Source organism: Pseudomonas sp. B21-010, from assembly GCF_024749325.1.
GTDB lineage: Bacteria > Pseudomonadota > Gammaproteobacteria > Pseudomonadales > Pseudomonadaceae > Aquipseudomonas > Aquipseudomonas kilonensis.
Map to the genome: position 1 here is coordinate 5,717,736 of NZ_CP087198.1, position 54,538 is coordinate 5,772,273.

Annotated in this window: 57 protein-coding genes (1 of these 57 running past the window's edge); 18 read left to right on the top strand and 39 right to left on the bottom strand. The window is 61.6% G+C overall.

The features are described 5' to 3' along the window. The 9 genes from LOY50_RS25490 to nrdR form a co-directional block, all read right to left on the bottom strand. Nucleotides 1-714, bottom strand: the 5' portion of a protein-coding gene (locus tag LOY50_RS25490) for an ABC transporter substrate-binding protein (RefSeq protein ID WP_253469793.1). 45 nt of this gene lie to the left of the window's left edge; only the first 714 of its 759 coding nucleotides appear in the window; its start codon is at nucleotides 712-714; its stop codon lies off the left edge, out of view. Between the two features lie 11 nt (nucleotides 715-725). Then, a complete protein-coding gene (locus tag LOY50_RS25495; RefSeq protein ID WP_003206020.1) occupies nucleotides 726-1,229 on the bottom strand; it encodes a phosphatidylglycerophosphatase A in 504 nt (167 codons plus the stop codon). Further along, a complete protein-coding gene (gene thiL / locus LOY50_RS25500; RefSeq protein WP_258689499.1) occupies nucleotides 1,226-2,191 on the bottom strand; it encodes a thiamine-phosphate kinase in 966 nt (321 codons plus the stop codon). Before thiL ends, LOY50_RS25495 begins: the two co-directional genes overlap by 4 nt. Nucleotides 2,192-2,212: 21 nt before the next feature. Next, the gene (gene nusB / locus LOY50_RS25505; protein WP_003185935.1) at nucleotides 2,213-2,713 is read right to left on the bottom strand and encodes a transcription antitermination factor NusB; all 501 of its coding nucleotides are present in this window, start codon (nucleotides 2,711-2,713) and stop codon (nucleotides 2,213-2,215) included. Next, nucleotides 2,710-3,186 carry a 6,7-dimethyl-8-ribityllumazine synthase gene (gene ribE, locus LOY50_RS25510; protein ID WP_003206025.1) on the bottom strand — a complete coding sequence of 159 codons (477 nt, stop codon included), beginning with the start codon at nucleotides 3,184-3,186 and terminating at the stop codon, nucleotides 2,710-2,712. Before ribE ends, nusB begins: the two co-directional genes overlap by 4 nt. Nucleotides 3,187-3,510: 324 nt before the next feature. Continuing rightward, a complete protein-coding gene (gene ribBA, locus LOY50_RS25515) occupies nucleotides 3,511-4,602 on the bottom strand; it encodes a bifunctional 3,4-dihydroxy-2-butanone-4-phosphate synthase/GTP cyclohydrolase II (protein ID WP_003206026.1) in 1,092 nt (363 codons plus the stop codon). A 16-nt stretch (nucleotides 4,603-4,618) separates the two neighbouring features. Next, nucleotides 4,619-5,293: a riboflavin synthase gene (locus tag LOY50_RS25520; RefSeq protein ID WP_018600195.1), complete on the bottom strand. Its 675-nt coding sequence runs from the start codon at nucleotides 5,291-5,293 to the stop codon at nucleotides 4,619-4,621. A gap of 46 nt (nucleotides 5,294-5,339) precedes the next feature. Further along, a complete protein-coding gene (gene ribD, locus LOY50_RS25525; protein WP_258689501.1) occupies nucleotides 5,340-6,473 on the bottom strand; it encodes a bifunctional diaminohydroxyphosphoribosylaminopyrimidine deaminase/5-amino-6-(5-phosphoribosylamino)uracil reductase RibD in 1,134 nt (377 codons plus the stop codon). After that, nucleotides 6,470-6,934: a transcriptional regulator NrdR gene (nrdR, locus tag LOY50_RS25530; RefSeq protein ID WP_013694316.1), complete on the bottom strand. Its 465-nt coding sequence runs from the start codon at nucleotides 6,932-6,934 to the stop codon at nucleotides 6,470-6,472. Before nrdR ends, ribD begins: the two co-directional genes overlap by 4 nt. A gap of 127 nt (nucleotides 6,935-7,061) precedes the next feature. Here nrdR and LOY50_RS25535 point away from each other — a divergent pair, with 127 nt between their 5' ends. The 3 genes from LOY50_RS25535 to trxA all read left to right on the top strand — a co-directional run bounded on the left by LOY50_RS25535 (nucleotide 7,062) and on the right by trxA (nucleotide 9,233). Then, nucleotides 7,062-7,526: a YbaY family lipoprotein gene (locus LOY50_RS25535; RefSeq protein WP_092225533.1), complete on the top strand. Its 465-nt coding sequence runs from the start codon at nucleotides 7,062-7,064 to the stop codon at nucleotides 7,524-7,526. Next, nucleotides 7,523-8,176 (top strand): methyltransferase, encoded by a 654-nt coding sequence (locus LOY50_RS25540; protein ID WP_253469804.1) that lies wholly within the window; start codon nucleotides 7,523-7,525, stop codon nucleotides 8,174-8,176. Before LOY50_RS25535 ends, LOY50_RS25540 begins: the two co-directional genes overlap by 4 nt. A gap of 184 nt (nucleotides 8,177-8,360) precedes the next feature. Next, nucleotides 8,361-9,233: a thioredoxin gene (gene trxA / locus LOY50_RS25545; RefSeq protein ID WP_013694317.1), complete on the top strand. Its 873-nt coding sequence runs from the start codon at nucleotides 8,361-8,363 to the stop codon at nucleotides 9,231-9,233. A gap of 127 nt (nucleotides 9,234-9,360) precedes the next feature. On the opposite strand, the gene LOY50_RS25550 is transcribed toward trxA, so the two are convergent. Then, on the bottom strand, nucleotides 9,361-9,723 hold the full coding sequence (locus LOY50_RS25550) for a hypothetical protein (protein WP_258689503.1): 363 nt from the start codon (nucleotides 9,721-9,723) through the stop codon (nucleotides 9,361-9,363). A gap of 120 nt (nucleotides 9,724-9,843) precedes the next feature. Between LOY50_RS25550 and LOY50_RS25555 the strand changes: the two genes are divergently transcribed. From LOY50_RS25555 to LOY50_RS25575, 5 genes are all read left to right on the top strand, one after another. After that, on the top strand, nucleotides 9,844-10,422 hold the full coding sequence (locus LOY50_RS25555) for a DUF2796 domain-containing protein (RefSeq protein ID WP_258689504.1): 579 nt from the start codon (nucleotides 9,844-9,846) through the stop codon (nucleotides 10,420-10,422). Nucleotides 10,423-10,582: 160 nt separating this feature from the next. Further along, nucleotides 10,583-11,293 (top strand): ABC transporter ATP-binding protein, encoded by a 711-nt coding sequence (locus LOY50_RS25560; protein ID WP_258689506.1) that lies wholly within the window; start codon nucleotides 10,583-10,585, stop codon nucleotides 11,291-11,293. 1 nt (nucleotide 11,294) lies between these two features. Continuing rightward, entirely contained in the window at nucleotides 11,295-12,560 is a 1,266-nt protein-coding gene (locus LOY50_RS25565) for an ABC transporter permease (RefSeq protein WP_003206044.1), read from the top strand. Between the two features lie 11 nt (nucleotides 12,561-12,571). After that, on the top strand, nucleotides 12,572-13,090 hold the full coding sequence (locus LOY50_RS25570; protein WP_258689507.1) for a DUF3299 domain-containing protein: 519 nt from the start codon (nucleotides 12,572-12,574) through the stop codon (nucleotides 13,088-13,090). A 244-nt stretch (nucleotides 13,091-13,334) separates the two neighbouring features. Further along, the gene (locus LOY50_RS25575; protein ID WP_003206048.1) at nucleotides 13,335-14,033 is read left to right on the top strand and encodes an OmpW family protein; all 699 of its coding nucleotides are present in this window, start codon (nucleotides 13,335-13,337) and stop codon (nucleotides 14,031-14,033) included. A gap of 137 nt (nucleotides 14,034-14,170) precedes the next feature. On the opposite strand, the gene LOY50_RS25580 is transcribed toward LOY50_RS25575, so the two are convergent. Together LOY50_RS25580 and LOY50_RS25585 are read right to left on the bottom strand one after the other, a co-directional pair. Further along, nucleotides 14,171-15,100 (bottom strand): NAD-dependent epimerase/dehydratase family protein, encoded by a 930-nt coding sequence (locus LOY50_RS25580; protein ID WP_003206051.1) that lies wholly within the window; start codon nucleotides 15,098-15,100, stop codon nucleotides 14,171-14,173. Next, nucleotides 15,093-15,977 (bottom strand): sugar nucleotide-binding protein, encoded by an 885-nt coding sequence (locus LOY50_RS25585; protein ID WP_122566165.1) that lies wholly within the window; start codon nucleotides 15,975-15,977, stop codon nucleotides 15,093-15,095. The genes LOY50_RS25580 and LOY50_RS25585 overlap by 8 nt, the downstream gene beginning before the upstream one ends. Before the next feature lie 295 nt (nucleotides 15,978-16,272). On the opposite strand from LOY50_RS25585, the gene LOY50_RS25590 reads away from it, so the two are divergent. Beyond that, nucleotides 16,273-20,586, top strand: coding sequence for a DEAD/DEAH box helicase (locus tag LOY50_RS25590; RefSeq protein ID WP_258689508.1), 4,314 nt, complete (start codon nucleotides 16,273-16,275; stop codon nucleotides 20,584-20,586). Nucleotides 20,587-20,712: 126 nt separating this feature from the next. On the opposite strand, the gene LOY50_RS25595 is transcribed toward LOY50_RS25590, so the two are convergent. Next, entirely contained in the window at nucleotides 20,713-22,800 is a 2,088-nt protein-coding gene (locus LOY50_RS25595) for a mechanosensitive ion channel family protein (RefSeq protein WP_258689510.1), read from the bottom strand. Nucleotides 22,801-23,123: 323 nt separating this feature from the next. On the opposite strand from LOY50_RS25595, the gene LOY50_RS25600 reads away from it, so the two are divergent. Genes LOY50_RS25600 through LOY50_RS25615 form a run of 4 tightly spaced genes read left to right on the top strand, consistent with a single transcriptional unit; the run spans nucleotide 23,124 to nucleotide 27,139 of the window. After that, complete coding sequence (locus LOY50_RS25600; protein ID WP_253469821.1) at nucleotides 23,124-24,050, top strand: DUF72 domain-containing protein; 927 nt, start codon at nucleotides 23,124-23,126, stop codon at nucleotides 24,048-24,050. Then, nucleotides 24,047-24,856: an endonuclease/exonuclease/phosphatase family protein gene (locus LOY50_RS25605; RefSeq protein ID WP_253469824.1), complete on the top strand. Its 810-nt coding sequence runs from the start codon at nucleotides 24,047-24,049 to the stop codon at nucleotides 24,854-24,856. Before LOY50_RS25600 ends, LOY50_RS25605 begins: the two co-directional genes overlap by 4 nt. After that, nucleotides 24,853-26,151, top strand: a complete 1,299-nt coding sequence (gene clsB, locus LOY50_RS25610) for a cardiolipin synthase ClsB (RefSeq protein WP_258689513.1) — start codon at nucleotides 24,853-24,855, stop codon at nucleotides 26,149-26,151. Before LOY50_RS25605 ends, clsB begins: the two co-directional genes overlap by 4 nt. Then, nucleotides 26,138-27,139 carry a lysylphosphatidylglycerol synthase domain-containing protein gene (locus LOY50_RS25615; RefSeq protein ID WP_258689515.1) on the top strand — a complete coding sequence of 334 codons (1,002 nt, stop codon included), beginning with the start codon at nucleotides 26,138-26,140 and terminating at the stop codon, nucleotides 27,137-27,139. The genes clsB and LOY50_RS25615 overlap by 14 nt, the downstream gene beginning before the upstream one ends. Nucleotides 27,140-27,251: 112 nt before the next feature. On the opposite strand, the gene LOY50_RS25620 is transcribed toward LOY50_RS25615, so the two are convergent. The 4 genes from LOY50_RS25620 to LOY50_RS25635 all read right to left on the bottom strand — a co-directional run bounded on the left by LOY50_RS25620 (nucleotide 27,252) and on the right by LOY50_RS25635 (nucleotide 30,347). Then, nucleotides 27,252-28,010, bottom strand: a complete 759-nt coding sequence (locus LOY50_RS25620; RefSeq protein ID WP_003206064.1) for a S9 family peptidase — start codon at nucleotides 28,008-28,010, stop codon at nucleotides 27,252-27,254. Beyond that, nucleotides 28,000-29,103: a DUF3182 family protein gene (locus tag LOY50_RS25625; RefSeq protein ID WP_258689516.1), complete on the bottom strand. Its 1,104-nt coding sequence runs from the start codon at nucleotides 29,101-29,103 to the stop codon at nucleotides 28,000-28,002. Before LOY50_RS25625 ends, LOY50_RS25620 begins: the two co-directional genes overlap by 11 nt. 53 nt (nucleotides 29,104-29,156) lie before the next feature. After that, complete coding sequence (locus LOY50_RS25630) at nucleotides 29,157-29,288, bottom strand: hypothetical protein (protein WP_258689517.1); 132 nt, start codon at nucleotides 29,286-29,288, stop codon at nucleotides 29,157-29,159. A 63-nt stretch (nucleotides 29,289-29,351) separates the two neighbouring features. Continuing rightward, complete coding sequence (locus tag LOY50_RS25635; RefSeq protein ID WP_258689518.1) at nucleotides 29,352-30,347, bottom strand: GlxA family transcriptional regulator; 996 nt, start codon at nucleotides 30,345-30,347, stop codon at nucleotides 29,352-29,354. A gap of 98 nt (nucleotides 30,348-30,445) precedes the next feature. Here LOY50_RS25635 and LOY50_RS25640 point away from each other — a divergent pair, with 98 nt between their 5' ends. Further along, complete coding sequence (locus tag LOY50_RS25640) at nucleotides 30,446-31,000, top strand: cysteine hydrolase family protein (protein WP_253469840.1); 555 nt, start codon at nucleotides 30,446-30,448, stop codon at nucleotides 30,998-31,000. 92 nt (nucleotides 31,001-31,092) lie between these two features. Here LOY50_RS25640 and LOY50_RS25645 read toward each other — a convergent pair whose 3' ends face one another. Further along, on the bottom strand, nucleotides 31,093-34,392 hold the full coding sequence (locus LOY50_RS25645; RefSeq protein WP_258689519.1) for an AAA family ATPase: 3,300 nt from the start codon (nucleotides 34,390-34,392) through the stop codon (nucleotides 31,093-31,095). Between the two features lie 211 nt (nucleotides 34,393-34,603). On the opposite strand from LOY50_RS25645, the gene LOY50_RS25650 reads away from it, so the two are divergent. The 3 genes from LOY50_RS25650 (at nucleotide 34,604) to LOY50_RS25660 (ending at nucleotide 38,306) form a co-directional block, all read left to right on the top strand. Beyond that, nucleotides 34,604-36,529 (top strand): MAC/perforin domain-containing protein, encoded by a 1,926-nt coding sequence (locus tag LOY50_RS25650; RefSeq protein ID WP_253469846.1) that lies wholly within the window; start codon nucleotides 34,604-34,606, stop codon nucleotides 36,527-36,529. A gap of 170 nt (nucleotides 36,530-36,699) precedes the next feature. Next, entirely contained in the window at nucleotides 36,700-37,554 is an 855-nt protein-coding gene (locus tag LOY50_RS25655; RefSeq protein WP_253469849.1) for a hypothetical protein, read from the top strand. 260 nt (nucleotides 37,555-37,814) lie between these two features. Further along, nucleotides 37,815-38,306 carry a hypothetical protein gene (locus LOY50_RS25660; protein ID WP_258689520.1) on the top strand — a complete coding sequence of 164 codons (492 nt, stop codon included), beginning with the start codon at nucleotides 37,815-37,817 and terminating at the stop codon, nucleotides 38,304-38,306. Nucleotides 38,307-38,435: 129 nt separating this feature from the next. Here the strand turns inward: LOY50_RS25660 and LOY50_RS25665 are convergent, their stop codons facing one another. Beyond that, nucleotides 38,436-38,957 carry a single-stranded DNA-binding protein gene (locus LOY50_RS25665; protein WP_003206078.1) on the bottom strand — a complete coding sequence of 174 codons (522 nt, stop codon included), beginning with the start codon at nucleotides 38,955-38,957 and terminating at the stop codon, nucleotides 38,436-38,438. Nucleotides 38,958-38,966: 9 nt separating this feature from the next. Then, nucleotides 38,967-40,364, bottom strand: coding sequence for an MFS transporter (locus tag LOY50_RS25670; RefSeq protein ID WP_018612247.1), 1,398 nt, complete (start codon nucleotides 40,362-40,364; stop codon nucleotides 38,967-38,969). A 179-nt stretch (nucleotides 40,365-40,543) separates the two neighbouring features. Between LOY50_RS25670 and uvrA the strand changes: the two genes are divergently transcribed. Further along, nucleotides 40,544-43,378 carry an excinuclease ABC subunit UvrA gene (gene uvrA, locus LOY50_RS25675; protein ID WP_253469856.1) on the top strand — a complete coding sequence of 945 codons (2,835 nt, stop codon included), beginning with the start codon at nucleotides 40,544-40,546 and terminating at the stop codon, nucleotides 43,376-43,378. A 174-nt stretch (nucleotides 43,379-43,552) separates the two neighbouring features. Here the strand turns inward: uvrA and bfr are convergent, their stop codons facing one another. From bfr to rplN, 19 genes are all read right to left on the bottom strand, one after another. Continuing rightward, nucleotides 43,553-44,017 carry a bacterioferritin gene (gene bfr / locus LOY50_RS25680; RefSeq protein WP_014340470.1) on the bottom strand — a complete coding sequence of 155 codons (465 nt, stop codon included), beginning with the start codon at nucleotides 44,015-44,017 and terminating at the stop codon, nucleotides 43,553-43,555. 158 nt (nucleotides 44,018-44,175) lie between these two features. Continuing rightward, nucleotides 44,176-45,624: a catalase gene (locus tag LOY50_RS25685; RefSeq protein ID WP_253469859.1), complete on the bottom strand. Its 1,449-nt coding sequence runs from the start codon at nucleotides 45,622-45,624 to the stop codon at nucleotides 44,176-44,178. 225 nt (nucleotides 45,625-45,849) lie between these two features. Continuing rightward, nucleotides 45,850-46,236 carry a 50S ribosomal protein L17 gene (gene rplQ, locus LOY50_RS25690; RefSeq protein ID WP_003186009.1) on the bottom strand — a complete coding sequence of 129 codons (387 nt, stop codon included), beginning with the start codon at nucleotides 46,234-46,236 and terminating at the stop codon, nucleotides 45,850-45,852. 42 nt (nucleotides 46,237-46,278) lie between these two features. Further along, complete coding sequence (locus LOY50_RS25695; protein WP_003186012.1) at nucleotides 46,279-47,280, bottom strand: DNA-directed RNA polymerase subunit alpha; 1,002 nt, start codon at nucleotides 47,278-47,280, stop codon at nucleotides 46,279-46,281. Between the two features lie 22 nt (nucleotides 47,281-47,302). Beyond that, nucleotides 47,303-47,923, bottom strand: a complete 621-nt coding sequence (gene rpsD / locus LOY50_RS25700) for a 30S ribosomal protein S4 (RefSeq protein WP_003176404.1) — start codon at nucleotides 47,921-47,923, stop codon at nucleotides 47,303-47,305. 18 nt (nucleotides 47,924-47,941) lie between these two features. Further along, the gene (gene rpsK, locus LOY50_RS25705) at nucleotides 47,942-48,331 is read right to left on the bottom strand and encodes a 30S ribosomal protein S11 (protein WP_002555466.1); all 390 of its coding nucleotides are present in this window, start codon (nucleotides 48,329-48,331) and stop codon (nucleotides 47,942-47,944) included. A 30-nt stretch (nucleotides 48,332-48,361) separates the two neighbouring features. Further along, nucleotides 48,362-48,718, bottom strand: a complete 357-nt coding sequence (rpsM, locus tag LOY50_RS25710) for a 30S ribosomal protein S13 (protein ID WP_003186020.1) — start codon at nucleotides 48,716-48,718, stop codon at nucleotides 48,362-48,364. A gap of 130 nt (nucleotides 48,719-48,848) precedes the next feature. Beyond that, nucleotides 48,849-48,965 (bottom strand): 50S ribosomal protein L36, encoded by a 117-nt coding sequence (gene rpmJ, locus LOY50_RS25715; RefSeq protein ID WP_002555468.1) that lies wholly within the window; start codon nucleotides 48,963-48,965, stop codon nucleotides 48,849-48,851. 30 nt (nucleotides 48,966-48,995) lie between these two features. Then, the gene (gene secY / locus LOY50_RS25720; protein ID WP_003186029.1) at nucleotides 48,996-50,324 is read right to left on the bottom strand and encodes a preprotein translocase subunit SecY; all 1,329 of its coding nucleotides are present in this window, start codon (nucleotides 50,322-50,324) and stop codon (nucleotides 48,996-48,998) included. Continuing rightward, nucleotides 50,325-50,762 (bottom strand): 50S ribosomal protein L15, encoded by a 438-nt coding sequence (gene rplO, locus LOY50_RS25725; protein WP_063324140.1) that lies wholly within the window; start codon nucleotides 50,760-50,762, stop codon nucleotides 50,325-50,327. A gap of 3 nt (nucleotides 50,763-50,765) precedes the next feature. Beyond that, complete coding sequence (gene rpmD, locus LOY50_RS25730; protein ID WP_003186033.1) at nucleotides 50,766-50,942, bottom strand: 50S ribosomal protein L30; 177 nt, start codon at nucleotides 50,940-50,942, stop codon at nucleotides 50,766-50,768. A gap of 2 nt (nucleotides 50,943-50,944) precedes the next feature. Next, nucleotides 50,945-51,445 (bottom strand): 30S ribosomal protein S5, encoded by a 501-nt coding sequence (rpsE, locus tag LOY50_RS25735; protein ID WP_003186035.1) that lies wholly within the window; start codon nucleotides 51,443-51,445, stop codon nucleotides 50,945-50,947. A gap of 3 nt (nucleotides 51,446-51,448) precedes the next feature. Further along, a complete protein-coding gene (gene rplR / locus LOY50_RS25740) occupies nucleotides 51,449-51,799 on the bottom strand; it encodes a 50S ribosomal protein L18 (protein WP_003186037.1) in 351 nt (116 codons plus the stop codon). 10 nt (nucleotides 51,800-51,809) lie between these two features. Then, nucleotides 51,810-52,343: a 50S ribosomal protein L6 gene (rplF, locus tag LOY50_RS25745; protein WP_003186039.1), complete on the bottom strand. Its 534-nt coding sequence runs from the start codon at nucleotides 52,341-52,343 to the stop codon at nucleotides 51,810-51,812. Nucleotides 52,344-52,355: 12 nt separating this feature from the next. After that, on the bottom strand, nucleotides 52,356-52,748 hold the full coding sequence (gene rpsH / locus LOY50_RS25750) for a 30S ribosomal protein S8 (RefSeq protein WP_003186040.1): 393 nt from the start codon (nucleotides 52,746-52,748) through the stop codon (nucleotides 52,356-52,358). Nucleotides 52,749-52,958: 210 nt separating this feature from the next. Next, complete coding sequence (gene rpsN, locus LOY50_RS25755; RefSeq protein ID WP_003186042.1) at nucleotides 52,959-53,264, bottom strand: 30S ribosomal protein S14; 306 nt, start codon at nucleotides 53,262-53,264, stop codon at nucleotides 52,959-52,961. Between the two features lie 13 nt (nucleotides 53,265-53,277). Beyond that, entirely contained in the window at nucleotides 53,278-53,817 is a 540-nt protein-coding gene (gene rplE / locus LOY50_RS25760; protein WP_003186044.1) for a 50S ribosomal protein L5, read from the bottom strand. Nucleotides 53,818-53,837: 20 nt separating this feature from the next. Continuing rightward, nucleotides 53,838-54,152, bottom strand: coding sequence for a 50S ribosomal protein L24 (rplX, locus tag LOY50_RS25765; protein ID WP_007896770.1), 315 nt, complete (start codon nucleotides 54,150-54,152; stop codon nucleotides 53,838-53,840). An 11-nt stretch (nucleotides 54,153-54,163) separates the two neighbouring features. Further along, nucleotides 54,164-54,532, bottom strand: coding sequence for a 50S ribosomal protein L14 (rplN, locus tag LOY50_RS25770; protein ID WP_002555479.1), 369 nt, complete (start codon nucleotides 54,530-54,532; stop codon nucleotides 54,164-54,166). Nucleotides 54,533-54,538: the final 6 nt, after the last annotated feature.

The window sequence follows — 54,538 nt, forward strand, 5'->3', positions numbered from 1 at the left end:
CTTCCAGCGTTCGAAAATCGGTTTCAACTCGCCGCTCTTCACCAGCACTTCCATGCGTCGGTCGAACAGCGCCCGCAACGTACGGCCGTTTTCGTTGTTGGCGAAACCCAGGTACAGCGGCAAATTGATCAGCGGCGAAAGCTTGAATTGCTTGGGATCGTCGGCCTTGGCGAGCACATCCTGGATTTCCATCAACGCATCGATATAAAAATCGGCACGATCATGGGCCAGCATCGGCAAGATACCCACGGCGCGGTGAATCTCATTGAAACGCCGGATGTTGGGCAGGTAGTTGTTGTATTCGTACCCGCGCATCCACACCAGTCGATAGTTGCCAATCGTCGCCAGCGTCGGTGAAGGCTTGGAGGCCAACCCCAGGGCATAGATATGATCGACGTCGTAGTGCCAATGCGGGTAAAGCAGCCCTTCGGTTTCATCGCGATAAGCGCCGACCTGTGCATCCATCTCCCCACGCTGCACCAACCCGATCGAGCGGGTGTAGGGCACGCTGCGGATCTCCAGCTTGACGCCTTCAGGCTCGAAGACCGCGCGCAAGATGTCCCAGCCCATGCCCCGGCCATCGGCCTGGGTGTAATCGGCCCACTCTTCGCTGGCCGCACGGATCTTGTCAGGCAGCGGCGTCGACTCGGCCACCCTTGTACCCACACAGGTTCCTAAACACAGCAACAGCAGTAGTGCGCGGCTTACGCCCATGCCTGACTCCCTCAGGTGAAACACCACACCAATCCTTGCATTGCCAACCAGGCGAAAACCCCGGCCAACACATCATCAAGCATGATACCGACACCTCCGTGTACGTGCCGGTCAATCCAGCGGATCGGCCACGGCTTGAGGATATCGAAGAAACGGAACACCAGGAAACCCGCCAGCAACCAATACCAGCCTTCCGGTACCAGCCACAAGGTGATCCACATGCCGACCATTTCGTCCCAGACGATGCCTTCATGATCGTGCACCCGAAGGTCGTCCGCCACTTTGCCACACAGCCAGAAGCCAAACAGCATGGTGATGCCCAGCATCAGCCAGTAGCCCCAGTCCGGCAACATCTGCCACAACGGTATGAAGGGTAGCGCAACCAGCGAGCCCCAGGTACCCGGGGCCTTGGGCAACGTACCCGAACCGAAGCCAAATGCCAGGAAATGCCAGGGATTGCGCCAGACCGAAGGCGGAACGAACTCTGCCGGGACCTGGTTGGGATGATCTGTCACGGTGTCTCCCGAAAATGTTGATAGCCCCGCACTGGCGGGGTGATGTCGTGCCCGACGCTGTCGACCAGCGTGACGCCTTGCCCGGCCAGTACGCTGCCGATCACGTGGATCGGCCAGCCGGCGGCTTGCAACGCCGACAATCGGCTCGGTGGCACGGCGAACAACAGCACGTAATCGTCACCGCCGCTCAGGGCGACCTGCTCGGCATCCGCCTGGCCAAGAAACGCTACCAGAGCATTGGACAACGGCAGTCGGTCCCGTTCAACCTGCAAGGCCACCCCGGACGCCAGGGCGATATGCCCGCAATCGGCCAGCAGGCCATCGGAAATATCCATCGCCGCGCTGGCCTTGCCCCGCAACGCCAGGCCCAGGTCGATCTGCGGACGTGGCGACCAATAATGGGCCAGCAACGGCTCGGCAATCGCAGGTTCGGCGCTGCGCTGGCCGAGCACCAGCGGCAACGCGCCGGCGGCATTACCCAATTCGCCGCCCACACACAGCAGGTCGCCGGGCCGCGCGCCGCTGCGGGTCAGGGCCTGGCCGGACGGTACGTGGCCAAACACCGTCATGGTCAGGCTCAGGGGCCCCCGTGTGGTGTCCCCCCCCACCAGCGCCACGCCACAGGCCTGGGCCATCTGGTTCAAACCGCGGGCATAGGCTTGCAGCCAATCGGCGGTCACCGTCGGCAAGGTCAGGGCAAGGGTAAAGGCGAAAGGCTTGGCGCCCATGGCGGCCAGGTCACTGACCGCCACGGCCAGCGAGCGCTGACCGAGCAGGAACGGCTCGCAAGGGTCTGGAAAATGCACACCGGCCACGAGCGTGTCGGTGGACACCGCCAGCTGTTCCCCGGGAGGAACGGCCAGCAGGGCGCAGTCGTCGCCAATCCCCAGTGCAACGCCCTCGCCGCCCTGCGCGCAAGGCGCGGCGGCGAAGTAGTTACGGATCAGCTCAAATTCACCCATCAAGTGTCGTTCAAACGCCAATCAGCGCTTGAACGCCTTCACTTCAGCTTCACGCAGACGTGGGGCGAGCTTGTCGAGCACACCGTTGACGAATTTGTGGCCATCGGTGGATCCGAAGACTTTCGCCAGCTCGATCCCTTCGTTGATCACCACGCGGTACGGTACGTCGACGCGCTTGAGCAGTTCCCAGGTGGACAGGCGCAGCACCGCCAGCTCAACCGGATCCAGCTCTTCGATGGTCAGGTCCAGGCAAGGCGTGAGCGCGGTGTCGATTTCGGTCTTGAACTGCGGGACCCCGTGCAGGATCTCGCGGAAGTAAGCGCCATCGACATCACTGAAATCGTTGTCGACCCGAAACTGCGCTTCGATCTCGTTCAGCGATTGCTTGGCCATGTGCCATTGGTACAGTGCCTGGGTCGCGAGCTGACGGGCTTCGCGACGCTTGACGCTTTTCGATGGCTTGCCGGCATCCGCAGGCTTTGGATCGCGCGGGTTGAAACGATCGCTTTCGTCGCTAATCACTTGGCCTCCAACTGCGCCAGCAGGCTGACCATTTCCAGGGCGGACAGGGCAGCTTCGGCACCTTTGTTACCGGCCTTGGTGCCGGAACGTTCGATGGCTTGCTCGATGGAGTCAACGGTCAGTACGCCGAAAGCGACTGGCACGCCGAATTCCATGGACACCTGGGCCAGGCCCTTGGTGCATTCGCCGGCCACGTATTCGAAGTGCGGAGTACCGCCACGAATGACCGCGCCCAGGGCGATAATCGCCGCATATTCGCCCTTTTGAGCGACTTTCTGCGCAACCAGCGGAATTTCGAAGGCGCCAGGGGCACGGATGATGGTGATATCGCTTTCGCTCACGCCATGGCGAACCAGGGCATCAACCGCACCGCCAACCAGGCTCTCGACCACGAAACTGTTGAAGCGGCCCACTACCAGAGCGTAGCGGCCTTTGGGGGCGATGAAGGTACCTTCGATGGTCTTCAGGGTCATTCGTCAGATCTCTTAAAGAGCCGGAGCGCGTTCTATAACGCGCTCCTCAGTGATATTAGCCACGAATACTGCACCGCAAATCCCGTCATGCTGTTCATTTCAAGCTTTTGTGGCGAGGACACTAACTCCCGCCGAACCACGTCGTAGGAGCTGTCGAGTGCAACGAGGCTGCGATCTTTCCCCAGACACTTGAGTCCCAAGCGAAAGATCAAAATCAAAAGATCGCAGCCTTCGGCAGCTCCTACACCCGCCAGGAGCAAGCTCCCTCGCCACAATGAATCCAACAAGCCTTAAGTGAACAACAATGCCGAAATCTCCGGGCTATTATTCGGAGGGCACGTATTCTACAACTTCCAGATCGAAACCGGATATCGCATTAAATTTCATCGGTGCGCTCATCAGGCGCATTTTACGCACGCCCAGGTCACGAAGGATCTGCGAACCGGCACCGACAATGCTGTAGGTGGTCGGTTTTTTCACCGCCGCCTGGTCGCCGGTTTCGCGGATGTGCGCCAGCAGCACGTCGCCATCGAGCGGGTGACCGAGCAGCAGCACCACGCCGCTGCCGGCCTCGGCTACCGCAGCCATGGCGGCCCGCAAGCTCCAGCGGCCGGGTTGCTTGACCATCAACAGGTCACGCAGCGGGTCCATGTTGTGCACCCGCACCAGGGTCGGCTCTTCGGCACACACGGTGCCCAGGGTCAGCGCCATGTGCACGTCGCCTTCCACCGAGTCGCGGTAGGTCACCAGGTTGAACTGGCCCAGTTCGCTGTCCAGCGGCTGCTCGGCAATCCGCTGAACGGTACGTTCGTGGATCATCCGGTAGTGGATCAGGTCGGCGATGGTGCCGATCTTGATGTTGTGTTCGGCGGCGAAGGTTTCCAGCTCCGCACGACGGGACATGGTGCCGTCGTCGTTCATCACTTCGCAGATCACGCCGCTGGGTTCAAAGCCCGCCATGCGCGCCAGGTCGCAGGCCGCTTCGGTGTGGCCGGCGCGGGCCAGGGTGCCACCAGCTTGGGCCATCAGCGGGAAGATGTGGCCGGGGCTGACGATGTCTTCGGCCTTGGCGTCCCGGGCGGCAGCGGCCTGCACGGTGCGCGCGCGGTCGGCAGCGGAAATACCGGTGGTCACGCCCTCGGCGGCCTCGATGGACACGGTGAACTTGGTGCCGAATCCCGAGCCGTTGCGCGGCGCCATCAGCGGCAGCTTCAGCAGCTCGCAGCGCTCGCGGGTCATCGGCATGCAGATCAGGCCACGGGCGTGCTTGGCCATGAAGTTGATGTGCTCGGCCTTGCAGCATTCGGCGGCCATGATCAGGTCGCCTTCGTTCTCGCGGTCTTCGTCATCCATGAGGATGACCATCTTGCCTTGGCGGATGTCTTCAACCAGTTCTTCGATGCTATTGAGCGCCACGCGGCACCCCCTTGGGTCAGGATTTGAGGTAGCCGTTGGCGGCCAGAAAACTTTCAGTGATGTTACCCGGCTTTTGTGGGGAGCCCGGCTCTGCGGCCTTGTCGCCCAACAACAGGCGCTCCAGGTAACGGGCCAGCAAGTCGACTTCCAGGTTCACCCGGCGACCTGGCCGGTACGAGGCCATGATGGTTTCGCTCAGGGTGTGGGGAATGATTGTCAGCAGGAATTCGGCGCCATCCACCGCGTTGACCGTCAGGCTGGTGCCGTCGACGGTGATCGAGCCTTTGTGGGCAATGTACTTGGCCAGTTCCTTCGGCGCGCGAATGCGAAACTCCACGGCCCGGGCGTTATCCGTGCGCGAGACCACTTCACCGACGCCGTCCACGTGGCCGCTGACCAGGTGCCCGCCCAGGCGAGTGGTGGGGGTCAGGGCTTTTTCCAGGTTGACCGGGCTGCCGCTCTTGAGGTCGTTCATGGCCGTGCAGTCGAGGGTTTCGCGGCTGACGTCCGCCAGGAAACCGTTGCCCGGCAATTCGACGGCCGTCAGGCACACGCCGTTGACCGCAATGCTGTCGCCCAACTTGACGTCGCTCAGGTCGAGCTTGCCGGTTTCGACGTAGACCCGCACATCGCCGCCCTTGGGGGTGAGTGCACGGATGCTGCCGATGGATTCGATGATGCCGGTAAACATGGAGTCCTCCTCGAGAACGGGCCGCCGCTTGCGCGAAAGCCGGGAATTATACGCTCGCCTGCGCAACGGGAACGGCGATGACTCGCCAGTCATCGCCCACGGCGCGGATTTCGGTGATTTTCAGCTGCGGGGCATCTTTCATCTGCGCCAGTGGCCAGTCCAACAGCGGCCGCGCCGAAGAACCGAGGAACTTGCCGGCGATGAAAATCTGGAACTCGTCGACCAGCCCCTGCTGGGCAAAAGCCCCCGCCAGGCGCGGACCGGCTTCCACCAGCACCTCGTTGACGCCACGGCCCGCCAGCTCCACCAGCAGGCGATGCAGATCGACCTGGCCGTCATCGCCTGCCACGATCATGCATTCGGGGCCGTTGGCGTATTGTTCTTCTACTGCCATACAGGTAGCGACCAGCGCCGGGCCAGCCTTGAAAAACGCGGAGTCCAGCGGCACCCGCAGACGCCCGTCCACCAACACCCGCAGCGGCGGACGGCTCATGACCAACGCCGTCTGCTCGGCATCGAGCCCCAACTCATCGGCGCGCACGGTCAACCGGGCGTTGTCCGCCAGCACCGTGTCGGCGCCGGTCAGCACCACGCTGGCCTGGGCGCGCAGGCGTTGGACCGCCGAGCGTGCAGCGGCGCCAGTGATCCACTGGCTTTCGCCGCTTTCCATGGCGGTGCGGCCATCGAGGCTCATGGCGAGTTTGACCCGCACGAACGGCAGCCCCTGCTCCATGCGCTTGAGGAAACCTTCATTGAGCTTGCGTGCTTCACCCTCCAGCACGCCGCTTTCGGTGGCGATGCCGGCCTGGGCCAGCCGTTGCAGGCCACGCCCGGCGACTTCCGGGTTGGGGTCCTGCATCGCCGCCACCACCCGCGCCACGCCGGCGTTGACCAGCGCATCGGCACACGGCGGCGTACGCCCGTGATGGCTGCACGGCTCAAGGGTCACGTAAGCCGTGGCGCCGCGGGCCTGTTCGCCAGCGGCGCGCAGGGCATGGACTTCGGCATGGGGCTCACCGGCGCGGATGTGCCAACCTTCGCCGACAATCTGCCCGTCACGCACGATCACGCAACCGACCCGGGGATTGGGGTGGGTGGTGTAGTGACCGCGCCGCGCCAACTCCAGGGCACGGGCCATGTAGTGGGCGTCGAGGACGGCCTGCTGCGCCGAGGCGGTCATTCTTTCACCGGTTCGCGGGCCAGGCGGTCGATTTCTTCGCGGAACTCGTTCAGATCCTGGAAGCGCCGGTACACCGAGGCGAAACGGATGTAGGCGACTTCATCGAGCTTCTGCAGCTCGGCCATCACCAACTCACCGACCACCAGGGATTTGACCTCGCGCTCGCCGGTCGCCCGCAACTTGTGCTTGATGTGCACCAGCGCCGCTTCCAGGCGCTCGACGCTCACCGGGCGTTTTTCCAGGGCGCGCTGCATGCCGGCGCGCAGTTTTTCTTCGTCGAACGGCTGGCGGCTGCCGTCGGTTTTGATCAGGCGCGGCAACACCAGTTCAGCGGTCTCGAACGTCGTGAAACGTTCGCCGCAAGCCAGGCATTCGCGGCGGCGGCGGACTTGTTCGCCCTCGGCGACCAGTCGCGAGTCGATGACCTTGGTGTCGTTGGCACCGCAGAAGGGACAGTGCATGGTGGCAGGCAACAAAAAAAGGGAGGGCCATGGTAGCGCATCCCACTGGCAAGACAAGCCATAGGGTTTACGGTATACAGACGGGCTTACCGTCAGATCCATGGAATTCACCTTGCTGGAGCCACACATGCCGCTACGATCGCTCGTTTTGCTCAGTCTTTTCAGCCTGCTGATGGCGTGCAGCAGCGACGCCCCCAAGCCCGCCGCTCCCGCCCCGGCCCCAGCGCCGAAACAGGCCCAGGAAAAAGCCCGCCAGGCGGCCGAGCTGGGGCCGCTGCCGGCGTATCAGCGCGAATTGAGCGGCACCTTGCAAGGCGTGCCGGCCGGGGCCGAGGTCGAACTGGCGTTGCTGGTGATCGATGACAAGGACCGCCCACAGCAATTGCTCGCCAGCTCCAGCCTGATCGGCACCAACCAGGCCCTGCCCTTCCGCCTGCGCTTCAACCCCGACGCCTTCCCGGTCGGCGCCCGCGTCGAGCTGCGCGGCCGCGCCAGCCAGTCGGGCCAGTTGATCCTGCACCTGCCGGAGCAGCGCATCAGCCAACCAACCACCCAGGCACTGGGCGCCCTGCAATTCGTCAAAGCGCCATGAGTGCACCGCAGGACCTGCAACGGGCGCTGAGTGAATTGCTCGGTGACGCGCGCCTGGTCGCTTGCCCGCTACCCGGCGCCGACTTGAAGTTGTGGCTGATCGACGGCGACAACATGGACCGTGCCTTCAGCCCGGAAGAAACCCGGCGCATTCTCCACGAGCCGCCCTATTGGAGCTTCTGTTGGGCCAGCGGCCTGGCGATGGCCCGCTACCTGGCCGAACAGCCGCAGTGGGTCGAGGGCAAGCGCATATTGGATTTTGGCGCCGGTTCCGGCGTGGCGGGCATCGCGGCGGTCAAGGCCGGGGCGCTGGAGGTGGTGGCCTGCGACCTCGACCCGTTGGCGATTGCCGCGTGCCGGGCCAATGCCGCGCTCAATGGCGTGGAGCTGGGGTATTCAACGGATTTCTTCGCCGAGGCCGATCGCTTCGACCTGATCCTGGTCGCCGATGTGCTCTACGACCGGGCCAACCTGCCGCTGCTCGATCAATTCCTCAGCCGTGGCCGCGAGGCGCTGGTGGCCGACTCCCGGGTGCGGGATTTCCAGCATCCGCTGTACCGACGCATCGACATGCTCCAGGCCATGACCTTGCCGGACCTGGCCGAGCCTGAAGAGTTTCGGCATGTGAGCCTGTACCACGCGCGGCGCTAGCCTTAAAAGCATCGCGAGCAAGCTCGCTCCCACGGGGGTCGCATGAACACTTGAGATCTCTTGTGGGAGCGAGCTTGCTCGCGATGAGGCCCTACCAACCAATACACCTCTCACTGCCACCCGCTTTCAGCCACCCCCACCAAGCCGTATAGTTGCCCCATTCAAGCGCTCTACGAGATTGCCCATGACTCAGGAAACGCCCTACATCTTCGACGCCACCACCGCCGATTTCGACCAGTCGGTGATCGCGAACTCTTTCCACAAACCGGTGCTGGTGGATTTCTGGGCCGAGTGGTGTGCGCCGTGCAAGGCGCTGATGCCGATGCTGCAAACCATTGCCGAGAGCTATCAAGGCGAACTGCTGCTGGCCAAGGTCAACTGCGACATCGAGCAGGACATTGTCGCCCGCTTCGGCATTCGCAGCCTGCCAACGGTGGTGTTGTTCAAGGACGGCCAACCCGTCGACGGCTTTGCCGGTGCCCAGCCGGAATCGGCCGTGCGAACCATGCTCGAACCCCATGTGCAGATGCCGCCTCCGGCTGCGGCCGACCCATTCGAACAGGCCCAGGCGCTGTTCGACGACGGTCGCTTCGCCGACGCGGAAGCCCTGCTCACGGTATTGCTGGGTGAAGACAACACCAACGCCAAGGCCCTGATCCTGTATGCCCGCTGCCTGACCGAGCGCGGTGAGTTGGACGAAGCGCAGACCGTGCTCGACGCGGTGAAAAGCGACGAGCACAAGGCCGCCCTCGCCGGCGCCAAGGCGCAGATCCAGTTCCTCGGCCTGGCCAAGCACCTGCCGGACGCCGCCGACCTCAAGGCGCGCCTGGCGAAAGACCCGCAGGACGATGAAGCGGTGTACCAACTGGCGATCCAGCAACTGGCGCGCCAGCAGTACGAAGCGGCCCTCGATGCACTGCTCAAGCTGTTCATGCGTAACCGCAGCTACAGCGAAGGCTTGCCGCACAAGACTTTGTTGCAGGTGTTCGAACTGCTGGGCAACGATCATCCGCTGGTGACGACTTATCGTCGCAAGCTGTTCGCCGCGTTGTATTGATTCCTCTGTAGGAGCTGCCGAGCGAAGCGAGGCTGCGATCCTTTGATCTTTCGCTTGAGATTCAAGCGTCTGGGTAAAGATCGCAGCCTCGCTTCGCTCGTCAGCTCCTACACGCTCCTACACGCTCCTACGCGTTTTCGTGCCAGCTGTAGAGCGGTGTGTCACCGCCGCTGATCACTTTTACATCCGGGCTATGGCGCAAGCGCACCAACAGGCGCTTGCCCGCCGAGGCGCTGCCGGTCAGGCCTTCCAGCTGTTCCAGCAAGTCCGGGCCGCTCAATTGCCCGGCCTTGCGCAGCAGCTCCTTGGCGATCTGCCACTGGGCATCGTCCTGACTCACTGGATTGGCCACCGGTTTGGTCGCCGGGGCCGCCACACTCTCGGACTTGGCCACTTGCAACTGCGCGCCGAGCTGCGCCCAGTCTCCCTCATCCATTTCGATCGACAAGTCCACCGGCCAATCGCCGACGGTTCCGCGTATCCGCAACATCACCGTGCTCCTGAATATTTCATGTTCGCATGCTCCCATGGCCCTTGCGCGACGCCAAGCAGACGGTCAAACTCTCCGCACTTTCGTTATAAGATTACATAACCTTTTCGGAGACTCGTCATGCGTCGTCTGCTTCTCGCTTTGCCGTTCGCCCTGCTGCCATTAGCTGTCGCTCATGCGGCGGTCGAGCATGATCATGACCACGAGCACGGCAGCCTGGGCGCCCATGAACACGGTGTGGGCCGGTTGAACGCCGCCCTGGACGGTCAGACCCTGGAGCTGGAACTGGAAAGCCCGGCGATGAACCTGGTGGGCTTCGAACATGCCGCCACCAGCGATGCCGACAAGGCCAAGGTCGCTGCCGTACGCGCGCAGCTGGACAAGCCACTGGCGTTGTTCAACCTGCCGGCCGCCGCCAAATGCACCGTGGCCCAACAGGAACTGGAAAGCCCGCTGTTCGGCGATGAACCGGACCACGAAGAGCATGACGAAGACGCCGACGAGCACCACGGCGAGCACAGTGAGATCCATGCCCATTACCAATTCACCTGCGCCACCCCGGGTGCACTGAAGAACCTGGACCTGGCGACCCTGTTCAAAACCTTCCCGGCCACCCAGAAAATTCAGGTACAACTGATCAGCCCGAGCGGCCAGCAAGGCGTGGAAGTGACGGCCAAGGCGCCAGCCCTGAAGTTCTGATCCACCGCAAAACCCAATGTGGGAGCAAGCCTGGTGGGAGCAAAGCTTGCTCGCCATAGCGGTCCGACAGTCAACATCCAAGTTGAATGTAATGACCTCATCGCGAGCAAGCTCAGCTCCCACAGGTGTTCCACAGGTTCCACTATTTGAAGCGGCAAACATGACCCAAGCACTCATCGAACTCTCCGACCTGGGCTTCAGTTGGCCCGGGCATCTACCGTTGCTGGATATCCCGGCATTTCGCCTGGAGGCCGGTGAGACGCTGTTTCTCAAGGGCCCGAGCGGCAGTGGCAAGACCACCTTGCTGGGGCTGCTCGGCGGTGTGCAGACGCCGGATCGCGGCAGCATCCGCTTGCTCGGCCAGGAACTCACCGAACTGGGCGCCGGCAGCCGCGATCGCTTTCGCGTCGACCACACCGGCTACATCTTCCAGCAGTTCAACCTGCTGCCATTTCTCTCTGTGCGCGAGAACGTCGAACTGCCCTGCCACTTCTCCAAGCTGCGCGCACAACGGGCCATCCAGCGCCACGGCAGCGTCAATCAGGCCGCCGCCACGCTGCTGGCCCACCTGGGCTTGACCGACCCGAACCTGCTGGAACGGCGCGCCGACTCGTTGTCCATCGGCCAGCAACAACGGGTCGCCGCCGCCCGGGCGCTGATCGGCCAGCCGGAACTGGTGATCGCCGACGAACCGACTTCGGCCCTGGACTACGACGCCCGGGAAAACTTCCTGCGGCTGCTGTTCGCCGAATGCCGCGAGGCCGGGTCGAGTCTGTTGTTCGTCAGCCACGACCAGAGCCTGGCGCCGCTGTTCGACCGCAACCTGTCGCTGGCCGATCTCAATCGCGCCGCCACGCCACTCGAGGTTTGAGATGTATTTGTTCCGTCTAGCCATGGCCAGCCTGGCGAACCGCCGCTTCACCGCGATCCTCACCGCGTTTGCCATCGCCCTTTCTGTTTGTCTGTTGCTGGCAGTGGAGCGGGTACGTACCGAGGCGCGGGCCAGTTTCGCCAGCACCATCAGTGGCACCGACCTGATCGTCGGCGCCCGCTCCGGTTCAGTGAACCTGCTGTTGTATTCGGTGTTTCGCATCGGCAACGCCACCAACAACATCCGCTGGGACAGCTTCGAACACTTCGCCAGCAACCCGAAAGTGAAGTGGGCGATCCCCATGTCCCTCGGCGACTCCCACCGCGGTTATCGGGTGATGGGCACCACCGAGGCTTACTTCGAGCATTACCAGTACGGCCGCCAGCAGCATCTGGAACTGGCCGACGGCCGGGCTTTCGCAACCGATCCGTTCGAAGTGGTGCTCGGTGCCGAAGTGGCCGAGGCGCTGCACTACAAGCTCGGCGACAAGCTGGTGCTGGCCCACGGTGTGGCAGTGGTCAGCCTGGTCAAGCACGACGACAAGCCCTTCACCGTGGTCGGGATTCTCAAGCGCACCGGCACCCCGGTGGACCGCACGCTGCACATCAGCCTCGGCGGCATGGAGGCGATCCACATCGACTGGAAGAACGGTGTGCCGGCCCAGGGCAATGGCCGCATCAGCGCCGACCAGGCCCGCAACATGGACCTCACGCCCCAGGCAATTACCGCGTTCATGCTCGGCCTCAATAGCAAGATTTCCACCTTTGCCTTGCAACGCGAGATCAATGAATTCCGCGGCGAGCCGTTGCTGGCTATCCTGCCGGGCGTGGCGCTGCAGGAATTGTGGAGCCTGATGGGCACGGCGGAAAAAGCCTTGTTCGTGATTTCGTTGTTCGTGGTCCTGACCGGGTTGATCGGCATGCTCACCGCGATCCTCACCAGCCTCAACGAGCGTCGTCGGGAAATGGCGATCCTGCGTTCGGTGGGCGCGCGGCCGTGGCACATCGCTACGCTGCTGGTGCTCGAAGCCTTCGCCCTGGCGCTGGCCGGGGTCACCGCCGGGCTGGCCTTGCTGTACATCGGCATCGCCGCCGCCCAGGGTTACGTGCAGTCGGCCTACGGCTTGTACCTGCCGCTGAGCTGGCCGAGCGAATATGAATGGACGCTGCTGGCTGGCATCCTGGTCGCCGCCCTGCTGATGGGCAGCGTGCCGGCCTGGCGCGCCTATCGCCAATCGTTGGCCGACGGCCTGTCGATTCGTCTATGAGGACCTTGAAGATGCCCCGCGCCCTGCTTGCGCTGTTGATGATGGTCGCCCTGCCACTATGGGCGGCCGAGCCGAGGGACTTGGCCTGGTCGGAAATGATCCCGCCGGACGCGCCGCCGGAAGTGCCGAACATGACCCCGCTGCACGACTTGTCGAAGATGAGCGATGCCCTGGCCGCCGAGTCCACCCCAGCGGCCAAGCAGGATTTGCCCAACGCCCCGGTGGTCAAGGCCCTCGATGGTCAGCAGATTCGTTTGCCGGGCTACATCGTGCCGTTGGAAGTCAGCGAGGAAGGTCGCACCACGGACTTCTTGCTGGTGCCGTATTTCGGTGCCTGCATCCACGTACCGCCACCGCCGTCCAACCAGATCGTGCATGTGAAAAGCGAAGTCGGGGTCAAGCTCGACGAGTTGTATCAACCGTACTGGGTCGAAGGGCCGATGCAGGTCAAGCCGTCCACCAGTGAACTGGCCGATGCCGGGTATCAGATGGAGGCCGAGAAGATTTATGTGTATGAGCTGCCGGAGTGAATCCGGGAGTGATGCGTGGTTTTGAGATCGCTATCGCGAGCAAGCTCGCTCCCACAGTTGATCGTGTTTCCTCGAATAATGTGGGAGTGAGCTTGCTCGCGATGGTTCCCTCGAATTTTCCCATCAGCGCTTTTATTGAGCTGAGTCAATTAAACACCCCCTGACTCATTGAGCTGTGTCAAAAGACCGGACCAGACGGCTTCGTAACATGGGACATCTAATTTCGATGCCCTCTGGAGCCCTCATGAACAAGTCCTTGCTCTGCGCTTCCCTCGCGGCCCTCGCGCTCGCGGCCCCACTCGCCCAGGCCCACACGGCCGGCGATATCATCGTTCGCGCCGGTGCCATCACCGTCAACCCGGAAGCCGACAGCTCCAGCGTCAAGGTCGACCGTGGCCCGCTGGCCGGCGCCGACCTGGGCGGCAAGGCGACCATGAGCAGCGACACGCAGTTGGGCTTGAACTTCGCCTACATGATCACCAACAACCTGGGGATCGAACTGCTGGCGGCCTCGCCGTTCGAGCACGACGTGAAAATCAAAGGCACCGCCCTGGGCGCGGCCAATGGCAAGCTCGGCACCCTCAAACACCTGCCGCCGACCCTGAGCCTGGTCTACTACCCGCTCGACGCCAAGTCGGCGTTCCAGCCTTATGTCGGCGCCGGCATCAACTACACCTGGATCTACGACGAACACGTCGGCAGCGAAGCCAGCGCCAACGGCTTCAGCAATTTCCGCGCGAGCAATAGTTGGGGCATGGCGTGGCAAGTGGGTGCTGACTACATGTTGACCGACAACATTATGATCAACGGCCAGATCCGCTACATCGACATCGACACCACCGCGTATGTGGACAACAACGCCGTGGCCGGCGGTACCCGGGCCAAGGTGAATGTCGATGTGGACCCATGGATCTACATGGTGGGCTTGGGCTACAAGTTCTAAGCCGAACCTGAAGATACAAAAATCCCTATGGGAGCGAGCTTGCTCGCGATAGCGGTGGGTCAGTCAACATGATTGCTGGCTGACTCACCGTCATCGCGAGCAAGCTCGCTCCCACAGTTTTTTGGGTAGCGGGAAAATCAGCGTCCCAACAACCGCGCCAACCCCACGCTCATCGGGGTTTGCGGGGGAAAGCTGAAGCGCTGCAACAGCCGATGGTTGTCAGCCCGCGAATGGCGGATGTCGCCGGAGCGCGCCGGGCCGTAGCTGATCGGCGGCAGATCGCCCACCACGGCGGCGAGGGCCTGGAGCATCTGCTTGAGGGTCGTGGCCTGGTTCCAGCCGACGTTCACCGCGCCCACTTCCACCTCGGGCTTTTCGATGGCCTGCACCAGCAAATCCACCAAATCTTCGACATAGACAAAATCCCGAGTCTGCTCACCGTCGCCAAACACAGTGATTGGCAGGCCTTTCTGCGCCCGTTCGCTGAAGATGCTGATGACCCCGGAATACGGCGAGGACGGATCCTGGCGCGGGCCGTAGATGTTGAAGAAGCGGAACACCACCGGCTCCAGGTCGTGCTGGCGGCGATAGAAGTCGAAGTAGAACTCGCTGGCCAGTTTGTCCGAGGCATACGGCGTGAGCGGGGCCTTGGGGGTTTCTTCGTCGATGGACTCGCCTTCGCCGTTGTTGCCGTAGACCGCTGCGCTGGAGGCGAACAGCACCCGCTTCACACCGCTCTGGCGCATGGCTTCGCAGACATTCAGGGTGCCGATGAAATTGCTCTGGTGGGTGCGCACGGGGTCGTCCACCGAAGCTTGCACCGAGGCCACCGCCGCCAGGTGCGCCACGGCGCTGCAACCGGCCATGACCCGCGCCACCAGCGCGGCATCGGCGACGTCACCTTCGATCAGTTCGAGCGCCGGATTGTCCAGCGGCAGGTTGCTGCGCTTGCCGGTGGACAGATCATCGAGGATGCGCACCGAATGGCCCTTGGCGAGCAAGGCGTCGGTCAGGTGCGAACCAATGAAACCCGCGCCGCCGGTGATTAAAACAGGGCCTTCAGCCATGGCGATAAAACCTATCCAGTAAGCCCGGGAGTGCCGCGCGCCAGGCGCGGGGCTTGATCCCGAAAGTGTGCAGAATTTTCTTGCAGGCCAGTACCGCGTGCTGCGGTTCTTCCGCGGCGTCCGGCCGTGCGGCGTGAGCCTGGGGGGTGGGTGACTCGATGGCCAGCGGATGCAGGGCGCGGGCTTCGGTGAGGATCGCCTGGCCCAGCGCCAGCGGCGTAGTCGCCTCGTGGCCGGCGTAATGGTAGGTGCCCCACAGCGGCGCCGCGCAATCGAGTTGCTTGAGCACCGAGATGATCACGCGCGCGGCATCGTCCACCGGCGTCGGATTACCGCGACGGTCGTCGGCCAGCAACAGCTCTTCAGGCTGTTCGGCCCGGGCCAGGAAACGCCCGAGGATGCCATCGGCGCTGTCGTCCAGCAGCCAGCCGAACCGCAGCAGCACATGTTGCGGGCAGGTGGCGCGCACGCTTTGCTCGATCCGCCACAGCGCCTGGCCGCGTACGCCCAGGGGTACGGGCTCGTCTTTCTCGCTGTAGGCCGTGGCGCGGGAGCCATCGAACACGCGATAGCTCGACGGTTGCAGCAAGACGATGTTGTGATGCTGGCACAGCCCGGCCAGGCGCTCGACAGCGCGCTCCTGGCTGGCCAGGCGCTGCTCGCTGACGGCCTCGGCCTGGAACCAGTCGAAGTAGTACGCCAGGTTGATCAAGGCGTCCGGGCGGGTGTCGTCGAGCAGTTGCGTCAGGCTCGCGGCATCCCAACCGTCTTCGGGCGGGCGGGGGGCAAGAAAACCGATGTCTTCTTCTGCACCGAGGCGAATCAGCGCCTGCCCAAGGGCATTTCCGCCGCCCAGTAACATAAGGCGCATTCGCATAAAGTCAGCAGGCCCAGTCTATTGGCACAAGAATTTGGTCGACAACGCCCGCGGGCGTTGTCGGAATCGTTGCATTTTGCGGGTTTAGTGTGCAACCGTCATCCGTAAAGTGCAGATCGCCGGGTTTGTGCAGGTCTTGAGGCCCTCATCGCGAGCAAGCTCGCTCCCACAGGGGATCTCAGGTGCCCATGCTATCCCTGTGGGAGCGAGCTCGCTCGCGATAGCGGCCTGGCAGGCAATGAAGGTTTCAAGTGGTACTTGCATCTTCCCCACCCCACCCGCCTAAACTGCCCCCATGAATCTGCCCCTTGCAGCCAACCACGCCATGGCCGGCTTTCACCCCGCCGTTCGCGCCTGGTTCAGCCAGACCTTCCCGGCGGTCACGGCCGCACAGGCCCGGGCGTGGCCGTTGATCGGCCAGCGTCGTTCGACCCTGGTGGCGGCGCCTACCGGCTCGGGCAAGACCCTGACGGCGTTTCTTGCCGTGCTCGATGACCTGGTTCATCGCGGCCTGGAACAGGGCGGCCTGCCGGACCAGACCCTGGTGGTCTATGTCTCGCCGCTCAAGGCCCTGAGCAACGATATCCAGATCAACCTGCAGAATCCCCTGGCCGGCATCACCGAGCAATTGCAAAAAATGGGCTTGCCGCCCCTGCACATCACCACCGCCGTGCGTACCGGCGACACGCCGCAGAAAGAACGCTCGGCGATGCGCAAGGCCGCGCCGCACATTCTGGTGACCACCCCCGAATCGCTCTACGTGCTGCTCGGTTCCGATTCCGGGCGGCAGATGCTCGCCAGCACCCGCACGGTCATCGTCGACGAAATCCACGCCATCGCCGCCAGCAAACGCGGCAGCCACCTGGCCTTGAGTCTGGAGCGCCTGCAAGCCCTGTGTGCCGAGCCGCTGATGCGCATCGGCCTGTCCGCCACGCAAAAGCCCATCGAAGCGGTGTCGCGTTTTCTCGTCGGTGAGGGACGCACCTGTGAAATCGTCGACATCGGCCACGCCCGCCCCCGGGACCTGGACATCGAGGTGCCACCAGTGCCGCTGTCGGCGGTGATGGCCAATGACGTGTGGGAACTGGTCTACAACCGCCTCGCCGAGCTGGCCCGGGAACACCGCACCACGCTGGTGTTCGTCAACACCCGGCGTTTGGCCGAACGCCTGACCCGTCACCTGAGCGAACGCTTGGGCAAGGACGCCGTGGCCGCCCACCACGGCAGCCTGGCGAAAGAGTTTCGCCTCGACGCCGAACAACGCCTCAAACGCGGCGAGCTGAAGGTGCTGATCGCCACCGCGTCCCTGGAGCTGGGCATTGATATTGGCGATGTCGACCTGGTCTGCCAGATCGCCTCGCCCCGCTCGATCTCGGCCTTCCTGCAACGGGTCGGTCGTTCCGGCCACCAAGTCGGTGGCACGCCCAAGGGACGCCTGTTCGCCACCACCCGCGATGACTTGATCGAATGCGCCGCCCTGCTCGACTGCGTACGCCGTGGCGAACTCGACATCCTGCACATCCCCACGGCGCCGCTGGATGTACTGGCCCAGCAGATCGTCGCCGAGGTCAGTTGCCAGGAATGGCAGGAGCAGGCGCTGCTGGAGAGTTTCCGCCGCGCAGCGCCCTACACAGACCTGGACGACCACCACTATCAGGCCTTGTTGCAGATGCTCGCCGAAGGCTTCAATGGCCGCCAAGGTGTGCGCAGTGCCTACCTGCACCGGGACGCTGTTGCCCGGACCTTGCGCGGGCGCCGGGGCAGCAAGCTGACAGCGGTGACCAGCGGCGGCACCATTCCGGACAATGCCGACTACAGCGTGCTGCTCGAACCCCAAGGGCTGAACATCGGCAGCGTCAACGAAGACTTCGCGGTGGAGAGCATTGCCGGCGATGTGTTCCAGTTGGGCAATACGTCGTATCGCATCATTCGCGTCGAGACCGGCCGCGTGCGGGTCGAGGACGCCCAGGGCCAGCCGCCGACCATCCCGTTCTGGCTCGGCGAAGCGCCGGGGCGCAGCGCCGAATTGTCTTTCGCCGTGGCGCGCCTGCAAGCCCAGCTCGACCAACTGCTGGCCGCTACGCCGGGCCACCTGCAACCGGCCCTCGATTGGCTCACCGACACCCTGCAACTGAACCTGGCCAGCGCCGAACAACTGGTGGATTACCTGGCCCCGGCGCGCCTGGCCTTCGGCGCATTGCCGTCCCAGGACACGCTGCTGATGGAGCGGTTTTTCGACGAGTCCGGCGGCACGCAACTGATCATCCACACGCCCTTCGGCAGCCGTATCAACCGCGCCTGGGGCCTGGCCTTGCGCAAGCGCTTCTGCCGCACCTTCAACTTCGAATTGCAGGCCGCCGCCAGTGAAGACGCCATCGTGCTCTCGCTGTCCACCAGCCACAGCTTCGAACTGGACGAAGTGTGGCGCTACCTCAACAGCCACAGCGCCGAGCAGATCCTGGTCCAGGCGGTGCTGGATGCGCCGCTGTTCGGCGTGCGCTGGCGCTGGAACGCTGGCGTGGCCCTGGCCTTGCCGCGCTACGCCGGCGGGCGCAAAGTCGCCCCGCAGATCCAGCGCATGAAAAGCGAGGACCTGATCGCCAGCGTGTTTCCAGACCAGATCGCCTGCCTGGAGAACCTCGCCGGCGAGCGGGAGATCCCCGATCACCCGCTGGTGGAACAGACCCTCGACGATTGCCTGCACGAAGCCATGGACAGCGAAGGCTGGCTGACGCTGTTGCGGCGCATGGAAGCGGGCGAGATTCGCCTGATCAGCCGCGACCTGCCGGCGCCGTCACCGCTGGCGGCGGAAATCCTCAGCGCCCGGCCCTACACCTTTCTCGACGACGCGCCGCTGGAAGAACGGCGCACCCAAGCGGTGATCAACCGGCGCTGGAGCGATCCACAGGCCACCGACGACCTGGGCGCACTGGACGCCGAAGCCATCCAGTCGGTCCGCGATGAGGCCTGGCCGACACCGGCCAATCTCGATGAAATGCACGAAGCCTTGATGAGTCTGGCCTGCATCGCCGACAGCGAAGCCGACGCCCACGCGCCGTGGCTGGATTGGTTGCAGGCATTGGCCGCCAGTGGTCGCGCCAGTCACCTGCAGATCAGCGCCGAGCGTGGTCTGTGGGTGCCGCTGGAGCGCCTGACCTGCCTGCAAGCCCTTTATCCACAGGCCCGCTGGCAGCCGGCGCTGACGCCCCTGGCCGGTTTCGATGAAGCCTGGGCCAGCGACGAAGCCCTGGTGGAAGTGCTCCGCGCCCGGCTCAGTGCCTTTGGCCCGTTGCCGTTGAAGGCCATCGCCTACCCGCTGGGGTTGTCGACGCCGCAGGTCACCCAGGCCCTGGCGCAGCTTGAACAACAAGGCTATGTGCTGCGCGGACGGTTCACGCCGGGCACCGGCCAGGAGGAATGGTGCGAACGGCATTTGCTGGCGCGGATCCATCGCTACACGGTCAAGCGCCTGCGCCGGGAAATCGAGCCGGTGATGCTGCAGGATTTCATGCGCTTCCTGTTCGACTGGCAACACCTGTCATCGTCCAGCCAAGGTCGGGGCAATGCCGTGCTGCCGTCGATCCTCGGCCAGTTCGAAGGCTTCCCGGCCGCTGCGTCAGCCTGGGACAGCGACCTGCTGCCGGCGCGGATCAAGGACTATTCGCCCAGTTGGCTCGATGAGTTGTGCCGCAGTGGCAAGTGGGTATGGACGCGCCTGAGCGCGCGCCAGAAGCCTTCCGCCAGCGCCCTGCGCAGCACGCCGGTGGTGTTGCTGCCGCGCAGTCAGGTGGCGTTGTGGAGCAGCCTGGCCGGACAAACGGCCCTGGATGAGTTGTCACCCAAGACGCAAAAAGTCCATCAGGCCCTCAGCGAACACGGCGCGCTGTTTTTCGACGAACTGGCCCACGAAGCCCACCTGCTGCGCAGCGAACTGGAAATCGCCTTGCAGGAACTGGTGGGCGCCGGGTGGGTGAATGCCGACAGCTTCGCCGGCTTGCGCGCGCTGATCACCCCCGCCAGCAAACGCCAGGCCCGCAGCAGCCGGCGCGGGCGCGGCGCGTTTGTCGGCGGCATGGACGACGCCGGTCGCTGGGCCTTGTTGCGCCGCAGCCAGCCCGCGCCTGCGGAGGGCAATCGTCCCGCGCCCACACCGCCCGACACCTTGGAACACATCGCCATGACCCTGCTGCGCCGTTACGGCGTGGTGTTCTGGCGCTTGCTGGAGCGGGAGGCGGATTGGCTGCCAAGTTGGCGCGAGCTGCTGCGCACCTTTCATCGCCTGGAGGCGCGGGGCGCGATTCGTGGCGGGCGTTTTGTCAGCGGCCTGGCGGGCGAACAATTCGCCCTGCCCGAAGCCATCCCGCTGCTGCGCGAAACCCGCCGCCGCCCCACCGATGGCAGCCTGGTGGCGGTGTGCGGCGTCGACCCGCTGAACTTGGCCGGCACCTTGCTGCCGGGGGCGAAAGTGCCGGCATTGGCGAGTAATCGGCTGGTGTATCGGGATGGGTTGCCGGTGGCGGCACAGATTGCCGGCAAGCAGCATCTTTGGGTGGAGTTGGATGCTCAAGGGATGATTGAGGTCAGGAACAAGCTGATTCAGAAAGGTTGAGGGTGTCTGGGCCGGCCCTATCGCGAGCAAGCTCGCTCCCACAGGGATTATTCATTCACCACAAACCTACTGTGGGAGCGAGCTTGCTCGCGATGAGGCCATAAGCCCCACCACAGCCCCAGGCAATCATTGAGCTTGATCGGGCAGCTCATCCCCCGCTTTTTGCTCCTCGACCAACCGCTTGGGCAACACCACCTGCTGTGGATAAGTCTGCGCAAAATGCACCGCCGGATGGTTATCCACAAGCTTCTTCAACTGCTGGTTGAATGCCCGGCTCACCGCATATTGCCCACCCGACACAGTACGGAACTGCGCCGTGAGTACCACGCCGTTGAGGTCCATCTTGTCCACGCCAAACACATCCAACGGCCCTTGCAGGTTGAACTTGAGGAACGGGTCTTCGGCGATCGAACGCCCGGCTTCGCGGATCAGTTCGATGGCCTGGTCCACGTCGGTGTCGTAGGTGAACTGCACGGAGAAGAACGCAAAGGCAAATTGCCGGGACTGGTTGGTCACGGCCTTGATCTGGCCGAACGGCACCGAATGCACGAAACCCTTGCCGTCGCGCAGGCGCAGGGTGCGGATGGTCAGGCCTTCGACAGTGCCGGCGTGGCCGGAGCTGAGCACCACCCAGTCGCCGATGGACAGCGTGTCTTCGATGATGATGAACAGCCCGGTAATCACGTCCTGCACCAGTTGCTGGGAACCGAAACCGATCGCCAGCCCCACCACCCCGGCACCGGCCAGCAACGGCGCGACGTTGATGCCCAGGTTGGCCATGGTGGTGATTGCGCAAATCACCACCAGGATGATTTTCGCCGCGTTGCGCAACAGCGGCAGGATGGTCTTGACCCGGGTGCTGGGCTGGCGGGCCCCGCGCTTGTTCAGCGGCGGTTTCAGGGCTTCCTGGATCGCCGTGTCGAGCACCACCCACGTGAGCCAGGTCATCAGGAAGATCAGGCCGATGCGGCTCAAGGAATCACTGATCGCCCGGCCTATGGCGTTGCGCGAGGCGAACTCGAACAGGGAAATGCCCCAGATCCGCCCGAGGACCTCAATGAATACCACCGCCATGACGATGCGCAACAACGCGTGCAGCAGGCTCAACAGGCGGCCCTTGTAGGCGCTGTTGCGCTGGATGGCCTCGGCCTTGGGCGACTTGAAGACGTGCTGGAACACGGTGCTGAGGAACACCGTAGCGATCAGCAGAATGGTGGTGAACAGCGCACAACGCAGGGCTTTCTGGTTGTCCTCGCCGACACCGATCAGGCTCACCGCCGACACCAGCACCATCAACAGGATCGGCCAATACCAGAGCCCGGAGAAAATCCGCAGCGACTCCTGCAAGGCCGGTTGCTTCAAGCGCTGGGCCAGCGGGCGGTTGCGGATCAGGTGCGCCACGGGCCGGCGCATGCGAATCACCAGCCAGCCAAAGATCACCGAGGCGAACAGGCCAGTGAACACCGCGATGCTGCTGGTGATGTTACCGCCCAGTTGCCGGGCGATCTGCGGGCTGGTCAGGGCATCGCTGAGGGCAGCGAGAAAACCGATCAGGAACAACGGCCGCGGGCTGAAACGCCGGATCATCGCCACCGCCCGGCGTTTGTGGCCAGCGTTGAACATCACGATCACGCACAGCAACACCGAAGTGGAGAAAATACCGCTGCTGGTGGCGTAGGCGAAACACAGCGCCAGGGCGCGACCGACCGACACCTGCAGGAAGTGGCTGACGTACAGGGTCAGCGGCAGGCAGATCAACGCCGCAGCGGTGTACGGCAGCAGATAACCGAGCAGGTCGCGCAGGCGCTGGCGGCTGCGCAACCAGCGGCGCCGACCCAGATGGCGCAGCAGCAGCCGCGCGGCCGACCAGATCAGTGCGAAAGCGCCGATCCAGACGCTCGACAACAACAGGAAATCCCCCGCCACGCGCCAGGAAGAACGGGACGTCTGGTCCACCAGCCGGTCCACCTCATCCGCCGCCCGATCCGCCCGCAGGCGCCAGGCATCCACCAGGCTCTGGTTGAGGTCGAGCTTGTCCTGGACATCGTCGATGCTCGAGCTGATGGCCCCCAATAAACCGCCCTGCACCAGCGGCGCGGGTTCGGCGGGTGCTTCGCTGGGCTGGGAGGTGCCAGGGACAGCGGCGGTCCCGTAGGCGCTGGTGCCGGTCATCGCCAGCAGGAACAGCAGCAATACAGTGCTCAATCGAGACAAAACGCGAGGCTCCTTCACACGGGATCGGTAAGGAACTGATCAATAACGGGCGGGCAAGTTCGGTTTTGGCGGAATGTAAAGGTCTGTAGGAGCTGCCGAAGGCTGCGATCTTTTGATCTTGAGCTTTCGCTTGCGACTCAACTGTCTGGGACAAGATCGCAGCCTCGTTGCACTCGGCAGCTCCTACAGGCGCAGTCCTGCAGGAAGATAGCCTCGCCTCAATAGGCTTTCTCGCCGCTGGGCACCCCATCGAAACTTTCCGGGCCGCACGACAGTCATCAAAAGACACAGGCAGTACGAGGTCATTGGCACGGGAGGGATTCATGACGGCGATCCACATTGGTATTTCCGGCTGGCGCTACACGCCTTGGCGGGGGGATTTCTACCCCAAGGGGCTGACCCAGAAACGGGAACTGCAATTCGCCTCGCGAGCGGTCAATAGCATCGAAATCAATGGATCGTTCTACGCCCTGCAACGCCCCGAACGGTATGCCCAGTGGTACGCCGAGACACCGCCCGGCTTCGTGTTCAGCGTCAAGGCGCCGCGTTTCATCACCCACATCAAGCGCCTGCGGGACATCCGCAAGCCCCTGGCCAATTTCTTCGCCTCCGGCGTGCTGGAGCTCAAGGAGAAGCTGGGTGCGATCCTCTGGCAGTTTCCGCCCAGCTTCAAATTCGACCCCGAGCTGTTCGAAGACTTCCTCAAGCAACTGCCCCACGACACCGAAGGTGCCGCCGCCCTGGCCCGCGAGCACGAGCCGCGCCTGGACGGCCACGCCAGCACCACCACTGACAAAAAGCGCCCACTGCGCCACGCCGTGGAAATCCGCCATGACAGCTTTGTCGACCCGCACTTCGTCACGTTGCTCAAGCGCTACGACGTGGCCCTGGTGATTGCCGACACCGCCGGTAAATGGCCCTATCGCGAAGACGTCACCAGCGATTTCGTCTACCTGCGCCTGCACGGCGCCGAGCAGCTGTACGCCAGCGGCTATACCGACGAGGCGTTGAAGCGCTGGGGCGATCGGATCGAGGCCTGGAGCCACGGCAAGCAACCCGCCGACGCCCACCTGATCGACCCCGACAAGAAGCCCCGGGCCCGCAAAAGCCGGGAAGTGTTCTGTTATTTCGACAACGACATCAAAGTCCGCGCGCCCTATGACGCACGCCACCTGCTGGAACACTTCCACCTGGACAAGGACCTCGCCACCGCGCCCGGCGAGCGCCCGGCCGAAGGGGTATTGCCATGAACCGCCCGGAAACCAGCGAAGCGACCCACGAGCCGCCCCAGCAACAGGCCCAGGCTCTCGACCGGGTCAGCCGTTTCACCGTGCTGACGGTCAACACCCACAAGGGCTTCACCGCCCTGAACCGGCGCTTCATCCTGCCGGAACTGCGCGAAGCAGTGCGCAGCGTGTCTGCCGATGTGGTGTTCTTGCAGGAAGTCCACGGCACCCACGAACACCACCCCCAGCGCTACAGCAACTGGCCGAGCATGCCGCAGTACGAGTTCCTGGCCGACAGCCTCTGGCCGCAGTTCGCCTACGGGCGCAACGCGGTGTACCCGGCGGGCGACCACGGCAACGCGCTGCTGTCGAAATTCCAGATCATCCGCCATGACAACCTGGACGTGTCCATCAGCGGCCATGAAAACCGCGGCATGCTCCACAGCGTGCTGCGCCTGCCGGGCGATGGACAGCAAGTGCATGCCATTTGCGTGCACCTGGGGCTGCGCGAAGGTCATCGCGTGGAGCAACTCAAGCTGCTTTGCCAGCGCTTGAGCGAACTGCCGTCCGACGCGCCAGTGATCGTCGCGGGCGACTTCAACGACTGGCGCGGCAAGGCCAGTGAACTGCTCGAACCCTGCGGCCTGCGGGAAGTCTTCGCCGAACAGTGGGGCAAACCGGCCCGCAGCTTTCCGGCACGCCTGCCGGTCCTGCGCCTGGACCGCATCTACGTGCGCAACCTCAAGGCCCGCCATCCCAAGGTGTTGAGCGTACGCCCCTGGTCGCACCTCTCCGACCACGCACCGCTGTCGGTGGAGATCGAATTATGAGCGCGACGATGAACAAGGCGACGGTTGAGCAGGTCGAGGCGTCACCCACCGAGCGCAACCCGGCGCTGGCCGATATCGAATACGGCTGGCACGGCAACAATCGCGTCAAGCTGCTGGAAAACGGCGAAGAGTATTTCCCCAGGGTCTTCGAAGCCATTCGCCGGGCCGAGACAGAAATCCTCCTGGAGACCTTCATCCTGTTCGAGGACAAGGTTGGCTATGAACTACGGGACCTGTTGGTCGAAGCCGCCGCGCGTGGCGTGCGCATCACCGTCAGCCTCGATGGCTTCGGCTGCGGTGAGCTGACCACCGGTTTCCTGGCCTCGTTGAGCGACGCCGGGGTGCGCTTGCAGATGTTCGACCCGGCGCCCCGGCGCCTGGGGATCCGCACCAACTGGTTCCGCCGCCTGCACCGCAAGATCGTGGTGGTGGACGGGGTGATTGCGTTTATCGGCGGAATCAACTTTTCCGCCGACCACCTGGGCGATTTCGGCGCCGAGGCCAAGCAGGACTATTCCGTGGAGGTCAAAGGCCCGGCGGTGGTGGATATCCACCACTTCGCGCTGTTGCAGAGTGGCCGGCCCGCCCGGGCCAAATACTGGTGGCAACGCCGCCGCAGCCGCCGCAACGAGCTGGCGTTCAACGACCACGACGGCCAGGTGCGCCTGGTCTACCGGGATAATCACGAACACCAGAGCGACATCGAAGAGGTCTACCTGCAAGTGCTGCGCAGTGCCCAGCGGCGGGTGGTGATCGCCAACGCCTATTTCTTCCCTGGCTACCGGTTGCTGCGCGAGATCCGCAACGCGGCACGGCGCGGCGTGGAAGTCCGGCTGATCCTGCAGGGCCAGCCGGACATGATGATCGCCAAGCTCGCCGCACGCATGCTCTACAGCTACCTGCTCAAGGCCGGCGTGGTGATCTACGAATATTGCGAGCGCCCGCTGCACGGCAAGGTCGCCCTGGTGGATGAGGACTGGAGCACGGTGGGTTCGAGCAACCTCGACCCGCTGAGCCTGTCCCTGAACCTGGAGGCCAACGTGCTGATCCGCGACCGGGCGTTCAACCGCGAGTTGTTCGAGCGCCTCGACTACCTGAGCCGCAACCATTGCACCGCGATGCCCAAGGACCACGCCCCCCGGGGCCTGTTGTGGCGCATGACCATCGGTTTCATGGTGTTCCACTTTTTGCGCCATTTCCCGGCCTGGGCCGGCTGGCTGCCGGCCCATAAACCGCGTCTGAAACCATTTTCGCCGCCGACGGCGGTCCGGAGCGAACCCCATGAACCACTCTGAAGCGCACGCCGCGCCGAGAGATGCCCATGCGCCGGAACAGTCCAAGCCAAAATCCCGCTGGAGCCGCTGGAAAAGACCGCTGACCCTGGCGTTTTTCCTGCTGTTGATCGTGCTGTTCACCACCCTGGCCCGACGCATCGACTGGTCGGAGGTGTTCGCCACCCTGGCCGATTTCAAGGTGCGCACCTTGATCATCGCCGCCGCGCTGACCATCACCAGCTTCATCACCTATGCCTGCTTCGACCTGATCGGCCGCACCTACATCCGCCAGAAACTGGGTTGGCGGCAGATCTTGCCGGTGGGGGTGATCAGTTACGCGTTCAACCTCAACCTCAGCGCCTGGGTCGGTGGCATCGCCATGCGCTACCGGCTGTATTCGCGGCTGGGGGTCAGCACCGGAAACATTGCCAAGATCCTCGGCCTGAGCCTGGCCACCAACTGGTTCGGCTACATGACCCTGGCCGGAGTGGTGTTCAGCAGCGGCCTGGTGACCATGCCACCGGGCTGGAAACTCAGCAGCGATGCGTTGCAAGGCGTCGGCGCGCTGTTGCTGCTGGTGAGCGCGGGTTACCTGGTGGCCTGCCGATTTTCCAAGCGCCGGGCCTGGACCGTTCGCGGCATGGAAATCAACCTGCCTTCACTGCGCATGGCGGTGCTGCAACTGGCGCTGGGCGCGCTGAACTGGTCGTTGATGGCGGCGGTGATCTTCACGTTGCTGCCCAGCAAACTGGATTATCCGGTGGTGCTCGGGGTGTTGCTGATCAGCAGCATTGCCGGGGTCATCACCCACATTCCGGCGGGGCTTGGGGTGTTGGAAGCGGTGTTCGTTGCGCTGCTGCAACACGAAGTGTCCCGGGGCAGCCTGCTGGCGGGGTTGATCGCCTACCGGGCGATCTACTTCATCCTGCCGTTGCTGATTACCGTGGTGATGTACCTGGTGATCGAGGCGAAGGCCAAGGCGTTGCGGGTCAAGCCCGGGCTCAAGTGATGGGTTGCCTGGCCTGGCCTCATCGCGAGCAAGCTCGCTCCCACAGGGGATTTGTAGCGTTCATTGTGGGAGCGAGCTTGCTCGCGATGAGGCCCGCCTGAACACCACACATCTACCGCTCCTGGATAATGCTCAACCGCTCTCCCACCACCATTTCCGTGATCCAGTCCACCAGGATCGAGGTGTAGGCCTGCTGTGACACGGGGTCGCTCAAGGCATGGTCGGCACCGTCGATGATCCGGTGAGTCAGCGAATGGGTCTGCTGGCACGCCGCCCGGTAGCTCATGATGGTGGCATGGGGCACGTAGGCATCGGTCTCGGACTCCACCAGCAACACATCGCCGGTGAACTGCGAACACGCATGCAGGGCGCGATTGGTTCCGGCGTGCACCAGGGTGCTGCGGTAATCCAGCAGGTCGGTCTTGTCCAGGTCGCGCTTGGGCGTGTGCCATTGCTCGTCGCGGTACAGCGCCGGCACCCGCAGGGCCAGCCAGCGTACCGGACGCAACGAAGTCAGGATCGAAGCCAGGTAGCCGCCATAACTGGTGCCCACCACGGCAATCGCCGAGGTATCCAAGGCCGGGTGGGCGAGCAGTCGGTCGTATGCCGCCAACAGGTCTCGCAGGTTGTCCTCGCGGGTGACTCGCGCCAACGGGATCCCCGCACCGCCGGTGTGCCCACGCAAGTCGAAGGTCAGGCACACGCAGCCCAGGCCGGCGATGCCTTTGGCCCGTTCCAGGTCCCGCTCCTGGCTGCCACCCCAACCGTGCACGAACAACACGCCAGGGACCTTCGACTTGGGACTCAGGAATGTCCCGTTCATGCGTTCATCGTCAATCTCGATCTGAATGGTTTCACTTCTAGCCGTCATAGGATTGAACCGTTACGTATTTGAGAAGGAAGTCGCCGTTGTGCGCCGCGCCGCGATAGACCTCCCTCGCGCCGGGCGGCAGCGGTTGCTCGGTGTAGGTCTCCACCGAGGACACCCGCACCGCGCTGGTTTGCGGCGTTTCGACGAACACCTGCAACGCCGCCAGTTCGGCGCTGCTGGCGCCGCCCATGCGCCATGACTGTTCCAATACGCCGCCACGGGGCTGGCCGGCGGCATCCAGGCCCTGGGCAATGTCGTAATTACGCCGCGATGCAAAAAAGCTCGGGTAGGCCTGGTTGGCGGCGTCATCGAACACTTGCGCCAGGCGCACCGCCTCGCGCACATCGTCGGGCAGTTCGAGCCTGAGCAACTCGATATAGCCGCCCTGCGCCACCAGCAGGTCCGATCCGCCGTACACCTCCAACCCTTCGCTGTCGTGGGTCAGGTGTTGCACACCGCAATAACTCAGGACCTTGCCGTTGATGAAGCTCTGGCCGACGCTCTGGGTCTTGACCTCGTTGAGGTGCTGTTCCAGCGCCACCCCATCGCGAAACAGCGCCTGGGCATCGGGCTCGGCGACGATTTCATCGAACTGCGCCAGGCTCTTGATCAGCCGTTGCCCACGTCCGGCACAGGCATGGATCGGCTTGAGGCGAATCGGCCCGGAGTACAGCAAATGTTCGGCGGCCGGGCGCGCATCCTTGAGCGAAAAGACCGTCACGCCATCGAGTACCGCGCCTCGCGTGAGCTTGGCAAACAGCGGCGACCAGCCTTTGGGCGCCACGGCGTCCTTATTCAACAGACCGTGGGTAATCGCCTTGGTGCAGATAAAATCATGCTCGACATACCCGCCCCACACATCCTCCGGCCCCTTGCCCCCCAGGCGCATCAAGGTTTCGCTGCCGATCAGGGTTTGCGTGGGCAACAGATAAAGATCATGAGCGACCTGAGGGTCATGACTGTCGCCGTACTCCCATCCCAGGATCTGTGCCAGCCACTGGGCCAGTGCACGGTTGGTCTCGACCTCATGGCGCGGCGCTTGTGGATTGACCGAATAGGCCACTACCCGCTTGTTGCGATTGACTGGTGTCATGCGTTGCCCTTTTTCCTGTGCTCGATGGCTTTAGATAAGGGAAGGTGCAGAGATCAGGCCAACGAGGTAATGGCGATGAGGGTCAGCCAAGCGGGCGCGTCGGGAGCAATTGATAGCACCGGGCCTGTTTCATTCTGCACGAGAGACGGCAGGCATCCGGCAAATTGCACGATCTCCAGCAGCATACGCCCCCTCCTGTGGCGAGGGAGCCTTGCTCCCACAAATCCCCTCGCCACAAGGGTTCAGTGTCAGCCCTTGGGAGCATTCGGCGGGCTTACCCCAAACCGCGCCCGGTAATCGCTCGGCGCCAACCCGGTGATTTTCTTGAACGTCGCGCGAAAGGCGCTCGGGTCCTGGTAACCGACGGTCCAGGCAATGTGGTCGATGGTGCCATTGGTGAATTCCAGCATTTCCCGGGCCTTGCCGACGCGCAGGTGCTGGCAGTATTCGGTGGGCTTGAGCCCGGTGGCGGCGCGAAACCGGCGCAGGAAAGTACGTTCTTCCAGAGCGGCGCGTTCGGCCATCGCAGCGAGGGAAACCTCCACCGCGCCGCTGCTCTGCAACCAATGCTGGACCTTGAGAATCGCCGGGTCGCCATGGCCGAGGATGGGCGCAAAATTACTGCCGCACTGGCTCGCGCTGTCGCTGTGCTCGATCACCAGAAATTGCGCCGTGCGCGTGGCGATGCTGGGCCCGAGCAGGCGGTCCACCAGGCGCAGCCCCAGTTCCGACCAGGCCATCAGCCCGGCGGTGGTGATCAGGTCACCGTCGTCGACGATGGGTTTGTCGGCGTTGAGCTTGATCTTCGGGTAACGCGCGGCAAAGGTCTTGGCCGAAGTCCAGTGGGTGGTGGCGCTGCGCCCGTCGAGCAAGCCGCTTTCGGCCAGCAGGATCGAGCCCACGCAAACCCCGCCCAGCACTGTGCCGTCGGCATGCTGCGCCCGCAGCCAATCCATCAGCGCCTGGGAGACCAAGCCTGCACTGAAACCGGCAAGGGACGGTGGAATCAACAACGCCACCAGCTTGCCCGCCGGGCCGGTTTCGCTGTCGAACACCCGCAGCGGAGCCTCGCCCTCCTCCGCCCGCCAGTGACTCACCCGCAGCGTTGGCAACTGCACGCTGGCATGCTCGGCCGCGATCCGCTGCGCCACGGCAAACAGATCGGTCAAGCCATGCACCGCCGCCAGTTGCGCGCCAGGGTAAATGAGCACCCCAAGCTCGGCGACTGCCCTTTGCTGCGTCATTGTCAGTTTTCCCTCGCTTATTGTCGTTGCGGCCAATCCTCGAAGCGACGGCAAAAGCCAATACTGGCTTCACACCCAATCTGATCGAGGAAGCCCCCATGTCCAAGCAAGCGCTCATCGTAGTCGATATCCAGAACGACTACTTCCCCCAGGGCAAATGGCCGTTGGTCGGCGCCCACGCCGCCGCCGATAACGCCGCACGCTTGATCGAAGCCTTTCGCCAGGCCGGCGACAGCGTGGTGCATATCCGCCACGAATCCACCTCCGACGACGCGCCCTTCTTCACCCCAGGCTCCGAAGGCGCACAGTTGCACCCCAAGGTGCTCAACCGCGCCGATGAACCGGTAGTGCTCAAGCACTTCGTCAATTCGTTTCGCGAAACCGAACTGCAAGCCATCCTCGACCAGCACGGCATCGAACAACTGGTGGTGGTCGGCAGCATGAGCCACATGTGCGTTCACGGCGTGGTGCGGGCGGCAGCGGACCTGGGCTACGGCGTCACGGTGGTCCATGATGCCTGCGCCACCCTCGATCTGGAATTCAACGGCGTCGTCGTGCCTGCTGCCCAGGTGCATGCGGCGTTCATGGCCGCGCTGGTTTTTGCCTACGCGAGTGCGGTGAGCACCGAGCAATTCCTGGCGGCCAATCGCTGAATACACGGCACATCGAAAAAACCGCAAAAAAACCGCGCTTCGTCGGCGAAGTGCGGTTTTGCCTCAAGCATCAACGCTGTGCCTGGAAGCGCTCACACATCCAGCACTTGCAGCAACCTCGGCATCGTCGCCACGAATCCCATCTGCTGCGCTTCGCGCGCCATCCCTTTCAACTTCTCGCCGCTGGCTTGATCGGCGCTGCGCAGCCACTGCCCCGCCACGTCGATCAACCGCACATGGTGGGTGATCCAGGCGCATGACGCCGACTCGGGCAATGCCGCCATCTGTTGCCCATGCCAGATCGCCTGTTCGGTATTGCCCGCCAACAGGCAGGTTTCAGCGGCGGCCACGCGAAAGCGCAAAGCGTTGTGGGCCAGGCAGGCCAGGGTGAGCTGGGCTTCGCCCGTCGCCAAGGCCTGCTGGCTGAGCGGCCCATCGTCGCTGATCATCGCCAGGCTGCCGTAGACCCACGGCCCGATGTAGCGCTGCAGCTCGAAGCGCTCCACCAGGCTCGCCGCCTCCATGATCAAGGTCTGCGCCAGTCCGCGCTCGCCCTGGCGCAACGCCACCCGCGCCAACCCTTCCAGCAGGATCGCTTCGAAACGGCTGGCGCCGAGGTTGCGCGCCAAGGCCAGGGCGCAGGTCAGCTCTTGCTCCGCCAAGGCATCCTCGCCGCCCGCCACCAGCACCCAGGCCGCCGTGAGCCGCGAGAAAACCTGTGCCCGATGATTGCCCAGCCGGGTGCTGCATTCGATGGCCTCCATGGCGTCACGCAAAGCCTGCTCCGGCTGGCCCAGGTACAGCTGCGCCGATCCACGGGCGCTGCGATTGCCCGCCTCCACGTGCGCCAGCCCATTGCGCTCGCACAGGCGTACGCATTGATCGAACACCTCGTAGGCGGTCTGCATGCGCCCTTGTGCGTAATAGGAGTCGCCAATGCCACTCAGGGCCTTGGCCTCGGTTTCCAGATCCCGGCCGATGCGGGCACAGGACAAGGCCTCTTCATGGAGCCGGCGACACTCAGCGTAATCGCCCCGTGGAAAATAGATGTTCCCGTGCAAGTGATTCAACCGGGCCAGCGCCGTATGCGCCTGCATGGCCCGGGCGATGGGCAGCATGTCCTCGATCAGGCGCTCCTCCTCGTCCAGGCAATCGAGGGTATTGAGGACCGCTGCCAGCCCCAGCGCAGCCTCGATCTGATCCCGTGGCTGCTCGGCCAATACCAAGGCCCGCTGGAAATGCGCCCGGGCCTCCAAGGTCTGGCCCAGGCCCGAGCACGCCTGGCCGCACAGCAACGCGAAGGAAAAATCGCCCTGCGTACGCTCGGCAAACGCCGCGCACTGCCGCGCCAGCGCAAGGACACCGTCGTACTGGCAGGCCAGGCGTTTTTCGCCCATGGCAAGCAACAGCGCGTCGAACGCCGCCGGATCGTTGGCCCGCAGCAAATGCTGGGCATAGAGCACCCGGTCGCGCTCGCGGTAGAGGCTCGCCACCTCACCGTGCAACTGCTCGCGAAGCAACGTGGGCATCGCGTCGTAGAGGCAGTGCATGACCAGGTCGTGGACAAACAGATAGCTGCCTGGCTCGACTTCCCGCAGCAGCCCCTGGCGCATGTCCGCCGTCGGCAGATAACCGGGCTGCCCCAGCGCTTGGCGCCACAGCGTCAGCTCGAAACGATTACCCAGCACCGCGGCGTAATGCAGGGCACGACGTTGCTCGGGGGCCAACTTGTCAAAGCGGGTCTGGACCAGATGGCGCAGACTGTCGGGGAAAATACCTTCCTGGCTCGACAGCAGTTGCGTCAAGTACAGCGGATTGCCCTGGGCGCGGGCAACACATTCAGCCCGGTAGCGCGGATCGACATCGATGAATTGCTCCGCCAGGACCGTGGCCTCCCGCGCCCGGATCGGCGCGATGTCGAGCAGACTCATGGGGCTGGAGGAATACGAGCGGATTTCGCCGCCCAGCGGGTCATCTTCGGGACGGGACGTGAGCAGCCAGACAACCGGGGCTTCGTCAGTCGCATCGAGCAGCTTGCCCAACAGCGTAAACAGCGTGGTGTCGCCCCAGTGCAGGTCTTCGAAGCAGATCACCAAGGGTTGTTGCACCGCGACGCGCAGCAACACGTCGAGCAAAGCCTGGAACAGCCCCTGGGTACGGGCCTGGTTGCTCATTGCGCCATACAGGATGGGCGGCTCGGCAGACGACACGCCCGTCAGCACTTGCAGGAACATGCGATGCTCGGCGGCCACTTTCAGGCGGGACAGGGCCGCGTCCAACAACGATGCGCTGATGGGCGGCGCCCCACCGAGGTTGAGCAGGCTGGCCACCAATTGCCCCAGGGGCCACAGACTGTTGTCCATGCCGAAATCCAGCACATCGCCGCGATGGCAGGCAAAGCCACGCTGCCGAGCCATTTCGAGAAACTCGCTGACCAACCGGGTCTTGCCGATGCCCGCCATGCCGCGCACATAGACGACGTGCCCGTCCTGGCATTCCTGGGTGGCTTCGATCACTGCCTTGAACTGCAACAGCTCAATGGCTCGCCCCACCAATGGACGCGGTGCGTTTTCGTCGAGGCTGCGCGGGCGCAGGCATTTGCGATAGGCCTGAAACTCATCGTCGGAGGCGGAAAACTCAAACCGGGCAGCGAGTTGTTCCAGCAGGTTCTGCGCAACATACACCGGCGCATTCCCATGACGATCCAGCAACGGCTTTTGTGCGAGCAAAGCAGGCTCAACATGGGGGTATGTCGCTTCAGCACTCAAGCGCACAAGCCTCAGCACCAAGGCATGCCCGGGCGTGACGAATTGCTCGCGGCTCAGCGCCAACGCGCAGAGCAGGCCTCGTTCGCTATCGCTGCGATACGCCTGCGGAGAGCCGAATTGGGCGATCACAACATCCTGCGTCATCCCTAGTGGAACGCCACCGAACTGACGCACCAGACGCTCGACTTCATCCATGAACGTCGCCCCTGGCAACCCATCGATACGAAAGGACAGTTCAAGTACATAGCGAATGACGCTGTCATCGACCTGTTTCTGCGCCTGTTGCGCAAAGGCCACCTGGTGCAGTTCGGTCATCGTCTGTTGGATGTGCACCAAAGCCGCCGAGGCGGGATCGCCCAGCAGCGCACTCACATCGACCCCGAAGGCCGTCGCCAGGTGCCGAGCGGTGCGATAAAGCACTGGCTTGCCGGTTTCAGCGCGCTTGATGGAGGCGATCGAGACGCACAAATGCCGGTTCAGGCAGGCCTCGGCCAAGGTTTCCTGACTCAGTCCATGCTGTTTGCGCAGTCCTTTCAACGACACCGCGTCCAGCAGCACACGACCGTCGGATATCGAGGCATCACGCTTGGGCAGGGCAGCAAAGGTATTGTGTCGGGAGTCCATGTCGATAACCCTTCTACCCTGGGACAACGGCAGCCGATCGAGTGTACTCCAGCACCTCTCTGCGGGTTAATGAAAAGATGGCATTTGGCCTGATACCAAACTGATACCGGACTGACACTGCTCTGGACTGTCCGGTTATCACGGCCCTCCCGATACTCACTCCCATCAATTGGCACCCAGTTGATACAACCTGAACGATGGGAGAAAGGCGATGAACGATGGACTGAAGGGCACCGCAGGCGACGACTTACGCGATATCGGCGGTTCGCAACTGCTGGGGCGTGGACTGAACCGGCTCGATTGGGCCGGCGACAGCAAGGAGTGTCAGAAGGTCGGTGATACCGAGTCGGGCAAACGTGCCGTGCCGTACCGGAAAACAGCCTACAACGTAGGGAAAAACGTCACCATGTCCACCGTCGTGGCCACCGAAAATTTCTCAACCGAGACGTTTTCCTCCCGCGACGAGTTCGAAAAACATACCCAGACCAGTGTCGAAGCCTCCGGTAAATACGGCGCCTTTTCCGCCGGTTTCAAAGTCACCTTCGGCAGTGACATCAAGACGCTCGAAGAGCGCGAAGCCGCGCTCTACAGTCACACGGTGCGGTTATGGAAACTGACCTTCGAAGTCAATCCGGCCAATGCGACTGAAGCGTTCAAGAAGCGTGTCGATGACCTGCCCAAGGCGTTCGATCCGGGCAATCCGACAGCGTTTTTCAACTTCCTCGTCGATTTTGGCGCCGATATCGTCAGCGAAGTGACCGTCGGCGGCTCGCTGAACTATGCGATGACCGCGCTCAAGAGCTTCCTCAGCCAGACCAACACCCTCGATGCGATGGTCAAGGCCGAATACGGCGCCTTTGTCAGCGGTAGCGCGACCACCTCGATCTCGGAAACGGTCAAGAAAAACATCGCCCACCGCAACGCCAACCTGACCACCCAGGGCGGTACGCACGCTATCGCGTTCAATGCAGTGGACCCCAGCAACTGCAACGCGGAGTTCGGTAAATGGCGTGAATCGCTGTCGGACGACCCTACGGTCGTGGAGTTGAAAATCTCGCCGGTCTATCGTTTCGTCAAGGAAGGCGAGGCCCGTACGGCACTGGAGCAGGCCTACCAGTGGTACACCAGCTACAAGGCGGAAATCGAAGCCAATTGGCAGGAGTCGGTGGTGGTCCTCGGTCGCTCCGGGCGGCAAACCACACCCAAGGCAGCGGCAACCGGCCCGGCCTTGCGAATGGTGTTCGTCGACAACAAAAGCAAGGAAACCAGCGAGAGCTTCCACTACCCTCCCGCCGCGAATGCATCGACCACGGAATTTGAACAGTTCTGGGATGGGCTGGCCCTGCTGCTGAGACAAAAAAGCGGGCAGAAACTGCTGATGGCCACTGAACGCTGGCCGCGCGACTCACGCTACTACCCGGGGTACGCCATGCGCGAGGCCCTGCTGGCCAACGGCGCCAGCGAAGTGTCGCTCGCACGTTGGGAGACGCTGACCAAGCACATGCAACCCAACCCGTTGTCCGGCCTGACCTATGTGCTGGCAGGGAATGACTTCGAGGTGCCTGGTGTCGATGGCCTCATTGCCGGTTTCGGCCAGGCAGGCAAAGACCTCAACCCAACGGTGAAGATCAAGGCTCGGCTTTCCCACGACTCGTTCGGCAAGGTCAAGTTGGTAAAAACCGCAACGACCGAAGAAGACCCTCGCACCGCGCTGTACATCGTGCGCAACAATACCGACGCCAAACCGGCCCTGGCGGTCGATCCGCAAAACCGGACCCGTATCGCCATGCAGACGCCGGACAGGTGCAACCCAGGGCAATTCTGGTACATGCCCGAGTTGGAAAAACCCTACCCGGAAATCAACCACCCGGTACTGCTGATCAACTACGAGACGGGAACCTGCCTGCAGGGCATGCATGACCAGGGCGACTGCCGGCTCAAGCCCATCGAACCAGGTCGCCAGCAGGACGACGTCATTTGGGACCGGCGCGGCGATGAGGTGTTTCACCTGTTGATGGTCTACTACTGGATGGACGCCTTGTGCCTGACCCAGGTTGAAAAGCGCGCCGCCGTCCGGGCTTGGCGCCAGCCTCACGGCATGGATTGGTTGCGCGAGCAACATCGTCCGTATAGTTGATACCCGATAGTTACCCCCTGTGGAAGCGAGCTTGCTCGCGATGGCGCTGGTTCAGCTTGCTTCAATGTTGAATGTGCCGCCGCCATCGCGAGCAAGCTCGCTCCCACAGGTTTCGTGGCTTGATTGACTGCCATTCCCTCTAGCCCTCTTGCGTGCGTGGTCCCCATACGATGCAAGTCTTCAACAGTGTTCCCTTTATTGGCGACGGCGTGGAAACAGCGCTCGATCCCCGCCGCTTTCCCTATCTGTTCAACGACCATGGGTTGGCGCAGCCGAGTGTCCAGGTGCGCGGCAACCTGATCCCGCTCAGCCCCGAGAATCCATCCCTGTCCTTGGGCACTCGCTACTCCGGCATCAGTTGGAGGGACCGTGAGGTTCCAACGAACAGCGGCTCCTACTGGATCAAGACGTTCGACTTCCACGCCAGCGAAGTGCACTACGCCCCCATCTGGGCAACCAGGGAAACGGCGCAAGCCTTCGGCATGACCCTGCTCGGCAACGGCGAATGCCTGCGTTTCGAGTACGACCAACTGATCCTGGGCCAATACACCTACGGCAAATGGGCCGGCCACCAATCGCCCTACCTGGGCCCGGCGCGCCAGCGCGAGCTGCTGACCTACAACCCGACCGACCTCGAATACCACGACTTCCCCCACGCGTTCTTTTCCCGCTACGGACGCTTGCCGCTGGTGATCAGCGTCGCCCGCTGGCGTCCTGCGGCCAGGGAAATTTATCTGGCTGACCTGTGGCTGCGGCCCGGTGATGCACTGGTCCTGCCGCCCAAGCATTACCCCGACATTGCCTCCAGTGACGCCCACGGCGTCGAAAACTGGCCGGCCGTCGTGGACATGCACGGCAACCGAAACTCGGCGCTGGCCTGCTGGTTCTGGGAAGGCGAGGACTGTTTGCTGACGGAGACGATCCTGGCCAATTCGACCTTGATGAACTCCCCCCAGGGCAAACCGCACTATCACGAAGAGAAGACGCCGACACGGCATGAGTTACCGGCAAATTACCGACCGTGAGGGTGATAGCACGGCAGGCAAGAAATCTGGGCGGCGGGGGCCAGGAAGAACCCAACCTCGGGCGAACTGTTTTTTACTAGGCGTACTTGAGCAATAACGATAAGAATGGCCGGGTATTTTTCCCAAGAGCCAGCCGCATGAAACGCAGACGCCCGCCGCGCCTGGTCGAATCCCCGTTCCCGACCGCTACATCAGCGTCACGGCACCCGCCCACGTGGGATTGCTCAAGCGACGTATCCAGGCCGGGATTCCTGGGCACCATGATTTACGTTGCGGGGATGTTGCTGGCCCTGCCCGTCTACGGGCTGGCAGTGTTTACCATGATGCTGTTCAAGGTCGAAGGCCTGTCGTCCATTCACATGAGAATGATCGAAGATCCGCTGGTTCTAGCGCTCATGTTCATCAGCGCATTCGCGGCCGTCTGCGTGATCAACTGGCTCGCCTCCGGGCCCACGGTGCTTGGCTTCTGCTTCGACGAACGCCAGCAACGCCTCACCTTCACCCAGCGCCGCCCTGCCCGGCAAACCACCGAAGAATGCGTGCCGTACAGCGATATCCACTCCATCAGGCCCTACATAACGACCGCTTCCGCCCACTTCTGTCACTTTGTGGTGTGCTTCGCCGGGGCCAATGGCAAGCCGATCGAACTTCGGTTTTCGGATGTAACGGTGCGGGACATGGCGTTCCATGCCGAGTGGTTGAGGCAGTCGATTGGCGAGAGGATGCAGGAAGTATTGGATCTGGATTTGTGAGCATGACCGGGATTGCCCGGTGTCCTCAAGTCATGAACCTGGCCTGCGCCAATAAATAAAAAAGCCCCAAGGGCAGAGTGCGCTTGGGGCCTTTTTTCAAACTATTGGCTGAGTAGTCTCAACCAGTAATCAGAACGGAATATCGTCATCAAAGCTGTCGAAATCCGGAGCCGGTTGCGGCGCGGCCTGTTGTGGGGCCGGGCGTTCGCGCTGTGGCTGTGGCGCCGACTGCGGACGAGGCGCCTGTTGACGCGGGGCCGGAGCCGACTGCTGGTAGTTGTTGCCACCTTGTTGCTGGTCGCCCTGTGGACGGCCGCCCAGCAGTTGCATGGTGCCTTGCATGTCGACCACGATTTCGGTGGTGTAACGCTTGATACCGTCTTTTTCCCACTCGCGGGTCTGCAACTTGCCCTCGATGTACACCTGCGAACCCTTGCGCAGGTATTCGCCGGCGATCTCAGCCACCTTGCCGAACATCGACACGCGGTGCCATTCGGTCTTCTCGACCTTCTGGCCGGTCTGCTTGTCGGTCCACTGTTCGCTGGTCGCCAGACTCAGGTTGGTCACGGCGTTGCCGTTCGGCAGGTAGCGAACTTCGGGATCCTGGCCGCAAGTACCGACCAATATGACTTTGTTAACCCCACGGGCCATAACGTTCTCCTAGGCTTCGCACGTAGTCGGGGCCGGGTTGTTCACCAGGCGCTCGAGCGTCGCGCGATCCAATAATTCGGTGTCGAGTTTGATATACACGGCCGCTTCGTCGGCGACCACCACTGCATCGGTTACTCCAACGACGGCCTTCAGACGCTCGGTCAGGCCAGCCTCACGAATCGCCTCGGGCGATAAGGGCAAGCGCAGGCTCGTCACATAGGGAGGTTCGCGCATGGTAACAGCAAAGGCGAACCAAAGTGCAGCCAGCGCGGCACAACCCAGGAACACAACCGACAAACCGCCATGCTGGAACAGCCAGCCGCCGAGGATCCCGCCCAACGCCGAACCCAGGAACTGGCTGGTGGAATAGACCCCCATCGCCGTGCCCTTGCCGCCCGCCGGTGAAACCTTGCTGATCAACGACGGCAGCGATGCTTCCAGCAGATTGAACGCGGTGAAGAACACCACCGTGCCGATCACCAGGGCCCGCAAGCTATCGCCGAACTGCCAGAAGAATAGCTCAGTGAGCATCAGCGTCATGACGGCACCGAGCAAAACTCGTTTCATTTTGCGTCGTTTCTCGCCATAGATGATGAACGGGATCATGGCGAAGAACGAAATCAGCAGCGCCGTCAGGTAGACCCACCAGTGCTGCTCCTTGGGCAGGCCGGCCTTCTCGACCAGCGCCAGCGGCAAGGCTACGAAGCTGGACATCAGCATGGCGTGGAGCACGAAAATGCCTAGGTCCAGGCGCAACAGGTCCGGGTGCTTGAGCGTCGGGATCAGTGCCTGGCGCGCCACCCCGGATTCCCGGTGCTGCAACGGCCCGGTGGCGTGCGGCACCATGAACGCCACGATCAGGATCCCCACCAGCGCCATGGCGCCGGTTGCCAGGAACAGGCCGGACAAGCCAAAGGCACGGGTCAGCAAGGGACCTACCACCATGGCCACGGCAAACGACAGACCAATGGTCATGCCGATCATGGCCATGGCCTTGGTCCGATGCTGTTCGCGGGTCAAGTCTGACAGCAGCGCCATGACGGCCGCGGAAATAGCCCCGGCACCCTGCAGGATGCGTCCGGCGATCACGCCCCAGATCGAGTCGGCATTGGCCGCCAGCACACTGCCCAGGGCGAAGACGATCAGCCCCAGGTAGATGACCGGACGCCGGCCGATGCGGTCGGAAATGACCCCGAACGGGATCTGGAAGATCGCCTGGGTCAGGCCATAGGCGCCAATCGCCAACCCGATGAGGGCCGGGGTCGCGCCAGCCAGGTCCATGCCATAGGTCGCCAGCACCGGCAACACCATGAACATGCCCAGCATACGGAAGGCGAACACCAGGGCCAGACCGCTTGCTGCGCGTGTCTCGCCACTACTCATGCGTTCGCTGTGGGGATCTTGCATGGAAAAACCTCATGTGAACCGGCGGCGATTCTACCAGTCCCATCGATTGAGAGGGTATATGGCGACCGTTTGCCGCGCAGTCTTCATGTATGGCTGCAATCGCACCTTCAATAGTGTGCATCCATCCAGTATTTGCCCGTATACTCCTACGTTTTCGACGCCCGCCGAGCGAGGCCACTTTGGACAAGATCCTGATTCGTGGGGCCCGTACCCACAACCTGAAGAACATCGACCTGACCCTGCCACGGGACAAGCTGATCGTCATCACCGGCCTGTCCGGATCCGGCAAATCATCCCTGGCCTTCGACACGTTGTACGCTGAAGGCCAGCGACGCTATGTCGAATCGCTGTCGGCCTACGCCCGGCAGTTCCTGTCGATGATGGAAAAACCCGACGTCGACACCATCGAAGGCCTGTCGCCGGCCATTTCCATCGAACAGAAGTCGACCTCCCATAACCCCCGGTCGACGGTCGGCACCATCACCGAGATCTACGACTACCTGCGCTTGCTGTATGCGCGGGTCGGTATTCCCCGTTGCCCCGATCACGACATTCCCCTGGAAGCCCAGACCGTCAGCCAGATGGTCGACCTGGTGCTGGCCCAGCCGGAAGGCAGCAAGCTGATGCTGCTGGCGCCAGTGATTCGCGAGCGCAAGGGCGAACACCTGATGGTTTTCGAAGAACTGCGCGCCCAGGGCTTCGTGCGGGCCCGGGTCAACGGCAAGCTGTGCGAACTGGACGAATTGCCGAAGCTGGATAAACAGAAGAAGCATTCGATCGATGTGGTGGTCGACCGCTTCAAGGTCCGGGCCGACCTGCAACAGCGGCTGGCCGAGTCCTTCGAGACGGCGCTGAAACTGGCCGACGGCATCGCCCTGGTCGCACCGATGGACGACGAGCCTGGCGAGGAAATCATTTTCTCCGCGCGCTTCGCCTGCCCGATCTGCGGCCACGCCATCAGCGAGCTGGAACCCAAGCTGTTTTCCTTCAACAACCCAGCTGGCGCCTGCCCAACCTGCGACGGCCTGGGGGTCAAACAGTTCTTCGACACCAAGCGGCTAGTCAATGGCGAGCTGACCCTGGCCGAAGGCGCGATTCGCGGCTGGGACAGGCGCAACGTCTATTACTTCCAGATGCTCGGTTCGCTGGCGGCCCATTACAAGTTCAGCCTGGACAAGCCGTTCAACGAGCTGCCCGCCGACCAGCAGAAATTCATCCTGCAGGGCAGCGGCTCGCAGAATGTCGACTTCAAATACCTCAACGACCGTGGCGATATCGTCAAGCGCTCCCACCCGTTCGAAGGCATCGTACCGAACCTGGAGCGACGCTACCGCGAGACCGAATCGGCCAGCGTGCGCGAAGAACTGGCCAAGTTCCTCAGCACCCAGCCCTGCCCGGATTGCCGTGGCACCCGTCTGCGTCGCGAAGCGCGGCATGTGTGGGTCGGCGAGAAGACCCTACCGGCGGTGACCAACCTGCCGATTGGCGACGCCACCGAGTATTTCGGCGGCTTGAAGCTCACCGGTCGTCGGGGCGAAATCGCTGACAAGATCCTCAAGGAAATCCGCGAGCGCCTGCAGTTCCTGGTGAACGTCGGCCTGGATTACCTGACCCTCGATCGCAGCGCCGACACCCTGTCCGGCGGCGAAGCCCAGCGTATCCGCCTCGCCAGCCAGATCGGCGCCGGCCTGGTGGGGGTGATGTACATCCTCGACGAGCCGTCCATCGGCCTGCACCAACGGGATAACGACCGACTGCTCGGAACCCTGAAGCACCTGCGGGACATCGGCAACACGGTGATCGTGGTCGAGCACGACGAGGACGCCATTCGCCTGGCCGACTACGTCGTGGACATCGGCCCGGGCGCGGGCGTGCATGGCGGGCATATCGTCGCCCAGGGCACCGCCGCCGAAGTCATGGCGCACCCTGACTCGCTGACGGGCAAATACCTGTCGGGCCGGGTCAAGATCAAGGTCCCGGCCAAACGTACGCCGCGCAACAAGAAGTTGTCGCTGACACTCAAGGGTGCTCGCGGCAACAACTTGCGCAACGTCGACCTGGAAATCCCGATCGGCCTGCTGACCTGCGTTACCGGTGTGTCCGGCTCCGGCAAGTCGACGCTGATCAACAACACCCTGTTCCCCCTCAGCGCCACGGCCCTGAACGGCGCCACCACCCTGGAAGCGGCCGCCCACGACAGCATCAAGGGCCTGGAGCACCTGGACAAGGTGGTCGACATCGACCAGAGCCCGATTGGCCGTACCCCGCGCTCCAACCCGGCGACCTATACCGGGTTGTTCACACCGATCCGTGAACTGTTCGCCGGCGTGCCGGAGTCCCGTTCGCGTGGCTACGGCCCGGGGCGTTTCTCGTTCAACGTCAAGGGCGGGCGCTGCGAAGCCTGCCAGGGCGATGGCCTGATCAAGGTGGAAATGCACTTCCTGCCAGACATCTACGTGCCGTGCGATGTGTGCAAGAGCAAGCGCTACAACCGCGAGACCCTGGAGATCAAGTACAAGGGCAAGAACATCCACGAAACCCTCGAGATGACCATCGAGGAGGCCAGGGTGTTCTTCGACGCGGTGCCGGCCCTGGCGCGCAAGCTCCAGACGCTGATGGATGTCGGCCTGTCGTATATCAAGCTGGGGCAGTCGGCGACGACGTTGTCCGGCGGTGAAGCCCAGCGGGTCAAGTTGTCCCGCGAGCTGTCCAAGCGCGACACCGGCAAGACCCTGTATATCCTCGACGAGCCGACCACAGGCCTGCACTTCGCCGATATCCAGCAATTGCTCGACGTGCTGCACCGCCTTCGCGACCACGGCAACACCGTAGTGGTGATCGAACACAACCTGGACGTGATCAAGACCGCTGACTGGCTGGTGGACCTGGGGCCGGAAGGCGGCTCCAAGGGTGGCCAGATCATCGCCGTAGGGACGCCGGAACAAGTGGCCGAGATGAAGCAGTCCTACACCGGCTACTACCTCAAGCCGCTGCTGGAACGTGATCGGGACTGATTTCACCCGAGCACGAAAAAGCCCCTGTCATCTCATCGATGGCAGGGGCTTTTTGTTGTTTCCCTGTGGGAGCGAGCTTGCTCGCGATCAGTATGTCAGCCACATTTCTGCTGACTGACCCACCGCTATCGTCGGATCGCCGCCCGGAGCAAGCTCGCTCCCGCAATCAATACATCAGAACTGCGATTGCAGGTAGTTCTCCAACCCGATCAACTTGATCAGACCCAACTGCTTCTCCAGCCAGTAGGTGTGGTCTTCTTCGGTGTCGTTGAGCTGGATCCGCAGGATCTCGCGGGTCACATAGTCGTTGTGCTGCTCGCAGAGCTCGATGCCTTTGCACAATGCAGCGCGGACTTTGTATTCCAGGCGCAGGTCGGCGGCGAGCATGTCGGGCACCGTGGTACCGACGTCGAGATCATCGGCGCGCATGCGTGGCGTGCCTTCGAGCATCAGGATCCGGCGCATCAGCGCATCGGCGTGCTGGGTCTCTTCTTCCATCTCGTGATTGATACGTTCGTAGAGCTCGGTAAAACCCCAATCCTCGTACATCCGCGAATGGATGAAATATTGATCACGGGCTGCCAGCTCGCCTGTCAGCAACGTGTTGAGGTAATCGATTACGTCTGGGTGACCTTGCATCGCCCTACATCTCCACAAGCTTTTAAAGGTTGTAGTTTGAACCAAGCTGACCGCAAGGTCACTGTCTCAACGCTACAAAAGCAAAGAAAATCCGAGAAAACCAGGTTAAATAACGCAAAAACCGCCCTAATGAGGGCGGTTCTGCTTCTCGTTTAGACTTAGTTAAGCGCTACACCCAAGGCTTTTGCGATGCCCTCTCCATAGGCAACATCGGCCTTGAAGAAATGCTGCAACTGACGGTCAACCACATCTGCCGACACGCCTCCCATTGCACCGGCGATGTTGCTGATCAACAGCGCCTTCTGCTCATCGCTCATCAAGCGGAACAGCGCACCGGCGTGGCTGTAGTAGTCGGTGTCTTCGCGATGATCGTAGCGGTCAGCCGCGCCACTGAGGGCCTGTGCTGGCTCTGCGTAACGTGGGGCTTGCTTCGGTGCTTCCACGTAGCTGTTAGGCTCGTAGTTCGGTGCCGCCCCGCCATTGCTGCCGAACGCCATGGCACCGTCGCGCTGGTAGGTATTGACCGGACTGCGCGGCGCATTCACCGGCAATTGCTGGTGATTGGTGCCCACACGGTAGCGGTGCGCATCAGCGTAGGCGAAGACACGGCCCTGCAGCATACGGTCCGGCGAGAGGCCAACCCCTGGCACCATGTTGCTAGGGCCAAACGCCGCTTGCTCGACTTCGGCAAAATAATTCAGCGGGTTACGGTTGAGCTCGAGCACACCGACTTCGATCAGCGGAAACTCTTTCTGCGACCAGGTCTTGGTGACGTCGAACGGATTCTCGTAATGGGCTGCGGCCTGGGCCTCGGTCATGACCTGGATGCAAACGCTCCATTTCGGGAAGTCACCGCGTTCGATGGCGCTGAACAAATCACGCTGGGCGTAATCCGGGTCGGTACCTGCCAGGCGTGCTGCCTCTGCCGGTGCGAGGTTCTTGATCCCTTGCTGGGTCTTGTAGTGCCACTTCACCCAGTGGCGCTCACCCTGTGCGTTGATCAGGCTGTAGGTGTGACTGCCGAAGCCGTGCATGTGGCGGTAGCCATCCGGAATACCGCGATCGGAAAACAGAATGGTGACCTGGTGCAACGCCTCAGGCGAATGTGACCAGAAATCCCACATCGCCTGGGCGCTTTTCAGGTTGCTTTGCGGCAGACGTTTCTGGGTGTGGATGAAATCTGGAAACTTCAACGGATCACGGATGAAAAATACCGGGGTGTTGTTGCCGACGATGTCCCAGTTGCCTTCCTCGGTGTAGAACTTCAGGGCGAACCCGCGCGGGTCGCGTTCAGTGTCGGCCGAACCACGCTCGCCACCCACGGTGGAGAACCGCAGGAAGGTGGGCGTCTGCTTGCCGATCGACTCGAACAACTTGGCGCTGGTGTACGGGGTAATGTCCTGGGTGACGGTGAATGTGCCGTAGGCGCCCGAGCCTTTGGCGTGCACACGGCGCTCAGGAATGTTCTCGCGATTGAAGTGAGCAAGCTTCTCGATCAGGTGGAAATCGTCGAGCAGCAGCGGGCCGCGCGGGCCGGCGGAGCGAGAGTTCTGGTTATCGGCGACAGGAGCGCCGCTGGCGGTCGTAAGCGTTTTGGTCTGGCTCATGCTCAATCTTCCTAGGTCGGTCTTCGAACTGCCGGCTAATCGGCTGGAAAGGAGTATTGATCATATTAATGACAGTATCCAAATTCATTAAATCATGGACATCGATAGTCATTATCTAACACTGAATACTTGCCAATAACCAAGCCGGTCGAAGCGGCTTGCCGGCTTTTTCCTTCAGGCAACAAAAAACCGGGCACAAGGCCCGGTTTTTTGTATGTTGCCGACTTACTCAGCGGATACAGCTTCACCGCTGGTAGCACGATCAACCAACTCGACGTACGCCATAGGCGCGTTGTCGCCAGCGCGGAAACCGCACTTGAGGATGCGCAGGTAGCCACCCTCACGGGTAGCGTAACGCTTGCCCAGGTCGTTGAAGAGCTTACCAACGATAGCTTTCGAACGAGTACGGTCGAAAGCCAGACGGCGGTTAGCCAGGCTATCTGTCTTGGCCAGAGTGATCAGCGGCTCAGCAACGCGACGCAGTTCTTTGGCTTTCGGCAGTGTAGTTTTGATCAGCTCGTGCTCGAACAGCGACACCGCCATGTTTTGGAACATGGCCTTGCGGTGCGAGCTGGTGCGGCTCAGGTGACGACCACTTTTACGATGACGCATGGTTCATTCCTTACCAAACACAACGTTCGGTGATTACGACGATCAGGCAGTCGCCTTGTCGTCCTTCTTAAGACTTGCAGGCGGCCAGTTGTCGAGGCGCATGCCGAGGGACAGACCGCGGGAGGCCAGAACGTCCTTGATTTCAGTCAAGGATTTCTTGCCAAGGTTCGGAGTCTTCAACAGCTCTACTTCGGTACGCTGAATCAGGTCGCCGATGTAGTAGATGTTTTCCGCCTTAAGGCAGTTAGCCGAACGTACAGTCAGTTCCAGATCGTCAACCGGGCGAAGCAGGATCGGATCGATCTCGTCTTCCTGCTCGACAACCACTGGCTCACTGTCACCTTTGAGGTCGACGAACGCAGCCAACTGCTGTTGCAGGATGGTTGCAGCACGGCGGATAGCCTCTTCAGGATCCAGGGTACCGTTGGTTTCCAGATCAATAACCAGCTTGTCCAGGTTGGTACGCTGTTCGACACGGGCGTTTTCCACCACGTATGCGATACGGCGAACTGGGCTGAACGAAGAGTCAAGCTGCAAGCGACCGATGCTGCGGCTTTCGTCTTCATCGCTCTGACGCGAGTCTGCCGGTTCATAACCACGACCACGAGCTACGGTGAGCTTCATGTTCAGGGCGCCGTTAGACGCCAGGTTAGCGATTACGTGATCGGGGTTAACGATCTCGACATCATGATCCAGCTGAATATCGGCAGCGGTAACCACCCCCGAACCCTTCTTCGACAAGGTCAGCGTAACTTCGTCACGACCGTGCAGCTTGATAGCCAGACCTTTAAGGTTCAACAGGATTTCAATTACGTCTTCCTGTACGCCTTCGATGGCGCTGTACTCGTGGAGCACACCGTCAATCTCGGCCTCGACTACTGCACAGCCGGGCATTGAGGACAACAGGATGCGGCGCAGCGCGTTGCCCAGGGTGTGGCCGAAACCACGCTCGAGAGGCTCGAGTGTGATCTTGGCGCGGGTTGGACTGACAACCTGCACATCAATATGGCGGGGTGTCAGGAACTCATTTACCGAAATCTGCATGGATGCACCTATTTTCTAGCCCTTACTTGGAGTAGAGCTCGACAATCAGGCTTTCGTTGATGTCGGCGGACAGATCACTGCGAGCAGGAACGTTCTTGAAAACGCCCGACTTCTTCTCAGTGTCTACTTCTACCCATTCTACGCGGCCACGTTGGGCACACAGATCGAGAGCTTGGACAATGCGAAGTTGGTTCTTTGCTTTCTCGCGAACAGCAACCACGTCACCAGCACGAACCTGGTAGGACGGAACGTTTACGGTCTGACCGTTAACGCTGATCGACTTGTGCGATACCAGCTGACGAGATTCGGCACGAGTAGAACCGAAACCCATACGGTATACAACGTTGTCCAGGCGGCATTCGAGCAGCTGCAACAGGTTTTCGCCGGTTGCGCCTTTCTTGCCAGCAGCTTCTTTGTAGTAGCCGCTGAATTGACGCTCGAGAACGCCGTAGATACGACGGACCTTCTGCTTTTCACGCAGTTGGGTGCCGTAGTCGGACTGGCGACCGCGGCGTTGGCCGTGGATACCAGGTGCTGCTTCAATGTTGCACTTCGATTCGATCGCGCGCACGCCGCTCTTCAGAAAAAGATCGGTGCCTTCGCGACGAGCGAGTTTGCATTTTGGACCAATGTAACGAGCCATTCTTTACAATCTCCTGGATTACACGCGGCGCTTCTTCGGCGGACGGCACCCGTTGTGCGGGATTGGCGTCACGTCGGTGATGCTGGCGATCTTGTAGCCACAGCCGTTCAAAGCGCGGACTGCGGATTCACGACCTGGACCTGGACCTTTGACGTTGACGTCGAGGTTTTTCAGGCCGTATTCCAGCGCAGCTTGACCAGCACGTTCAGCAGCTACTTGAGCAGCGAACGGGGTGGACTTGCGGGAACCGCGGAAACCCGAACCACCGGAGGTAGCCCAGGAAAGAGCGTTACCTTGACGGTCGGTAATGGTCACGATGGTGTTGTTAAAAGAAGCATGGATGTGGGCGATGCCATCAACCACTGTCTTTTTAACTTTTTTACGAGGACGAGCAGCAGGTTTTGCCATGATTAAATTCCTGTCGATTCGCTGGGGCGATTACTTGCGGATCGGCTTACGCGGACCTTTACGGGTACGCGCGTTGGTCTTGGTACGCTGACCGCGTACTGGCAGACCACGACGATGACGCAGACCGCGATAGCAACCGAGGTCCATCAAGCGCTTGATTTTCATGTTGATTTCGCGACGCAGGTCACCTTCAGTGGTGAACTTCGCCACTTCGCCACGCAGCTGTTCAATCTGCTCGTCGCTCAGATCTTTGATCTTTGCCGCTGGGTTTACCCCAGTCACTGCACAAATTTTCTGTGCAGTAGTGCGACCAACACCATAGATGTAGGTCAGCGAGATAACAGTATGCTTGTTATCTGGAATGTTGACGCCTGCAATACGGGCCATTCAGTGGGACTCCAATTGACAGCTACCTACGCCCCGGAAGCCAAGAAATAGGGCGCGAGATAATATCGCTGTAATAACAAATAATCAACCCGGCAGCGCACTAGCTGCCGGGCTTAAAGCACAATCACACTCAGCCTTGGCGCTGTTTGTGACGCGGTTCCGCGCTGCAAATTACCCGAACAACACCTTCGCGGCGAATAATCTTGCAGTTACGGCACAGCTTTTTCACCGATGCACGAACTTTCATCACCAACTCCTCGAACCTTATGGACGCTACTCAGCGCAACATGCCGCTGCCGTAGCCCTTCAGGTTGGCTTTCTTCATCAGGGATTCGTACTGGTGCGAAACGAGGTGCGATTGTACTTGGGACATGAAGTCCATCACAACCACGACCACGATCAGCAACGAGGTCCCGCCAAGGTAGAACGGTACGTTTGCCGCAACCACCAGGAACTGGGGCAACAGACAGACGGCCGTCATGTAAAGAGCACCGAACATGGTCAAGCGAGTCAGAACGCCATCAATGTAGCGCGCAGACTGCTCACCTGGACGGATGCCCGGAATAAAGGCACCGGACTTCTTCAGGTTTTCCGCTACGTCTTTCGGATTGAACATCAACGCCGTATAGAAGAAGCAGAAGAAAATAATCCCTGCACTAAACAGCAGAATATTCAACGGCTGACCAGGAGCGATCGACTGCGAGATGTCCTGCAACCAGCCCATACCTTCAGACTGGCCGAACCAGGCACCCAACGAAGCCGGGAACAGCAGGATGCTGCTCGCGAAAATAGCCGGAATTACGCCGGCCATGTTCACCTTCAACGGCAAGTGGCTGGTCTGCGCAGCAAATACCTTGCGGCCCTGCTGACGCTTGGCGTAGTGAACAGCAATACGACGCTGACCACGCTCAATGAACACCACGAAACCGATAATCGCTACTGCCAGCAGACCGATGGCAACCAGGGCGAAAATGTTGATATCACCCTGACGCGCAGACTCGAAAGACTGCCCGATCGCTCTCGGAAGACCGGCGACGATACCTGCGAAGATCAACATCGAGATACCGTTGCCAACACCACGCTCAGTAATCTGCTCACCCAGCCACATCATGAACATCGCGCCCGCCACAAAAGTGGTTACCGCAACGAAATGAAAGCTGAAGTCAGCAGTGAACGAAACGCCCTGCCCCGCCAAGCCGATGGACATGCCAATGGCTTGAACGAGAGCGAGGACGACAGTGCCGTAGCGGGTGTACTGGCTGATCTTGCGACGGCCAGCTTCACCTTCCTTCTTCAACTGCTCCAGCTGCGGGCTAACGGCGCTCATCAATTGCATGATGATCGATGCCGAAATGTACGGCATGATCCCCAGTGCAAAGATGCTCATCCGCTCCAGCGCGCCGCCGGAAAACATGTTGAACAAGCTAAGAATGGTCCCCTCATTCTGTCGAAACAGGTCCGCGAGTCGGTCCGGGTTGATACCTGGAACCGGGATGTGTGCGCCTATTCGGTAGACGATAATCGCCAGGAACAGAAAACGCAGACGAGCCCAGAGTTCAGACATACCGCCTTTGCCGAGCGCAGAGAGAGCACCTTGCTTAGCCATTTATTCCTCGAACTTGCCGCCAGCTGCTTCGATAGCCGCACGCGCACCTTTGGTGGCGCCGATTCCCTTTCCGATGGTGACAGCACGAGCAACTTCGCCCGACAGCATGATTTTCACACGCTGAACGTTCTGGTTGATCACGTTGGCATCCTTCAGGGACTGCACGGTGACGATGTCGCCTTCCACTTTGGCCAGCTCGGACAGACGCACTTCTGCGCGGTCCATGGCTTTCAGGGAAACGAAACCGAACTTCGGCAGGCGACGATGCAGCGGCTGTTGACCGCCTTCAAAGCCTGGAGCAATGGTGCCACCGGAGCGGGAGGTCTGACCTTTGTGGCCACGGCCACCGGTCTTGCCCAAACCACTACCGATACCACGGCCCGGACGATGCTTTTCGCGACGGGAACCCGGCGCTGGACTCAGATCATTGAGTTTCATCGATTAACCCTCGACACGCAGCATGTAGTAAGCCTTGTTGATCATCCCGCGATTCTCGGGAGTATCCAGGACTTCTACAGTGTGACCGATGCGACGCAGACCCAGACCCTTAACGCACAGTTTGTGGTTAGGGATGCGGCCGGTCATGCTTTTGATCAGCGTAACTTTTACGGTAGCCATGATCAGAAGATCTCCTTGACGCTTTTGCCACGCTTGGCGGCAATGGATTCAGGAGACTGCATTGCTTTCAAACCCTTGAAAGTGGCGTGAACCACGTTTACTGGGTTAGTCGAGCCGTAGCACTTGGCCAGAACGTTCTGAACGCCAGCAACTTCGAGGACAGCACGCATAGCGCCGCCAGCGATGATACCGGTACCTTCAGAAGCAGGCTGCATGTACACCTTCGAAGCGCCATGGGCAGACTTCATTGCGTACTGCAGAGTGGTGCCGTTCAGATCAACCTGGATCATGTTGCGGCGAGCAGCTTCCATTGCCTTCTGGATCGCAGCAGGCACTTCACGCGACTTGCCACGGCCGAAGCCAACACGGCCTTTACCATCACCCACTACGGTCAACGCAGTGAAAGTGAAGATACGGCCGCCTTTAACGGTTTTGGCTACGCGGTTAACTTGAACCAGCTTCTCGATGTAGCCTTCGTCGCGCTTTTGGTCGTTATTTGACATAACTTAGAACTCCAGCCCAGCTTCACGAGCAGCATCAGCCAGCGCCTTGACGCGACCGTGGTACTTGAAGCCAGAGCGGTCGAAAGCCACCTGCGAGACGCCAGCGGCTTTTGCACGCGTAGCGACCAGCTGGCCAACCTTAGTGGCCGCGTCGATGTTGCCAGTGGCGCCATCACGCAGTTCTTTATCCAAAGTCGAGGCACTTGCCAGGACTTTGTTGCCGTCGGCCGAAATGACCTGGGCGTAGATGTGCTGCGACGAGCGGAACACGCAGAGACGCACGACTTCGAGTTCGTGCATTTTCAGGCGTGCTTTGCGAGCGCGACGCAGTCGAGTAACTTTTTTGTCGGTCATTTGCTATGCCCTACTTCTTCTTGGCTTCTTTACGACGGACGACTTCGTCCGCGTAGCGCACACCTTTGCCTTTGTACGGCTCTGGTGGACGGAAGTCGCGGATCTCGGCGGCCACTTGACCTACCAGCTGCTTGTCGATGCCCTTGATCAGGATATCGGTCTGGCTAGGAGTCTCAGCGGTGATGCCTTCCGGCAGTTCATAATCCACTGGGTGCGAGAAGCCAAGAGCCAGGTTCAGCACTGTGCCTTTTGCTTGCGCTTTGTAACCAACACCGACCAGCTGGAGCTTGCGCTCGAAGCCTTGGCTTACGCCTTGGACCATGTTGTTTACCAACGCACGAGTGGTACCAGCCATTGCGCGAGTCTGTTGATCGCCATTGCGAGCAGCAAAACGCAGCTCACCAGCTTCTTCAACGATCTCAACGGACGAATGGATGTTCAGTTGCAGAGTGCCCTTGGCACCCTTCACCGAAAGCTGTTGGCCTGCGAATTTGACTTCGACACCGGCTGGCAGCTTAACGGGGTTCTTAGCGACGCGTGACATGCTTATCCCCCCTTAGAACACAGTGCAAAGAACTTCGCCGCCGACACCGGCAGCGCGCGCAGCACGATCCGTCATCACACCTTTGTTGGTGGAGACGATAGACACACCGAGACCGCCACGAACTTTTGGCAGATCATCGACGGACTTGTACTGACGCAGGCCTGGACGGCTAACGCGCTTCACTTCCTCGATGACCGGACGGCCTTCGAAGTACTTCAGCTCGATGGACAGCAGAGGCTTGATTTCGCTGCTGATCTGATAACCCGCAATGTAACCTTCGTCCTTCAGGACTTTGGCAACAGCTACCTTCAAAGTAGAAGATGGCATGCTTACGACGGACTTTTCAGCCATCTGGGCATTACGGATACGAGTTAGCATGTCCGCTAACGGGTCCTGCATACTCATGGGCTAGACGCTCCTAATACACAAAAAATTAGCCTTTCGGCTAGTACGTGTCGCCGAGCTCATCCGTGCAATAAAAACACGGGCTCAGGCGAGCCGGGTATTCTAGACACACCCCACAAATGAATCAAGCCCCAAAAGGGGCTTGATTCAAGTTCAAGGCCACCGACGGTCAGGATCTTGCGATCCCGAACGCCGCGACTTTGACAGTGCTTACCAGCTGGCTTTAACCAGACCTGGAACGTCACCACGCATTGCAGCTTGACGCAGCATGTTACGGCCAAGGCCGAACTTGCGGTACACGCCGTGCGGACGACCAGTCAGGCGGCAGCGGTTACGCATGCGCGAGGCGCTTGCGTCACGTGGCTGCTTCTGCAGGGCTACGGTAGCTTCCCAACGCGCTTCTGGACTTGCGTTCAGATCAACGATGATAGCTTTCAGCGCTGCACGCTTGGTGGCGTACTTGGCAACGGTGAGCTGACGCTTCAGCTCACGGTTCTTCATGCTCTTCTTGGCCATTTTCCTACTCCAATCAGTTGCGGAACGGGAATTTGAAAGCGCGCAGCAGTGCGCGACCTTCGTCATCCGTCCGAGCAGTGGTGGTCAGGGTAATGTCCAGACCGCGGAGAGCGTCGATCTTGTCGTAATCGATTTCCGGGAAAATGATCTGCTCTTTAACGCCCATGCTGTAGTTACCACGACCATCGAAGGACTTGGCATTCAGGCCGCGGAAGTCGCGAACCCGAGGCAGGGAGATCGACAGCAGACGATCCAGGAACTCGTACATACGCTCACGGCGCAGGGTCACTTTGACGCCGATCGGCCAACCTTCACGGACTTTAAAGCCAGCGATGGATTTCCGAGCGTAAGTCACAACGACTTTCTGACCGGTGATCTTTTCCAGGTCGGCAACAGCGTGCTCGATGACTTTTTTGTCGCCGATCGCTTCGCCCAGACCCATGTTCAGGGTGATTTTGGTAACGCGCGGAACTTCCATCACGTTCGAAAGCTTAAGTTCTTCCTTAAGTTTCGGTGCGATTTCCTTCCGGTAAATCTCTTTTAGTCGTGCCATGGTCTTCTACCTAGCAGTGTTCAAGCATCAACCGCTTTTTGGGTCGACTTGAAGACACGAATTTTCTTACCGTCTTCTACTTTGAAACCAACGCGGTCAGCCTTGTTGGTTTCGCCGTTGAAGATGGCGACGTTGGAAGCGTGCAGTGGCGCTTCTTTCTCGACGATACCGCCTTGTACGCCCGACATCGGGTTTGGCTTGGTATGGCGCTTGACCAGGTTCAGACCACCAACGACCAGACGGTCATCAGCGAGAACCTTAAGCACCTTACCGCGCTTACCTTTGTCTTTGCCGGCGATCACGATGATCTCGTCGTCACGACGAATCTTTTGCATGTCGGATCTCCTTACAGCACTTCTGGGGCGAGCGAGACGATCTTCATGAACTTCTCAGTACGAAGTTCACGGGTCACTGGCCCAAAGATACGGGTGCCGATCGGCTCTTGCTTGTTGTTCAACAGAACAGCAGCGTTGCCATCAAAGCGGATAATGGAGCCATCAGCACGGCGAACACCGTGACGAGTGCGGACTACAACAGCAGTCATCACTTGGCCTTTTTTCACTTTACCGCGAGGAATTGCTTCCTTGACGGTAACCTTGATGATGTCACCGATACCAGCGTAACGACGATGGGAGCCACCCAGCACCTTGATGCACATAACGCGGCGAGCGCCGCTGTTATCGGCCACATCGAGCATGGATTGAGTCTGAATCATATAATT

What these genes read in the sequence shown, in the direction of transcription:
- LOY50_RS25650 (WP_253469846.1), top strand. Translation starts at nt 34,604, where the DNA reads ATGAACGATGGACTGAAGGGCACCGCAGGCGACGACTTACGCGATATC.
- LOY50_RS25605 (WP_253469824.1), top strand. Translation starts at nt 24,047, where the DNA reads ATGAACCGCCCGGAAACCAGCGAAGCGACCCACGAGCCGCCCCAGCAA.
- rpsD (WP_003176404.1), bottom strand. Translation starts at nt 47,923, where the DNA reads ATGGCTCGTTACATTGGTCCAAAATGCAAACTCGCTCGTCGCGAAGGC.
- LOY50_RS25520 (WP_018600195.1), bottom strand. Translation starts at nt 5,293, where the DNA reads ATGTTTACCGGCATCATCGAATCCATCGGCAGCATCCGTGCACTCACC.
- trxA (WP_013694317.1), top strand. Translation starts at nt 8,361, where the DNA reads ATGACTCAGGAAACGCCCTACATCTTCGACGCCACCACCGCCGATTTC.
- rplX (WP_007896770.1), bottom strand. Translation starts at nt 54,152, where the DNA reads ATGCAAAAGATTCGTCGTGACGACGAGATCATCGTGATCGCCGGCAAA.
- LOY50_RS25600 (WP_253469821.1), top strand. Translation starts at nt 23,124, where the DNA reads ATGACGGCGATCCACATTGGTATTTCCGGCTGGCGCTACACGCCTTGG.
- LOY50_RS25555 (WP_258689504.1), top strand. Translation starts at nt 9,844, where the DNA reads ATGCGTCGTCTGCTTCTCGCTTTGCCGTTCGCCCTGCTGCCATTAGCT.
- LOY50_RS25635 (WP_258689518.1), bottom strand. Translation starts at nt 30,347, where the DNA reads ATGACGCAGCAAAGGGCAGTCGCCGAGCTTGGGGTGCTCATTTACCCT.
- bfr (WP_014340470.1), bottom strand. Translation starts at nt 44,017, where the DNA reads ATGCAAGGTCACCCAGACGTAATCGATTACCTCAACACGTTGCTGACA.
- rpsM (WP_003186020.1), bottom strand. Translation starts at nt 48,718, where the DNA reads ATGGCCCGTATTGCAGGCGTCAACATTCCAGATAACAAGCATACTGTT.
- LOY50_RS25540 (WP_253469804.1), top strand. Translation starts at nt 7,523, where the DNA reads ATGAGTGCACCGCAGGACCTGCAACGGGCGCTGAGTGAATTGCTCGGT.
- LOY50_RS25565 (WP_003206044.1), top strand. Translation starts at nt 11,295, where the DNA reads ATGTATTTGTTCCGTCTAGCCATGGCCAGCCTGGCGAACCGCCGCTTC.
- thiL (WP_258689499.1), bottom strand. Translation starts at nt 2,191, where the DNA reads ATGGGTGAATTTGAGCTGATCCGTAACTACTTCGCCGCCGCGCCTTGC.
- LOY50_RS25645 (WP_258689519.1), bottom strand. Translation starts at nt 34,392, where the DNA reads ATGGACTCCCGACACAATACCTTTGCTGCCCTGCCCAAGCGTGATGCC.
- nrdR (WP_013694316.1), bottom strand. Translation starts at nt 6,934, where the DNA reads ATGCACTGTCCCTTCTGCGGTGCCAACGACACCAAGGTCATCGACTCG.
- LOY50_RS25550 (WP_258689503.1), bottom strand. Translation starts at nt 9,723, where the DNA reads ATGTTGCGGATACGCGGAACCGTCGGCGATTGGCCGGTGGACTTGTCG.
- ribE (WP_003206025.1), bottom strand. Translation starts at nt 3,186, where the DNA reads ATGACCCTGAAGACCATCGAAGGTACCTTCATCGCCCCCAAAGGCCGC.
- LOY50_RS25575 (WP_003206048.1), top strand. Translation starts at nt 13,335, where the DNA reads ATGAACAAGTCCTTGCTCTGCGCTTCCCTCGCGGCCCTCGCGCTCGCG.
- LOY50_RS25640 (WP_253469840.1), top strand. Translation starts at nt 30,446, where the DNA reads ATGTCCAAGCAAGCGCTCATCGTAGTCGATATCCAGAACGACTACTTC.
- rplE (WP_003186044.1), bottom strand. Translation starts at nt 53,817, where the DNA reads ATGGCACGACTAAAAGAGATTTACCGGAAGGAAATCGCACCGAAACTT.
- rplO (WP_063324140.1), bottom strand. Translation starts at nt 50,762, where the DNA reads ATGAAACTCAATGATCTGAGTCCAGCGCCGGGTTCCCGTCGCGAAAAG.
- LOY50_RS25585 (WP_122566165.1), bottom strand. Translation starts at nt 15,977, where the DNA reads ATGCGAATGCGCCTTATGTTACTGGGCGGCGGAAATGCCCTTGGGCAG.
- secY (WP_003186029.1), bottom strand. Translation starts at nt 50,324, where the DNA reads ATGGCTAAGCAAGGTGCTCTCTCTGCGCTCGGCAAAGGCGGTATGTCT.
- rplR (WP_003186037.1), bottom strand. Translation starts at nt 51,799, where the DNA reads ATGACCGACAAAAAAGTTACTCGACTGCGTCGCGCTCGCAAAGCACGC.
- rplQ (WP_003186009.1), bottom strand. Translation starts at nt 46,236, where the DNA reads ATGCGTCATCGTAAAAGTGGTCGTCACCTGAGCCGCACCAGCTCGCAC.
- LOY50_RS25625 (WP_258689516.1), bottom strand. Translation starts at nt 29,103, where the DNA reads ATGACACCAGTCAATCGCAACAAGCGGGTAGTGGCCTATTCGGTCAAT.
- LOY50_RS25630 (WP_258689517.1), bottom strand. Translation starts at nt 29,288, where the DNA reads ATGCTGCTGGAGATCGTGCAATTTGCCGGATGCCTGCCGTCTCTCGTG.
- LOY50_RS25685 (WP_253469859.1), bottom strand. Translation starts at nt 45,624, where the DNA reads ATGAGCCAGACCAAAACGCTTACGACCGCCAGCGGCGCTCCTGTCGCC.
- LOY50_RS25620 (WP_003206064.1), bottom strand. Translation starts at nt 28,010, where the DNA reads ATGACGGCTAGAAGTGAAACCATTCAGATCGAGATTGACGATGAACGC.
- LOY50_RS25615 (WP_258689515.1), top strand. Translation starts at nt 26,138, where the DNA reads ATGAACCACTCTGAAGCGCACGCCGCGCCGAGAGATGCCCATGCGCCG.
- LOY50_RS25580 (WP_003206051.1), bottom strand. Translation starts at nt 15,100, where the DNA reads ATGGCTGAAGGCCCTGTTTTAATCACCGGCGGCGCGGGTTTCATTGGT.
- LOY50_RS25560 (WP_258689506.1), top strand. Translation starts at nt 10,583, where the DNA reads ATGACCCAAGCACTCATCGAACTCTCCGACCTGGGCTTCAGTTGGCCC.
- LOY50_RS25670 (WP_018612247.1), bottom strand. Translation starts at nt 40,364, where the DNA reads ATGCAAGATCCCCACAGCGAACGCATGAGTAGTGGCGAGACACGCGCA.
- LOY50_RS25655 (WP_253469849.1), top strand. Translation starts at nt 36,700, where the DNA reads ATGCAAGTCTTCAACAGTGTTCCCTTTATTGGCGACGGCGTGGAAACA.
- clsB (WP_258689513.1), top strand. Translation starts at nt 24,853, where the DNA reads ATGAGCGCGACGATGAACAAGGCGACGGTTGAGCAGGTCGAGGCGTCA.
- rpsK (WP_002555466.1), bottom strand. Translation starts at nt 48,331, where the DNA reads ATGGCAAAACCTGCTGCTCGTCCTCGTAAAAAAGTTAAAAAGACAGTG.
- LOY50_RS25665 (WP_003206078.1), bottom strand. Translation starts at nt 38,957, where the DNA reads ATGGCCCGTGGGGTTAACAAAGTCATATTGGTCGGTACTTGCGGCCAG.
- rpsE (WP_003186035.1), bottom strand. Translation starts at nt 51,445, where the DNA reads ATGTCAAATAACGACCAAAAGCGCGACGAAGGCTACATCGAGAAGCTG.
- rplF (WP_003186039.1), bottom strand. Translation starts at nt 52,343, where the DNA reads ATGTCACGCGTCGCTAAGAACCCCGTTAAGCTGCCAGCCGGTGTCGAA.
- rpsH (WP_003186040.1), bottom strand. Translation starts at nt 52,748, where the DNA reads ATGAGTATGCAGGACCCGTTAGCGGACATGCTAACTCGTATCCGTAAT.
- rpmJ (WP_002555468.1), bottom strand. Translation starts at nt 48,965, where the DNA reads ATGAAAGTTCGTGCATCGGTGAAAAAGCTGTGCCGTAACTGCAAGATT.
- rpsN (WP_003186042.1), bottom strand. Translation starts at nt 53,264, where the DNA reads ATGGCCAAGAAGAGCATGAAGAACCGTGAGCTGAAGCGTCAGCTCACC.
- LOY50_RS25590 (WP_258689508.1), top strand. Translation starts at nt 16,273, where the DNA reads ATGAATCTGCCCCTTGCAGCCAACCACGCCATGGCCGGCTTTCACCCC.
- rpmD (WP_003186033.1), bottom strand. Translation starts at nt 50,942, where the DNA reads ATGGCTACCGTAAAAGTTACGCTGATCAAAAGCATGACCGGCCGCATC.
- LOY50_RS25535 (WP_092225533.1), top strand. Translation starts at nt 7,062, where the DNA reads ATGCCGCTACGATCGCTCGTTTTGCTCAGTCTTTTCAGCCTGCTGATG.
- LOY50_RS25695 (WP_003186012.1), bottom strand. Translation starts at nt 47,280, where the DNA reads ATGCAGATTTCGGTAAATGAGTTCCTGACACCCCGCCATATTGATGTG.
- rplN (WP_002555479.1), bottom strand. Translation starts at nt 54,532, where the DNA reads ATGATTCAGACTCAATCCATGCTCGATGTGGCCGATAACAGCGGCGCT.
- LOY50_RS25570 (WP_258689507.1), top strand. Translation starts at nt 12,572, where the DNA reads ATGCCCCGCGCCCTGCTTGCGCTGTTGATGATGGTCGCCCTGCCACTA.
- LOY50_RS25660 (WP_258689520.1), top strand. Translation starts at nt 37,815, where the DNA reads ATGATTTACGTTGCGGGGATGTTGCTGGCCCTGCCCGTCTACGGGCTG.
- ribD (WP_258689501.1), bottom strand. Translation starts at nt 6,473, where the DNA reads ATGACCGCCTCGGCGCAGCAGGCCGTCCTCGACGCCCACTACATGGCC.